Below are 57,671 nucleotides of genomic sequence, written 5' to 3'. Positions count from 1 at the left end.
TTTTTTTTACAGGAAATAAGAAGTATATATTCAATAGTAACAAACATAAGCATACCAGAAGAAATGATATCATAACTATCACCCAAGACCTTTCTACTATACAAAACAAATATCTATGACAGTACCATTCAACTGCTTTACTAAAATAACTTTTATTTATTACCGACTTAAGTAGTTTATCTTCCATAGAAAACCATATTTAATTACTCCAATAACATATTTCAAAGTCTAAAACTATATTAATTTTTTAAATTAATAATTATTTACCTTGTCTCAGTAATAAAGCAGAATTCATCGATTTTCCTTAATCTATATCTGCCTCTTAATACAAGGATACATAACTCACTTTAATCACAAACCAAATTTATCAGCAAAAATTATTGTTTGTCCAATAATTTTCTATCTTAAGATTAACTTAAATACATTAACTACATAACTTTATAACAAGTTTAATAGCATTACTGTAATAAAACTTAGCATATAATAAAAACATCTCCTAACTTAAGATTAATGAATTTTTATTTGCATTGCTAAAATCTATAAGTTTATTTTTATAAAAATATTAAAAATTATAATTACACCTTTAATATATTTATAAATCTATTATTTTTGCAACATAAAATATTGATAATAATCAACATTACTTAAAAAATCACTTCAGGAAATAAAAATTTTTCAGAGAAATTTTTACCTTTAACTAATAATTACACAACAAATCACTATTATAAATCTTAACAAAATAAGTTATACTAATTTTAGTAGTACTCAATAATAACCCAGAGAAATGTTATTAATTACTTCACTTTTAAAGTCACTCTTTAATGTTAAAAATGTTAAAATTATAGCCTATACTTCAAACTAGGCTAACTCTCATATCCCTAAGATACTTTTAAAAATTTATAAATTTCTATTATGATTAATTTATCTAAGCAAGTTATATAGTTACATTGAAACAAGCAAGATCAATAATGAATCATATAATCAGTACTACATTTTATAAATTGATGCTATAACATTAATTACATTAACCAAAACATGTTTTTTATCTAAGTGCAGTTGCTTAGCAGCAACAAAAAGTTTATCTATTTTCTTCCACTGAGCTAACAAAATTTCAACATCATTAACACTTTTTTTTATTCTTTCTAAAATAAAGGTTTGAATTATATACGACGCTAATTCCAACTCAATCTTACTATTAATCAATTCAATAATTCCTTCAGGAATACTTAAACTAGAAAGAAATTTATAAAAGCACCTACATACTTCATAAGTATCATTATTTATTAAATTTATTATTATTCCTGGTGTTCCAGGAAATAAAGTAATAATTTCATCAAACACTCGATCATCAAATTTACATTGAGATAAAACAATCCGCCTTGTTTCATCATAAGTCAATGGAAATAAATTTAGCTGAAAACACCTACACTTTATAGTAGTTTGTATATCATACGGCTTATGACTAATTACAAATATTTTAGAGTTTTTTGGTGGCTCTTCCAGTATTTTTAATATTGCATTTCTAGCATTACTTGTCATCGCTTCTAAACTATCTATTATAACAATTTTATACTCTGATTGAATAGAACTTAAGTGCAAAAAATCTTTCATTTTTCTTACCTTTTCTACTCCTATTGCATCACCATCAATAATAAGTAAATCCAATGCTACTCCATTATGATTTCCTATAAGGAACCAATTAGAAAAAGACTTTGCAAGTGTTGCCTTTCCTATACCTCTTTTACCACAAATTAGCCAAGAACGAACAGATAAGTTATTCATCAATTTTTTTTTAGCTTGATCATGACCTATTACATCTTTCATCTTTTCTATAATCTCTATTCAAAAGAATACTACTAACCATTTGAAGTGAAATTATACCCTCCCTTATAACCTTAATCTTATCTTGAGTTAAATCAATAATAGTAGATTCTACACCAGAAACTAATTCATCATTTTCAGCCACTGCTGATAAATGCCGCTTTATCAATTCAGGTATATCACTAGCTTTATACACACCTCGTTCTCCTGAAATATTCATACTAGTTGCAACTATTGGAGTTTTTAATCTATTTAATATTGAAATTGCAATAGGATGACTAGGAATCCTTACTCCTATACTATCTTTAAAGAATTCATTTGGTAATATGTTATTATTCTTAAGTGGTAAAATATAAGTAATCGGCCCAGGAGAAAAGTGACTTACCAAACTAATATATTTCTTATCTAGTTTTGCTACTTTTGTCAAGTTATAAATATCGTTAACAAATATAGATAATGGTTTACTCCGAGAACGCTTCTTTACTTGATATATTTTTTCTATAGCATTACTATTTAATGCATTACAAGCAAGGGCATAAATCGTTTCCGTTGGAAAACACACTAATAAATCATTATGTATAGCATTTACTATTTTATATATCATAGAACAATAAATAACTTTTATAACAAAAAATTACCCACAAAAGTAAGTATATTGTGAGAGTTTAGCTATACAAGCCAAGTTCAATTTCTCTACACACTAATGTACTATCTCTTAATTAAGAGAGTTCTCATTTCAAAAATATTTAAAGACAAACTCTAAAAAAACTTAGAGATAAATTTAAATAAAATATTATTACTTCCCAACTTCAACTTTTAATATTATAAATGACATCATGATTAAGGTTAACCAACAATATTATATAAATTTTCTATATTAAAATAAACATTAAAATTGATGAAACTACTGTATTAACACAAAGAACTTTTTATCAATGTAAAATGCCAAAATCAATAACTATAAGCAATCATATAATATACTTTTATATGAATACTTTTTTAAAGGATCATCAATAAAATTAAGCTTCACTTACTACTTTAGCATAAACAAAACAATAATATTACACTAATAGTATTCAAGAAAAAACAAATGAGAAAATAATATCCCTAGCAAAAATTTTATTCGAATAAAACTTGATATTTAAAGACTCATTACAAAACAAATATATTAAAGATTTTTTACTACATACCTAACGTAAAACCAACCATATAATCATAGTAAACACTACACTTTTATCAAAAAAACAACTCATAAAAATAATATTTTTATTTTGATAAATTTAAAACATAGACCATCATTAAAGATAAAAAACTTTTAAAAATTATTACAAAATCTTAAATAATAATGCAAGAGCAAAAAAAGTATATCGACCGTAGTTAAAATAAAACTACACACAAAATTTTTCATTTAAAACAAAAACACCCACTACATATTGAAATGTAAAAGTTAGTAAAAATCTCATGTGAGACTTCTTGGTATCAAACATTTAAAGTATTATCCTTACACGCCAAGTCAGAATAATTTATCTGAAAATTTAAGAGCTGCTACTTATTTAAGAACCACTACAAAAAAATTTTTAAAAAAAGAATTAAAAAAAAACTTTAATAAAAAAACGAAGCAAAATTTAATGTTATCTTTTTATCTTATGAACACACACTATTATTCAGTAGATTTTTTAAATTACTAATTTAAAAAATTAATGCCGTAATAATATATTTAAACCTACTTTATACTAGAGTAACTACATATAAAAAACAATACTTAAAATATAAGATCTTTAATATATTAAGATCTTTAATTAAGAAAATTTAAAAATTAGTAAAATAAATCCTTGTATTTAAAATAATAAAAATATCAAATACTATAAAACATTACTTAAGAAAAGCATCATGAATATATATCACATAAGTATACCATTTATAAAGACTATAAGCTAAATTTATACATAAATAAATATATCAATAATCAGTATTATCTGACAGAATAATTAACTATTACTATAGATGAAATAGTAGCATTACAAGTTTAAAATAGTAAAAATTTTAAACAGCAAAGATACTAAAATACCATCACAAAACCATAATATACACCATTTTATGGATCTGCATTTGATACATACTGAAAAACCTTCACATTAAAGAAAGGAACCCAAAAGCCAATTTTGAGAGCAAGATCAAGCAATAAAATGTCCAGATCTCACAATTATCTTAATGAGGTTATTTTTTTACTTAAATCATAGATAACTTCATGTTTAGAAGCTGAAAAAACACAATTTAAGCAAAAGTAAAAACTACTGAAAAAGGAATAAAATTTTATCTTAACAAATTAGTTACACCAAAAAATAATGAAAGCACACAATGATAAAAACACCTTAAAAAAATAAAAAATTATTTACTGAATAAAACTAAATCTTCAATTCACTAAAAAAAATAAGAATTGATATGAACAAAAAAATAAGTTTTTGTATAGTTTAAAACTCTTGTACTAAGTTTTACCTTTGCTATAATTTAAAGTTTAATCTAATTCAAGTTAGTGTTAACGAACAAAGTAAAAGAAATCTTAAGCTACTACGAAAGCGAAAACCCTGGAGTAAAAGCAAACCTAGTCCGTATTCTCATGCATGGAAGACTTGGTGGAACTGGTAAACTATTAATTCTCCCCGTAGATCAAGGATTTGAGCATGGACCAATAAAAAGCTTCGAAATTAACCCTGACGCTTATAACCCACATTATCATTTTCAACTTGCAGTCGATTCAGGAATAAGTGCATATGCTGCTCCACGTGGCATGATTGAAGCTGGAGTTTCAACTTACGCTGGGATGTTACCACTAATCTTAAAACTTAATAGTTCCAACTCTTTGCATTCTAAAAATCTAGCCTTTGATCAGGCAATCACCGCTTCTGTGAAAGATGCATTACACTTAGGCTGCACAGCTATTGGGTTTACCATATACCCTGGTTCTGCTAAATGCCTTGATATGATAGAAGAAGCCTGTGAAATCATAACCGAAGCTAAATCTTATGGACTTGCAGCAGTACTATGGTCTTATCCACGCGGTGAAGGAATTTCTAAAGAAGGTGAAACAGCAGTTGATATTATCTCTTATGCCGCACACATGGCAGCTTTACTTGGTGCCAATATAATAAAAGTAAAACTTCCAACTATTCACTTAGAAAAAGAAAAAATAAAAACCGAAAATATTAAGTCCTTATCTAAAAGAATTGAATACATTAAAAAATCTTGTTTTGCAGGAAGAAGAATAGTAATCTTTTCTGGAGGTGAATCAAAATCAGTAAATGATATACGCAACGAAGCAAAAGCAATTAAGCAAGGTGGCGGTGATGGCTCAATCATTGGGCGTAATGCTTTTCAAAGAAACAGAGAAGAAGCTTTATCTATGCTAAAAGAAATAATAGATATCTACAAATAAAAAAACAGGCTGGGTGGCAGAATGGCTTATGCGGAGGATTGCAAATCCTTTTATACCGGTTCAATTCCGGTCCCGGCCTCTCCCCTAGTTTTCTATACCCATGAGCTACTTATTCAATAATATAGAGTTTTTAGTGAATAAGGCATTTTGCAACCTAGAAGCACAAAAGCACTATGTTACTATGAGTTTCAATCTCAATAATTTTTTTTTGTAAATTAAACAACATCACCTAGTGTACTTAAAAAAATATCACCCCTTATTATACCCGTTATGAATTCACTATACATTAAGATAATATAATAATATAAATTTTTATCATATTAATTTTACTACTTTAGTAAAGTAGAAACTATTTACCCATAATTTCTGCTATAAATTTCATTATATGAATTTAGTACTTTAGTAAAATAGTAGTACTATTCTTAATACCATCAAAAAATTTTTAATATTATAGGACACTATTAAAAAAACAAACTATACATAAATCTATTTATTCATTACAAAAGATTAAAATCCTAATCTTTTGTATACTGCTTTATTTATAATAACTTTTATTAACAAATATTCACCCTGACAAGATGTAATTTTTTAAAATTGAGAAAAAACAAAAGAAACCTATTTCCAAAAGGGGATATCAAGGCATGTTGAGGTTTGAGAGCTTTTATCATCAAGTCCTTATAAAACATTAAAATTACACTTTTATATGTTTAACCTACTTTATTCTACAGTTTATTGATCTCTGTCTTCTTTTTTTATAATTCCTAACACAAAAATATATTCCTTTCAAGAAAATATGCCTTAGTATCAAAAAAAGCTGTGTAACACCTTTCCCAAGGTATAATATTAATATTCCTTCTTAACAAAACCATTAATCTCTTTTAAAAAATGACTACTAATAATATAGTTACAAACCTTCACAAAGATTAAAAATTATCTTCTAAAAAATTAAAGTTTATACTTACATAGCTTCACAAATTTCTTCCTCTACCATATACTATTCATTAATGAAAATTGTTTTTAGTTTCAAAACGAACAATATTTTTTATCCCCAATATAGCTAATAGTATAAGTTTAAGCTTACTATAATATTTTATACTTTCATCAAATTAAAATGCTGAAGAATTATATTCTTCATAAAAAAACAACTCATCATTAAAAATAATCTATAGCATGTAATAATCATCTTTACTATATTTCAATAAATATAACTCACAAATAACATTATTATTAATAATAATATTAATAGCCAAATGTATATATAAATACACATACTCAACTCAGTATTATCTACAATATAAGCATCTTGGTTACCAAATATATTTATCTCACTCAATTTTACCTAATACACTTTATTTGATCTTTGCTTTTTCAAAAAAGTAAATTGTTCTCTATTAGATCTATTACTTAATTTTTTTTTAAGTGTCTTAATCTCTTTACAAAATTTTAATATTACTTTCTTCAATACAAGCTGAACTTTTTTTTTCACAAGAAATATCTAAATACCTACTTTTTTTTTATTTCTTCAACACTTACTCTACATAAAAAGCTCTACTCTAATATTGCTTCTTCTATATTTTTAGACCTATTTCAAAAACACTAATTTTCTTTTGTGATTTATTAACAAAAATCATTACTATAAATAAAGATTTTTATTACACAAATTTATAAAAAGCACTATCAATTAAACTCTTCTTACCTTCTCACATCACTCACTCTATTTTTCAAAGATAAAAAGCTTTCTCTGATTATTTATTCTATACTGACATCTTATTTTTTTAATTTATTATCTTTAAATAATGTAAAACCTATACTAATGACTATTTAATAAAGTAAAAAAACTGAAAAGCTCAAGCTAGTAAATAAAATTTAAGAAAGCTTAAATTTATTTAAGAGAGAAAATTTAGTCAAAGCTAACAAAGGATAAAAAAATTTATTGACTCAATCATATTTGACTCTATAGACTAAAGCTTGTTTTTTATTAGTTCTTAACTAAGTATACATTATTACTATAAATCAAAGTTAAAAAAGCGTATTTAACGTAGTTAATTATTATTAAATAATCAATAAATGAATTGAAAAATTAATTTCAATATTATTTATCATTTATAATACAAGTAAAGCTAATGTCCTTTTTAATTGTAGCAAATTGGAAAATGAACGGAACTCGATCTTTTCTTATTGACTTTATAAATAAACTTAATAAAAAAAGTAATGAATTTAGTTCTAGAATCGTGATTTGTCCACCCTTTACATCATTACCAGATAATATAAAACTAAACAATAACATTAGTATAGGAGCACAAAATTGTCATTATAAAAAATATGGATCTTATACAGGCGAAGTTAGTGCAAAAATGCTAAAAGAATTAGGGTGCACTTACGTAATACTCGGACACTCTGAAAGAATCAACGAAACAGATAATGAAATAAAACTTAAATCAGAAGCAGCAATAAAATCTGGTCTACATCCAATTATTTGTATAGGTGAAAATGCAGAAGATTACAAAAGTGGAAAAACAAAAAAAATAATAGAACATCAATGCAAGAACCGCTTATTACCAATATATGGTGAATATACCGTAGCGTATGAACCTGTATGGGCAATAGGTACAGGATATTTACCAAGTAGTGATACACTTGTTGAAATAATAAAGATAATAAAATTATATATTGGTAAAAAACAAATTATATATGGTGGTTCAGTTAGTTCAAAAAATATAGAAAGTTTACGTGATACCTCAGATTTATCAGGATTTTTAATTGGTAGTGCAAGCCTAAATTTTAATCACTTTTATAAAATTGTAAAACAGGTTGAAGAAATCTATCAAACCTGAGCAGTCACTAAAATCTGTATGCATATTAATAAATTAAAAAGGTATAAAATAATAGCATTAATAGCTGCAGCAGGAATAGGCAGTAGGTGTAGTAGTATAATCTCTAAACAATATATAAAGCTGGCAGGTAAACCTGTTTTATTTCATACAGTGAGAAAGCTTTTAGCTAATCAATATATAGATTATGTAAGAGTAGTCATTAATAAAAGTCATGAAAATTTCTATAAAGAAGCTATATCATCAATTATAGATACTAAATTACTAAATCCAGTATACGGAGGAGAAATTAGGCAAAACTCAGTTAAATTAGGACTTGAAAGTTTGCAAGAAATAAATCCAGATTTTGTCATTATACATGATGCGTGTAGGCCCTTTGTATCAAATGCTTTAATAAATAATTTGACTCAGTTTATGATAAATGGCCAATACGCTGGAGTAGTACCAGCAACAAAAATTGAAAATACTATGTTGATAGTAAATAATGATTACATTGAATCTACAATTTCAAGAGAAAGGCTCAGAACTATACAGACTCCTCAAATCTTTAATTTTAAGGAATTATTATCGTGCCATCAGTCAAACAAAAAATTTTCAGATGATTCATCACTTATGCTAGAATACAAAAAATGTGTTGCCATTATTAATGGCGAAAAAAATAATTTCAAGTTAACTACAAAAGAAGATATTTATATGGCAAATTTTCTTCTTGAAGAACCAAAATATCGTATTGGAATAGGCTACGATATACATAAGTTTGTTAAAGCTCAAGATAATACTAAGAATTTTATTAGAATTTGTGGAGTAGAAATTGAGCATAACATGGCAATAGAAGCAAATTCCGATGGTGATGTGGCAACACACGCAATTGTTGATGCGATACTAGGAGCACTAGGATGTGATGATATAGGAAAATATTTTCCATCTAACTCTCCTGATTGGAAAGATTATAACTCATCTTATTTTCTAAGCTTTGCTGCTACAAAAGCTAAAAAAAAAGGATATCGTGTATCTAATTTAGATATCACTATAATTTGTGAAGAGCCTAAAATATCACCTTGCAAAACAAAAATGAAGCAGTTTATATCAAAAATGCTAGAAATTGATGATGAATTTGTAAATATTAAAGCAACCACTGCAGAAAAATTAGGTTCGATTGGAAGAAGAAAAGGAATAGCAGCACATGCTTCTGTATTATTATACAAGTTAACGTCTTGCACTAATTTTTCCTAATGCTGCTATAAGCATCTTTTTCAATAGAAGAAATATAATTAAGATAAGTAAATACTCACTCTAAAAACTCATTAAAAAATCTTATTTTTTCATCTTCAATAAAGCCCGTCATAAATATTTCTGCTATTTTTAGTATACAGCAAGGGCTTAGACCACAAAATTTTAAAGAATTATAAAAACATTGATTTTAATAATATTAACAATAATGTATATTTTTTAAAAAATTTCAACTTTACCATGTTTAATCTTAAAGCTCTAATATTTATTTAAAAAATAAACTTTTTTATGTAGGTGCAGATTATATTTAGTATATTTTATTTAACAAATTTATTATACAATTTATAAAATATAGACACTTTTAATATAATATCCATTCTATTACACTAAGTTACTTTAGCATATTCTTAACCAAATATCCCTCCCATTTTTCTTCTCATTAAAAAAAACTTAACCAACTTGTTCACTCTATTGCCATTAAGTTTTATGTATTTTATCTTCGACCAAAAAAAATTCCTGTGGCATACTATTCTCTAATAATCCTTCATATTTCTATACTATTAGAACTAAAATACAACCCATAGCAAAACATAGTAAAACATGTAATGTAACTCAATTTTATCTATTATACTGCACAAAAACTTTTAAATATTAATTAAGTTAACAAAATTAATATGACGTTATTACTAATCAGAGTTAATATAGATCGTCCCTAAATCACAATCTATTATCTCTATTTTATTAAAAATAAATCTATACTTTTCTCCATAAGAGATCTAAATATGAAAATTCTTAATTTTAAAATAAATTTGTAAATATGAACATCTATAATTTCCACATTTATCAACTACTAGTCGATTTTTTTAAATGAACATTTTCTCAAAATTTTACAAAAAGGGTGTATTTTATAAATTTTTCTCTTCAATATAGAAAATACTTTATATAGTATAAATATTTATTGAAATATCTTAAAATTAATTAAAATTAACTAAACTTCAAAAACTAACCCATAAAAATTAAGTTTACAAACATGATTTATCTCTCCCAAGTAAGTAAATTCAATTTTACTTTTCAACTACCTAAATTAGGCATCAATCATTCTAAACATTATCCATCCCATATCATTACATAAAAATAAACTCTCTTAGAATAATTCGCCTTTCTAATAATTAAATCTATAACTTTTTTTTTACTCTAATCCTAAATTTTATGAAGAGACACATTGATTTCAAACTACGACTAGTTTTCTTACTTAAAAGGTAACCAACTCATAAATATAATAGCAAAATATAATAGCAATATAATAGAATAAAAACTAGTAATAACTCTAGCACTCTTTCTTTAAAATTAAGAAGCATAAATTAAATATTTGTTTAATCTTATAAAAAAAACATAAAAAACACAAAAACTCATAATATAATCTCAAAAATCCTTTTTTGTCACATAATACTTGCTATCACTAATAAAAATAGTTTAGGTATTTATTTGTATAAACACCATAGAATAATATTCGATAACTATAGCTATTTTTTTAAATACTGAAACTTTACCCTACAATTAAAATGATTTTTTCCTTATGGAAAAAATAAATAGAATAAATAACGCTAATAAAGTTAATACTAACAAAATTGAACTAATATTTACTTACAAAAATTTATTTCTGCATTATGATTCATAAAATATATCAATTAGAATTTAGACTATACTTCAATATACTCATTTAACACTAATCCATTAGTAGAGCTGAAAAAAAGTTATTTTAATAGCGCTATTATATATATAGTTCCCGATTCAATAATATCTTAAAAGGTTAAAACCACTTTAGTTTTAAAAAAATAATTGCAACTTCTCAATGAACACAAGTAAACTCTACTAGTAATAGTATATAACAGAAGTTACTACATTTTTAAGAAAAAAATTACCTTTTTCTACTACGTTACAACACTATTTACAATAGTCTCTATTATTTAAAGTATGAACTTTAAAAAATATTAATAACTTACAATATCACCTAAATATTAATTTAATATCTTAATATTAAAAATAATATACTTAAACAGTATATAAAATGCATAACTACTTTATTACGGTACTCATTTATATTTGACTTAAATTATTAGTAAAATAAACTAACATATAGTTTATACTAATTATTAATTTTTAAAAAAAAGTTATTCTATATTAATCAATATAATCAAGAAAAATAACTATGCTTATACAAAATAATATTCTGCTTTGCAAACTATGGATATTTTTGGCAGTATGTGCTCTTGCTTGCTCTGGATTGCTATCAATAATTATTGTCTTTCTACGATTACCTCTTATTTCTTCTCTGATTTCCTCTGCACAATATATCTTTGATAATGCACTAGTGATACATGTAAACTTATCGATTTTAGTGTGGATGTGCTCTATAATATCTTTACTCTTTATTATAAATCTACAAAACATTAACAATTGGCTTAACTTTTTATGGGCTCTCTCAACCTTTTCTATGTTTTTGATATTTATATCCACATTTGTTCCAGACACTGAAGTTATTAAAAGTAACTATATTCCTGTATTACAGAACAAACTATTTTTATTTGGACTTAGTTCGTTTATTATTATCATATTGATAAATGCAACCTTCACTTGTCTGTTAAATAAACAGAACTCTTACCTTTTTATTGGACAAATTGGACTAATTATTATACTTGCATCATCATTTTTTTGCTTTGTCCTAGCTTATAAAAGAATACCTAAAATATTATACTATTCAGATAAAAATTTATTTTATGAACATATTTTTTGGGGAGGAGGACATTTACTGCAATTTGCTTTTGCTCAAGGGATGTTTTTAGTTTATCTAATCATGTTAAATTTCTCCAGTACAGGTCCGACTTTAAACAACAAAATTTCTACTTTACCATTATTTATAAACATGATTATGGCAGCATGTGCACCATTCATATACTTTATTTACTCAGTAGAGAGTACTGAGTTAATGTACTTTTTTACTTGGTATATGAGAACTGCTGGAGCAATTTTATCATGCTTTTTAATAAAATTAGTATATTACAATATAAAAAACTTACTCAGCAACAAAAACAATCATTACTTATTACATTCATTCATATTATTCACTTATGGAGGTATACTTGGATTCTTCACTATTAAAGAAAATGTTACCATTCCTGCTCATTACCATGGTTCTGTAATCGGTATCACTATAGCTTTTATGAATTTTATTTATTGGCTATTACCAAAACTAAACTGTAAAGGGATAAAAAGTTCCGTAACAAAATTACAGATTTATTCCTATAGTTTTGGACATTTCCTTCACATTACCGGCCTTGTTTGGCTTGGGGAATATAATACCTTAAGAAAAATTGCAAATTTACCAAGTGTATCATCAATACTAGCATGTGCATGCTTTATTATAGGTGGAGTTGTATCAGTTATTAGTGGAATATTATTTGTAACAGTTGTACTTCAGTCCCTGCTTAAAGGCAAAAATACTTAGATTTTTCTTTTAAAGAAAACTCATAAAACTTTCAGCACATTTCTTGCTGTTCATTATTATATAATGAAAATATTTAATTATATTTATCTATACAAATCAAAAAAAGTATTGTAATTAATATTATTCATTTTTTATAATGAATCTTATATTTTACTCATTTTAATTTTATATATACCAAAATAGACAATATTATTGTAAAACATTAAAGACAGTATCATAGAGTATCATTAAGACTAATGAATAACCACTACTTTAACATGAAGTTAGTTATTTACTTTTTATCACTTAAACACTTTAATTGCAATTATTGATCATTTAAGTATAATTTGTTTTAGACTTACATAATCATATATAAGATGAAAGAAAAAGAAGAACAGTTTAGTTTCACATTAAAAAATCTCAAAAAAGCAAAAAAACTTATAAAAATGTGTCCAAAAGGCAAAAAGAGAAGTGCTGTTATGCCTTTACTATATCTAGTTCAAGAACAATGCGGATGGATTTCTAAACCTGCCATGTGTTATATTGCCGATATGCTTTATATTCCACATATCCATGTATATGAGGTAGCAAATTTTTACACTATGTATAATTTAAAACCAGTAGGCAAATACCTAGTACAAATTTGCAGAACAACCCCCTGCTGGTTATGTAATAGCGAAGAAATTTTAAACACTTTTAAAAAAAAACTTAGAATAAGTATTGATGAAACTACTAAAGACAATCTATTCACCTTAAAAGAAGTTGAATGTCTTGGTGCATGTATTAGTGCTCCTGTTATAAAAATTAATAATGATTTTTATGAAAATCTTACTCCTCAAAAGGTAGAAAACATCATAACAAAACTTTCAAACAAATAGATGGAAAAGAAGTTTTCATTTAAAATAACCAAGCAGTCAGGCCATGCAAGAGTTGGAATTATTAAAACTCCAAGTGGAAATATAGAAACACCAGCATTTATATTTTGTGCAACAAAAGCCGCAATTAAAGTTGCAGATATTGGCAGAATCAGTGAAGCTGGTACTCAAGCAATACTGTCCAATACCTATCACTTAATGCTTCAACCTGGAGAAGATACTGTAGAAAAACTTGGGGGGTTACACAAAATGATAGGATGGAAAGGACCAATACTGACTGATTCTGGTGGATATCAGATATTTAGCTTGGGACATGGATCAGTTTCAGAAGAAATAAAAGGAATAAGAAAAAAACAAAAAACTTTAGTTAAAATTAACGAGGATGGAGCAATTTTTCGTTCTTACATCAATGGCAAAATTTACTGCCTTACTCCTGAAAAATCTATGCAAATTCAACAAAAACTAGGGGCAGATTTAATCTTAGTATTGGATGAATGTACACCATTTCATGTTAGCAAAGAATATACACAAAAATCAATGCTCATGAGTCATAAATGGGCTAAACGTTCTTTAAATGAGTTTGAAAAAAAGAACGATGATAAACAAGTATTATATGGAATTAGTCAAGGTGGAATATATCAAGACTTACGTAGAGAAAGTTGTGATTTTATTAATGATTTGCCATTTTTTGGTCAAGCAATAGGAGGATCTTTAGGTCAAAGTAAAGAGCAGATGTATGATACAATTTTTTCTACTATGAAACATCTAAAGAGAACTAGACCTACCCATTTGCTTGGTATTGGTGGAATCGTGGATATCTTTCGCACAGTAGAGTTTGGAATTGATACATTCGACTGTGTTTATCCTACTCGTTTAGCAAGGCATGGTGCCGCACTTGTTAAAGTTAAAAATAAAAACTCTATTGCTTCAAAACATAAAGAGCACATTAATTTACGAAATCGACAATTCGCATTAGATAACACCCCAATTGAAATTAACTGTTTATGTTTTACCTGTAAAAAACATTCAAAAGCTTATATACATCATTTATTAAAGGCTAAAGAATTATTAGCCTACACTCTTATCACCGTTCATAACGTCTTTTTTATGAATGAACTAATGAAATCTATAAGACAGGCAATATTAAATAATAAACTAAACAAAGAAAAAAGTAACTGGATTAGTGAGTAAAAAAAACTATATCATCATTACTGTATCTTATTTTTTACAAAGTATCTTTACTACTAACTTTTTTTCATTGTCTTTTAACTCGAATTTTAAAATATATGCAATAGTCCTAATTAACAGTATTAAGCTTTACCTTTTACTTAAAATTTAAGTTAAAAAAAATATTCTAGAAGAACGATGTTTTATCAATATTTAACATATACCCTCCTACAAATAGGAGAGTATTTATTTTACTATATTAAAGAAGAAAAAATTTTTGATGAAAAACTGATAACTTATATATAAAAAGATCTAAAAATTACAAGATAATACAAATCCCAAGATAAAGAAGAACTAAAATCCTTGTCTATCCCACGTTTCAACAAACCTAATCAGGTTAATATTTCCTCATTTACAAACTAAATACCCAAAAGGGCTATGAAAAACAGCAAAAATTTATCTAGCTTTCTCTAAATAGAGAGTATAGTTAATTTTTACATTTAATAAGTCCTAAGAAATTAAAGTACTCATTGTTAATAAAGCCTATAACAAAGAACAGCAAAGTTAGATTAGAAAAGTTTATATATTAAATACTAAAATGATTATAAAAAAAACAAATATAGTTAATTACAAAATAATATTATTTAATGACATATAATAACCATAAAGGAAAACTGATAAGGTTGTCAAATCAAAAACAAAAAAGAAATGCTAAAAAAAATAGAGTTGAGTCTCTAAAAAAATAATAATTTAGATGCACAGACATCTATCAAACAAAATGAAAAGTAATAAAATGATATTTTCTAGAAAAAAAAAAGTATTAGAACTTATTAGTGCAGTTTTAGAGTTTTAAGAGATTTATGATTTTTACATTATAAAAAAAAAAGAAAATCAAGTAATATTATGACTCTTCATGGTAAAATAAAGAAACATTTTTTTTAAATATATCACAATTTAAAACATAAATAAAACTATAAACACCATGCATAGTATTTCACTATCAATACAATAAATATCCCTAAAATTATCACTAATCAAAAAAAATATATATCTTAAATACTCATCCCTATAATATAGATCGATAACTAAAGTTTTTTTTAGAATTATATACTCAAAGAGTAATAAATATTATTTACCATTAATTAAAATTAATATCATCAAATGAAAGATTAAAGCACTAATATTGAGTCAAAAAAAGATTAAGATCTTAAAATAATTAAGAAAAAAATAGCTAAACAAAAGAACATAAATTTAAACATAATATTATACATAGTACTATTCGTTTCTTTAAATCAGATAAGAAATGAAAATAAAAGTAAAATTATACAATAATACTGCTGCTCAGAATAACTATTCGCTTACTTACATCCAATGTTAAAATATATGTATAAAAGGACTAAAAAAACTTGTCTAGGTCTAGTTACTAAAAATATAGAGATACAAAAAAACATTTTCTATATTTATGTATTAAATTACTAATTTACAAAAAAAAAGTGGGTACCTTCTCTGTAATTTGAGTATAATTTTGACTTTACTTAAGCAGAAAATGAACCATTTAATAGAATATATTTTAATATTTCTTTCTTTACCATTTTTTATTACTGAAAACTATCTGTTAATTACTGTACTAATTCCTTTACTTGGTGGAGTAATCATATTTTTTACCGATAAATGGCCTAAAGTAGGCAGTAGCATTACTATTCTCTCTTCCGTGCTTCTATTTATATATACATGTCTATGCACTTTATATTGGATATGTAGCGATCATCCTCAGTTTATCCTTATTGATTTTGGCAAAAATTTACACATTAGCTTAAAATTAGAGTCTACAGGAATAATATTTAGTCTATTAATATCATTTTTGTGGATATTAACCAGTATATACACAATATATTACATGAAAAATAGCTATCCTGGTAATAATCACTCAAATTTCTTATGCTTTCTTTCAGTATCAATCAGCTGTACAATGTTTATTGCCTTTTCTGGCGATTTATTTACTACATTTATTTTCTATGAACTCTTAACTATCAGTACTTACCCTCTTATTACATACGATGCAACAAATGAATCAATAGTAGCGGGACGCTATTATTTAGGTACGCTGTTTTTTTCCTCCTTAATACTATTTTTCCCAGTTCTAGGTTTATTATACAGCAAATTTCATACTTTAGACTTTACAAACAATGGAATATTTAAATTTGACACTTCACTTATAACTTTCACTGCAATATGTTTTGCCTTGCTGATTTATGGAATAGGTAAAGCTACATTAATGCCAATGCATTTTTGGTTACCCAAAGCAATGGTTGCACCGACTCCTGTAAGTGCACTATTACATTCTGTTGCTGTTGTGAAATCTGGAGTTTTTATTATTATAAAAGTTATATCATACATTTTTGGTATCAGTAATCTGCAACGTTTTGCACAACAAAACTGGTTTGCTGGAGGATGGTTACCTTATGTTGCTGGATTTACAATTATTACTGCTTCAGTAATTGCACTTAAGCAAAAAGAATTAAAAAAATTGCTTGCTTATTCTACCATTTCTCAGTCATCATATATTATATTATCCACTTCAATTCTTAGCGACTTCAGCATAAAAATTGCAATTTTTCAATTAGTTTCTCATGCATTTGCAAAAATTACTTTATTTTTTGTTGCAGGTAACATAATAATGGGAACAGGCGAAAAATATGTAAATAGAATTAATGGTATAGGACGAAGCATGCCAATTACTATGATAGCATTTACCATAGGAGCATTATCTATGATAGGAATACCCCCTACTCCAACTTTCTGGAGTAAATTTTTTATCTTTCAAACTGTTTTCAACTCTGGAAATATATTACTTACCATATTTATTACTTTTTTATTAATTATAAGCACCATACTTAATGCCATGTATTTTTTACCAATAATTTACAATGTTTTTTTCTCAAAACCTTCCTCCAAAAATTTTTTCATTAAAAAGATACCTATTTTTCTAGTTTTACCACCAATTATTACTGCTATATGTACTTTTATTATTTTTTTCAGTTATCAAATAATATTTTAAAGCATTTATTCTCCACTTTTAAAACTTTAACTTATTAAAAATCACCCATCTACTAGATTTAAATCAATTATAGAAACATGTTCTTTGTTAAAGATAAAGTTCATGTCCTTAACTAGCATACCATCAGTAATATTCAAAAGTTCCGGTGGAGAAATAATGGTTCTTTTATTGTTAACTCTCATTCCCACAACTCCAAGCTCTATAGCGAGTGGCACCTTTTTATCACCAACCTTAAACTGTACTGTTTGATTTTTAATTATATACTTACCATCATATTCCATCACATCATATTTAATTGAAATTTCGTCACCACACTTTACTTGTTTTCCAGTTTTATTAATAAAATTATCAAAAACCATGATATTATTCACTGAATCAGGATATCTATCTTTTACTTCAAGTAGCTTAACATAATAAGAACTCAAACTCATCTTGTCGTCACTAGCAATATTATTTATAGTCACTACACGTTCCCCTCCTTCTTTCATACCTATTGTTCCTAAACCTAATTCTTTCCAGTTGTTTTGACCTATTTTCAAAGTGACATTAGAAACTTGATTTAAAAGTAGCGATAAATTATTAGGCACTTTATATACCTGTAACAAAACTTCCTGACCACATAAAACTTTGCTACCATCACCTTCTATAATTTCATAAAAGCTTATCATATTTTCCTCTCTTTTTTGCTGTATTATCTCCTCTAAATACTCTGCCAGTCCACATTTTTTAATATAATGATCGAGTGCTAATTCAAATATTGGCTTTACTAAATAATATGCTATAGTCCGTATTAAACCATCATGTATAGCAGCATTTACTTCATAAAAAATTTTTTTCTCCTTCTGCTCTAGTCTTTCTTTATTTATAGAAACTACAACAAACACAAAAGACAACGTTAAAGTAAAAATTATTACTATAGAAATAAGCAACTGTAATACAATTTTACTAACCATCCTTTTTAATTTGATTTAATAAGTTATACAAATAATGAGTATTTCCTGGAAGTTTACTGATACTATTTAAAGCTTGTTTACAAAGTTTATCTATATAATCTTTCACATCACTTTCATCAAATACAAATATTAAATTATTTACTTTATCTTGTTTATAGTCCTTAATATCATCCCCAGCCTGAAAAATGAGTCCTAGATTTATCCCGTAATTATATAACGCTTTACGTTCTTTATTTGTTGCATCTCCTATTATAGCACCTATTTCACATGAAGCTGCAAGTAATTTTGCAGTTTTCATCAAATGAATTTCTTTTATTTTACTAAAGTCTTTACTAATATCTAAAACTTGTCCTCCTACCATCCCTTTACTACCTATTGCTTGAGAGAGCACTTTTATAATTTCACAACGCTTATGACTGTTCTCATTTAGTGAAGATAATATTTCAAAAGCAAGAGTAAGAAGTGCATCTCCAGCTAGTACTGCTGTCGCCTCATCAAATTTCTTATGGCAGCTTAACTGATTTCTACGAATATCACTATTATCCATACATGGCAAATCATCATGAATTAAAGAGTAGGTATGAATACATTCAACTGCTACAGCAACTAGTATGACTTTCTCAGCTCTTACATCAAATACCTGTGACGAAGCCATAATTAAAAACGAACGCATATATTTTGTAGGAGCAAAAAGCATATAACGCATTGCCGATACAAGCCTATTTTGACTATTTTCAGGTAAAATTTTATCTATTTCTGCAATAAGCAAATTTTTCATTGATTTATCTAACATTTTTAAATTTTATTAATTCTGGAAAGTATATTAAAGTATACTTTAGGCTTAGAAAACTTTATTATGCAGTTTATCAATTACAAAAGGTGTTGCAAACATAAAGATTTTTTATAACATCTAAAGAATAGATTATTTTTGGTAAAATAAATAATGAATAGTAAACTGGTAAAAAGTACTAGAGAAGTCATAGAGGAAAAAGTAAAAAATATTGTACTAGAACATATTAGTAAAGATGTGGAAAAGTTTAATAGCTTTTCAAAACTTTCAGAGCATGGCGCAGATAGTTTAGATGCAGTTGAAATAATTATGGCAGCAGAAGAAGAATTTGAAATAGAAATTCCAGATGAAGATGCACAAAAAATGGAAACTATGGAACAAATAGTTGAGTATGTAGTAAAAAAAAAACAAAAAGTTAGTGATCAATGAACAGAAGAGTAATAGTTACTGGTATTGGTCTAATTACTCCATTGGCAATAGATGTCAGAAATACTTGGCTCAAGTTAATAGATAGTAAGTCTGGCGTAAAGGAAATCAGTAGGTTTGATGTTTCTGATCTTGATTGTAAAGTCGCAGGGCAAGTTCCTTTACAATACAATAACATTGAACACTGTTTTAATTCACTAAATTATGTTTCTAAAAAAGATCTAAGAAGGACAGATCGCTTTATTCACTATGGTATTGCTGCTGCTATTCAAGCGGTAGACGATTCACTAATTCTAAAAAGTCAAAATATTAATCGAGAACGTATTGGGGTTACTGTTGGTTCTGGTATAGGCGGGCTTTCATCAATTCAAGAAAATGTAATTACTATGCAGGAAAAAGGACCAAAACGTGTCAGTCCATTTTTTGTTCCTGCAAGTTTAATAAACTTAATATCTGGCCATATCTCCATTAAATATGAATTTACGGGACCAAATGATTCAACGGTAACTGCATGTGCAACAGGTGCACATGCAATAATAAACTCAGCAAGAATCATAAAACTTGGTGAAGCAGATGTAATGATTGCAGGTGGGTCAGAAAGTGCACTTTGTAGAGTTGGAATTGCTGGTTTTACATCTATGAAAGCATTATCAACCAAGTTTAATGATAAACCTGAAGAAGCTTCAAGACCATGGGATGAAGAACGTGATGGATTTGTTATGGGTGAAGGAGCAGGTATACTAGTTTTAGAAGAATACGAACATGCAAAAAAAAGAGAAGCAAAAGCATATGCTGAATTAGTTGGATATGGATTAACAGGAGATGCACACCATATCACAGCACCACATTCAGAAGGAAGAGGTGCATTTAAAGCAATGCAAATTGCTTTAAAAAATGCACGAATTAACCCAAATCAAATTGGATACATTAATGCACACGGTACTTCAACACCACTCGGAGATAAAATTGAAGTAATAGCAATAAAACAGTTATTTGGTGAACATGCTTATAAAGTACCAATTTCTTCCACTAAGTCTTCTATAGGACATTTACTTGGTGCTGCAGGAAGTGTTGAAGCAATATTCAGCATCCTTGTATTAAACAATGGAATTACTCCACCAACTTTAAATTTACATAAGCCTTCAAAAGGATGTGATTTAAACTTTGTACCATTTAAAGCTCAAGAACACAAGGTTCAATACGTGCTCTCTAATTCATTTGGTTTTGGTGGTACTAATGCGTCACTTATCTTTGGACAAGTATAACAATTTTTACTAAAACTATTACAGCTAAAATATATAAACATAAAGTTCTATTTTTATGAAAATAATTACTTTTTTATAAATTTTCTTTTTACATCATCTTAAAGAAGATAGCAAAAAAGTTTAGATAGAATAAAATTTGCTTTTTAACAAGCATATTATTAAAAAATATGCAAGAAGCTTTTTTATTAACTCTATAAACTAGTAAACCAGAGAATAAATTCTATTTACTTTTACAATATCTTAAGATCTAATGTCACTTTATCAGTCAAAATATCAAGAAGAATTATTGTAATTTAGGCCAATATGTTTTTTACTCTTTTTCTCAAAATATTGCCTATTTACATTACAATACTTATCGGTTGCTTAGCAGGAAAATACCTTAAGATTGATAAAAACACTATATCTCAAATACTTTTTTATATAGCTAATCCAATAGTAATTTTATATGGAGTATCTCATACAGAGGTCAATTTAAAAATAATTTCTTTGCCAATCTTGATATGGTTTATAGGTAGTACTATGTCCTTATCAGTTTATTATCTTTCTTCCTTTCTATTTAAAGATAACACAAAAAACATATTAGCATTTAGTTCAGGCAGTACAAGCATGGGTTATTTTGGATTACCGATTGCTATGAGTCTATTTGATGAAGATTCAGTATCTGTATATGTTGTCTGTTATATAGGAATGGCATTATTTGAAAACAGCTTAGGATTTTACATAGCTGCAAATGGCATATATACTGCAAAAGAATGCATGTTAAGATTATTCAGGCTTCCTTCGTCATATGCAATGGTTTTAGGCTTTCTTATAAGTATATACAATGTACAAATACCAATTTTTTTAACAGATGTGATGATGAACATTAGAAGTACATTCATTACATTAGGAATGGTGCTATTTGGAGTGAGTATCGTACAAATTACAAACTTTAAAATAGATTGGAAACTTGCTTTAACCACTATTACAGCAAAGTACGTGTTTTGGCCATTATTTGTTTTAGGAATTGTTTTGATAGATAAACATATTATAGGTATATATGATGAAAGTATATATAAAGCACTGATGTTGCTAGCTATTATTCCAGTTTCTGGATCTAGTGTAATACTTGCCAACATTTTAAATTACCAACCAGATAGAGCTACTTTATTACTTCTCATAAGTACTACAGTAGGACTATTTTATGTTCCATTAATAATATCATTGTTCTTTGTTAAACTTGTTTCTTTTTAAGAGAAATAAGCTTATAACATATTTATCTGTTTAGCTCAATAAGCCTATACTAAACTATATAACTCAATTATTCTACCACAATTTTGCTCAATTACATTTGCTACATTTAATATTCCAGCTTCATCATAATAATTTCCAATTACTTGTAAAGCAAGTGGTAATCCTTCATTAGAAAGTCCAACAGGAATAGAAATAGCCGGTAAACCGGCTAGACTTGCCGGTACAGTAAAAACGTCATTAATGCACATAATTAGTGGATCTGGTTTTTCGTTTAAACCAAAAGCTTCTGTCGGAGTCGATGGAACAAGTATATAATCTACTTTTTCAAATGCTTCTATAAAATCGTTCCTGATTAATGCTCTAATACGTTGTGCTTTATCATAATATTCATTATAATGACCTGAAGAAAGTGCATAAGCCCCCATTAAAATTCTTCTTTTTACTTCTTTTCCAAAACCTTCTGCTCTCGTTAGTGAATACATTTCCTCAAGAGAGTCAGCACTAGCTCTAAAGCCATAACGCACACCATCATAACGAGCAAGATTAGATGAAGCTTCAGCAAAGCAAATTAAATAGTAGACTGGTATTGCATATTTAGTATATGGCAATGCAATATCAATAACTTCAGCACCATTTTCTTTTAAATCAGAAGAAACTTTTTCCCAATAATGAACAATTTCTTCTGAAATTCCACTCATTCTATACTCTTTTGGTATACCAATACGCTTGCCCTTGATATCACCATCTATAAGAGTAGAAAACTTAGGTACTAACCTTTCACTTGATGTTGAATCTTTATTATCATACCCACAAATTGTTTCTAGCATTAATGCTGAATCGGAAACAGAACGAGTAATCACCCCTGCTTGATCTAAAGAACTTGCAAACGCAATCATACCAAAACGTGAACACCTCCCATAAGTTGGCTTTATCCCAACTACACCACAATAAGCTGCCGGTTGACGTACAGATCCCCCAGTATCACTACCAAGTGCTCCAGCACATAAAAATCCAGCAACTGCTGATGCAGGTCCACCAGATGATCCACCAGGCACAACTTTTTCCCCATCACTTTTTCTAGTCCAAACATTTTCAACAGGACCAAACCAACTATTTGTATTCGCAGAACCCATAGCAAACTCATCCATGTTAAGCTTACCAAGCATAGCTGCTCCGCTCTTTAAAAGTAATTCAGATACTGTAGATTCGTAAGTAGGAATAAAATTCTCTAGCATTTTTGAACATGCCGTCGTTTTTATTCCTTTAGTGCAGAACAAGTCTTTTACACCAATTGGTATACCCATAAGTGGAGGAGTTACATCATTTTTCTGTTTTGAAAAATATTCATCTGCTGCTTTAGCAGCTCTTATTGCTACTTCTGGAGTTTTTGTTACAAATGCATTTAACTTCTCACCTTCAACTGCATTAATATGTACCTCAGCAAGTTCAATAGCAGAAAAATCTTTACGGTTAAGGCCCTCACGCATTTCTGTAATGCTTAGTCTTCTTAATTCATTCATTAAAATTTAATTTTAAGCAAAACATTAATTATAACAACAATAAAGCAAATGGTCTATATATTTCTAACTATAATAGAAATATGACCAAGACATTTAAATAATCAAAACAAATTCGAATTAAATTAAAATCATGCTTAAATCATTATCCTAATATATCATAGCATAAATTATAGTTTAATATTTAATACTATAATACTAATATTAGCTTAAATGATAAATATTATATACTATCCACTAAAATTTTAGATAGTTACTAGTATTTTATTTTTATAAAATGAACTACTACCTATTCCACTATTCTTAAATCTAATTAGTTAATTCCAAATAAAAAAACAAAATCATAAATAAGTTACATGACTTGTATAGTAATTTTTCTTTGCAGATGTAAAGTAAGTTTAACTTACTCAGTATTTATTTTATATAAAATAATTGAATTGACTTTACATAAGTACTATTATAACCTAATCAGGTTTACTGACTCTTTCGTCTAGTGGTTAGGACATCACCCTTTCACGGTGATAACACGGGTTCAAGTCCCGTAAGAGTCATATCAGCCATCTGATATACTATCCAAAAGCTAAAAAAAGAACCTTTAATTTCAATAAAAATTCTTATTTGACTCCTTATAAATTAAATTTTTGCTAGCTTAAACTAGTCTTCTTACTATTATTAATCTTTTCAAGCATCAACTTAGCAGCTTTTTGTTCAGCAGCCTTTTTACTAGAAGCATATGCAAAAGCTTTACCATAATTTCCTACACAAACTGACATAATAAATTCAGGACTATGTGCTGGTCCATTTTGTTCCACAAGTTCATACTTTGGTAAGGATAGCTTGTTCTTTTGCGCCCACTCCTGTAGCGAGGTTTTAGAGTCCTGAGGAGGATTAAGCATATATTCAGCTAGCTTTTTCCAGTACTGAATAACAAATCTTTCGACGTTACTAAATCCGCCGTCAATATAAATTGCACCTATCAATGCTTCAAATGCGTTTTCTAAATTTTTTAGGCTACACTTTCTACTATTACGGTGTTCACAACGACTATCCATAATAATAAAATTATCCAATTTTATCATTCTAGCAACATTAGCAATAGTACTACCACAAACTAAATCCATTTTTCTTTTAGCTAATCCTCCTTCTTTTTCTTCAGGAAAAAGTTTAAAAAGCATAATAGACACAACCATATTTAAAATACTATCACCTAAAAACTCTAGTCTCTCATAACTATCAACATTATTTTTTTTATTTTTCTTATTTAAACTCGGATGAGTCAATGCTTCCTTTAATATAGTATCATTTTTAAATCTATAGTTAATAATTTTGGATATAGCGTCATTTAAGTCTTGCATATTTATACCTTAAAAATAAAAGAAACATCACTTACTACATCTTCATATTAAAAAATAAATAATCTTATTTTATTAAAATTAATAGCAACTTTACTAAGATTAACAATCACAACCTATTGCCTCGCTAACATCCTTCAACCCATCCCTTCTTACTAATTCTGCAAGCTCCAAATTAATTCTATTCACAATTTTAGGCCCATGATATATTAGAGCAGTATATAATTGTATTAAAGATGCTCCTGCCTTTATTTTTTCATATGCATCAATACCACTTGATATTCCTCCACACCCTATCAATAACACTTTACCCTTAGTAAGCTTATACATATCACTCAACAACTTTGTTGAAATCCCGAACAGTGGTCTACCGCTTAATCCACCACTTTCATTACAACAAGAACATAAATTATTTCTACTGACTGTAGTATTACTTACTACTAAACCGTCAATTTTATATTCTAATACAAGTTCAGCAATATTTTCTTTCGTTTCTTGACATATATCTGGTGAAATTTTTAGCATTATAGGAGTAGATTTAGAACTGTTAATTGACTTCTTAGTTAAAATTATAGATTTCAGCAATCTTAATAATTCTTGTTTATTATGCAAATTACGTAAATTACGTGTATTTGGAGATGAAATATTTAACACTATATAGTTACTTTTTCCATATACCATCTTTAGTAAATCAACATAATCGCTAATTTGATTCTGAGATATACTATTTTTTCCTATATTAATACCAAAAACATAATCATCAAGCTTAACTTTATTTACCTGCTCAAGAAAATAATCTATTCCTTTATTATTAAAACCCAATCTGTTAATTATCCCTTCATCTTGGATTAACCTAAAAACTCTAGGTTTTCTATTTCCATATTGAGGATATTTAGTTACAGTACCAGCTTCAATAAATCCAAAACCAAATGAAAACATAGATTTTATAACTTCCGCATTTTTATCAAAACCTGCAGCAAGTCCAACTGGACTTCTAATTTTATTACCAAAAAAATTTACACTTAAGGACTTAGGTAGTTCTTTTATAAGTTTTTTACAAGACATCTTTTTTAAAATCATGAGTGCCAAAGAGTGAGAAATTTCAGGGGGTAGTAAAAACAATAAATTATGTACTATCATAATTCGATATATTCTCTATTATATTTTCTACTAGAATATATATTACAACTATAACTTTTTAAAAAAATTGTTACGATTTTGCCAATAAATACACGATAAAAGCTTTTTCATCTAATTATATCGTACTTATTCTGATTTATAATTTATCACTAACAAGCAGATCATAGTTGAATATTTTAAAGATACAATAAGAAAATAAGTATGTTTCGCTTATCAGTCAAAAAAATCTTTACCAAACATATCAATAAAAAAAATTATCAAATAAAAATTATTTTGAGTAAAAAGCAAAAAAATTTGTAATTAACTCTATCTGTGAAAAGAAGATAATTTTTTATTAAAAATAAAATAGCAAGAATAAACAAAAATTTTAAAGAGTATCAATCTAATTAAAAACTTTACTAGTATTTTATAACTGAAATATTCTTTGAACTAAATTTATAGTCATTATTTCATTATACATGATTGAAACCATTTTATATTAGCCTACACTTAATTTTTACACCTTTTCTATTTTAAAACACTATTAACTTTCTTTTTGCTTCTATGTATTTTACTAACTTTCTGATAAGAAACCACTTTTTCTCTTATCTTAAATTTATTTGTCATGATATTTATAAAACATTTGTTATCTATACCTTAAATTCACTCTCCTTCGTTTAAGTCTATTCCTTAACTAAAAATTATTAATTTCTACACTGATCAAAAAGTTTTTATAAAATGCCAAAAAAAACTTTTCATTAAAAAAAATAAGTGATAAGTTATCAACAACAAATTATTGTCAATAGTTATGCATTTTGGGTTACCTAATATAAATAGAGAAGGCTACTTATTTATAATATTTTTTTTTATAATGACATGTATAGCGTTTTCTATATCCTGGGGATTAGGTATCACATGCTTATTCCCAACATTATTATGCTCTTATTTCTTTCGTGACCCCACAAGAGTCGTACCAAGCAATAAAAATCTTATAGTAAGTCCAGCAGATGGCATAATTTCAAAAATTAAAGAAGTTAACTCCCCTTTATCGGGAGAAAATGAAAAGGAAAAAAAATTCATACTTATTAGTATATTCTTAAGTATTTTAGACGTACATGTAAATCGCATTCCAATATCTGGAACAGTAAAAGAAATACACTACAAAAAAGGTAGATTTATATCTGCAATGAATAATAGATCTAGCAACGAAAATGAAAAGCAAGTTATTGTAATTGAGCACGAAAAAGAAAAAAGAATTATTATAGAACAAATAGCTGGACTAATTGCACGTCGTATTATCTGTAACCTAAAAGTTTTTCAAGATGTAAAAGCAGGTGAAAGGTTTGGAATTATAAAGTTTGGTAGTAGAGTAAATATTTACGTTCCCTCTGACATAGAAATAAAAGTCTCAAAAGGACAAACTGTCATTGGCGGTGAAACAATTATAGCAAATTTAAATAAAGAAAATGTTCAAGAAAAACTTACTTTTGACAGTATATGAACAACAATAGTAATAATAATAGATTCCTTCCCGTTGCTAAATTATTTCCAAACTTTATAACTTTATTGGGTCTATGCTCCGGTCTTACTTCACTTAAATTCACATTTAATGAACAGTGGGAATTTGCAGTCATTTTTATTATTATTGCAGCCATCATAGATGGGATGGATGGTAAAATAGCAAGAATATTAAAATCAACTAGCAATTTTGGGGCACAACTTGATTCTTTTGCAGATTTTCTAAACTTTGGTACAGCACCTGCATTTCTTCTATACTTCTGGAAATTAAAAGAAATAAAAGTTATAGGATGGATATTGGTAATGATATATGTAATCTGCATCTCAATAAGACTTGCAAAATTTAATGTATTATTAAATGTAGAACAATTTGATTGGGAAAAATTTTTCTTTTCTGGAGTACCAGCACCAATATGTGCTTTACTTTCTCTACTACCAATAATTGTTACTTTTCATTCTCAGGAAAGTAAGCATTTACTTCTTATGGAAAAATTTTTTAATATAAAAAACATAGCCTGTTACTTTTTATCCATTTCATTCCTTTCAGTCAGTCATATCCCAACTTTTTCTGCAAAATACATCTATATTCCCAGAAATTTATCTTATATATTTGTATCACTTTTTGGAGTATTTATTGTATTTTTTGTCAGTAAACCTTGGATTACTCTACCAATTTTAAGTATAGTATACACACTTACTATTCCAATAAGTGTTGGGTTTTATATATATTATATGTATAAAGCTCGCTAGCTATAAATTCCAATAAAATAATAATAGCATAACTAAAAATGGTTATATTACAAACCAACTTTTATGTATTTAAAGACACTTAATATTCCATAAAACCATAGATACCGACAAAAGTAAAAATTTTTACTACTTAATTTTATTCATTCATTTCAGCTAGCAAAAATAAAATATAAATAGAGCAATATTGAACCTAAAATATAATCATAATTAACGACAACTACTATTATAATATTTACAACACTAATCTAAAATAATTAATCTTAAAATAATTACAGGATAGGATATAAATAGTTAAAAATAATAAAAAATATAATAGCTAACAATCCAACCTTTGATAAATATAAAATACTTACAACATATATATGAAGTTTATTGAAGTAATACTTAATATTTACTCATTATTCTAAAAATTTCACTGGTAACAAAAATCTTTTTTATTAGACTAAAACACAAATTTTAAAAAACAATCTACAAAACTAGCAAATAACTTACATTTACCTACGTAAATATGCCATTTATACAAAAAATTCATAGGTACACTATTAAAATAAACTAAATTATAGTATTACATTGCCATACATTTTTTTTATAATGCAAAATAAACTTCTAAATTATACTAACTTATCATTTATAATTCTAAAAATTAGAATCAAATTACTTTTATTTAACAAACTTTAGTGCAACCATAATAATGTACGAATATAAAAACATAATGTACTCAACTTAATATAACAAAAATAAATTGAATAGTTCTTAATCTAAGAATATCAAAATATCTTAATTAAAGAGACTATAAAAATAAAGTATTAAGTAAATTAATAGTAAACACGAAAGAACATATATACTAACAAAGTAAACATTAAAACAGTAGGAGTTATAACACATCAAGCTGTAAAATAAAGAGATAAATAAAGTTGATATTTATAGCAATAAAACATCTTCATAAATAACAATACTAGTTTTATCCCTGATAATTATTCATCAATATATTAATGACATTAATACAAAAATTAATACCATACTGTTTTTTTAACTCATAGTCTTTAAAAATTTTATCTTAATTAACAAGCTAGCTTTCCAATAATGTTTTTCTTTGCATCCCCTACAATAATAGCTTATTATTAGTGAAGTTACACTTGTTTGGTAATAAAAAGTATCAGTGTATCTTAAACTTTTACACTGATTTTAATATATACCAGAAATAAAATTTATTATATCTATCTAAGCAATAATTCGTTTGTATTTTATGTTTCCAAACGCTATTACAACATATCTGCTTACTAAGAAAAAAAATCCTAAACACAATATTTATTATAATTTTAAGAGGTATTAATATGATTTGTAGATCATTGTATGTAGTATTATTTTGTCTATTATTTAATGATTCATATGCTACTTCAAGCTTTTATGAAAGTTATGATGCTGTACTAAATAAAATAAATAACTTTATGGATGAAGTATTATTCTTTAAAATTTTCCATATACCATTCATAATCCTTTTAGTAGCATTTGGTTATGTATTTTTAACACTGCGTTTTAAATTTCTCAACATAAAAATGTTTAAGCATGCTTTTACTATTTTATGTGGAAAATATTATACAGATCACCACGATGGTCATATCACACATTTTCAAGCATTTATAACAGCACTTTCAAGCACGGTAGGTCTTGGAACTGTTGCCGGTGTTGCAATTGCAATTTCAACAGGAGGACCAGGAGCAGTACCATGGATGATGATTACAGGCCTTTTTGGTATGTCAGCAAAATTTGCTGAAGTAACTTTAGCATTCAGACATAGAACAGAAGGGCAAAAACAACTATTTAGTGGCCCATTTCAATACATTAGAAATGGTCTTGAAGAATTTGGGTTTAAAAAACTTGGCATTATCTTAGCTGCAACATACGCGATATTTTTTATATTATCTGGTCTTGGTGGAAGCGTAGCATTTCAAACCAACCAAATGGTCTCAATACTATCTAGCTATTCAAATTGGGCAAATAGTCATCCTTGGTTACTCTCTTCCATAATCTCTATACTACTTGCTCTAGTGATTATTGGTGGAATCAAAAGAATAGTCATAGTATCCTCTGCACTAGTGCCAGTTATGTCAATAATATACATTTTTGGTTGTATCACAATCATTATATTTAATATAAATAATTTTAATAATGCATTTAAAATATTATTTTCTAATATGATAGATTTCAATGCTGCTGGCGGGGGAATAATAGGAGCATTTGTTGCTGGAATTCAAAGAGCAATCTTCGCTAGTGAAGCAGGTGTAGGCTCTGCATCAATTACACATGCGGTAGCTAAAGATGAAGAACCAGTTAGGACTGGATTAGTTGCAATGCTAGAACCATGCTTTGATACAATGTTAATTTGTTGTTTAACAGGAATAACAATAGTGATAACAGGTGCATACCAAACCAATGTAGGTGAAGGAATACTCATCACCCAAAAAGCATTCGAAACAGTTTCTTCTTGGTTTCCTATACTTTTAACTATAGCTGCCCCCTTATTTGCATTTTCTTCAGTAATTTCATTTGTATACTGTTGTGAAATGGGATGGCTATATCTATTTGGTATAAAGAATATAATAATATACCGCATAGCGGTAATCATTGTAGCATTTTTTTCTGGCCTTTCTAAAAATATAATGACCATCGCAAACATTGGTGGAACTTTATTCTCTTGCTTAGCTCTTATCAATATGACAGCGCTTATATTGTTTAGCAATCAAATCAATAATGAAGTTCAATATTACCTAAAAAAATTAAGGGATAATAAAATTAATTAATTTTTTAGTAATTCTAATAAATAAACATAAACTACTATCAATTGAGTATTTATTATTAAATAATAGCTACTTTTTTCTCTGAGTTTAATATTCTATGTTAGAATAGTAGTAAAATATAAATAGTAATGGAAAAATATATAGTTCTTACATTATCATACATATTGGGATCAATACCATTTAGTTTAATTATCACAAGAGTAAAAGGAATAAATTTAAGAAAAATAGGTTCTGGAAACATTGGTGCTACAAACGTGGCAAGAACAGGAAATAAAAAACTTGCCGCTCTGATATTATTTCTAGACTCCTTAAAAGGATTTATCGCAGTCTATATAACACAACTATTTTTTAAAAACTGCATATATACATCTGCAATTTTAGCAGTTCTAGGACATATATTTCCTATTTGGCTAAAATTTCATGGAGGCAAGGGAGTTGCAACAACTTTAGGAATTTTGATAGCACTTAATATCACATTAGCATTAATATTTATACTGACCTGGCTAGTAGTATTTTCTAGCTTTAAGTATTCTTCTCTTGCTTCTTTAAGCTCTACTACAATAACAGTCATAGCATCCCCATTCTTTCAAAAAAAGTTATTTTTTATTCTTTTAATTATAGCAACATTAATTTTCTCTAAGCACTATAAAAATATCATAAATCTTCTTCAAAAAAAAGAATATAAATTTTATAAAGAATAATATCTATATTCTATAGCTTAACCTAAAAGGTAGTACGTAGATAAATTCAAATAAGCAATAAATATTAGAGATCAATCTCTATTCCATAAACTGAAAAAAATAGAAAAAATAAAAAATATAGTAAACCATTTCATTATTTAAATAGTTTATCTATAAAACAAGATCATTAACACTAAATTAGATATTTTACCCCATATACCTCTATATGATATTTATAACCAGTAATTCTCATAAATAATTAGTAACAGAATAACATTGTTCAATAAATATTTTAATAAAAATCTTATTTATAGTTTAAATATTATCAAACCTTAAAATTTAAATTCTCTTAAATTAAAAGACTATAAATTAAACAATTAAATATAAAATTATTCTAAGATTTTTATTAAAGTCGACATATAATCATTATTCTACTGAAAACAACGATAATACAAAAAACAATCTTATTTCAAAGTAAATTTTATAAGCACTTTTCTTTCAAGAAGAAAAAGATTCCACACACAATTAAACAAAAAATATTACACTTTCACATTAGAAGCTTTAGTATTCTAATATATAAAATATTTTGCTATATATAATGTAGATATACAAAAACATTCTATATTAAAAAATCATAAACTATACAAACTATTCACTAATATCATAATCAATAATAAGAGTGAAAGTTTTTATATACTTATAAGATTTTTTAATAAGACAGCTTTTAAAAAACAATAAAAATAAAAAGTACCCTCCTTCTTAAAGGATAGAGTAATAATTAAGAATAATTCTAATTAACGCATCAAATTTCCTAGCAATTTTATTTTAAGTCTTTCAAAAATAAATAATAACAAAAACATTACGTAAAATAGCTAAATAAATTAAAAGGAAAAACAATGTTATCACCCTTCTCTATTAAGGAAAATATTCAATGATAATAAAAAAAGCAGAATAGACAAAAATAGAGAAAATAATATCAAGCATTACAACCATTATAACTTAATAAAAACAGCAAACTAGCCAAAATCCTTTGTATTTTTGAAAAAATTGAAAAACGCAGTCACCCATTTATAAAAAACATTAAGCTTCCGTTTCTAGATTATGAATATCTTTAATAAAATTGATCAAGAAATAATGTAAAATATCTACAAATAAGTTATACTTATTTATAATGAATAATATAATACTACCAAGAAGCTTCTATGAACAACCTACTTTAACTGTAGCAGGGGAGTTACTAGGAAAAATATTAAAATTTTCTAGCTTTAGTGGAATAATAACTGAAGTTGAAGCCTACATAGGAACAAATGACCCAGCTTGTCATGCAGCACTAGGTTATACTAACCGAACCTCAGTAATGTTTGGTACACCTGGGTTTTCGTATGTATATATCATATATGGAATATATTACTGTTTTAATATTGTAACAGAAATAAAAGGATTTCCAGCTGCAGTATTAATACGAGGAATAAAACTCATTAAACCTATTGAGAAAAAGCTAGATGGACCAGGAACAATATGCAAAAAATTAAATATTACCAAAAAACATAATAAACAAGACCTCACTATAAGTCATGAGTTTTGTGTCTATGAATCTTATATAAAACCAGATTACATCTGTACCCCAAGAATTGGAATTAACAAAGGCAAAGAAAAATTTTGGCGATTTAAAAGCTTTTAACCTTAGTATTATTATAAATATTATATATTATAATATAAACATATATCTTAGTAAAACTTGACAAACTCATCTATAGTTTTAGTAATACTTCTTGAGTATCAGGAGGAAATCTCTAAACTCAATTTATTTAATTGCCCTACAGAAAATTCGCTGGTTTCATTTACTACAAAATTACACAAAATATTTTCTATGCATTTAATGATATTCTCATATCTTTTTAAAAAATGAGCATGTGGACATCTATTTATATTCTTAATGCTGAAGTACTCAATAAGAGCTCTATTCTTAAAAGCAAGTTATTCTAAATCTTTGGTTTTACTTCTTTCTCTTGTGCTAAAAAGCAAGATTTTATCAACAACCTTATAATTGAATCATGGTTCAACGTATTCCTAAACAAGCTACTACACTAAATATTATTTTTTTATACATAATCATATATTCCTTCTTACTTTCTAATAACTTTATAAATATCTTGCTATTTCACAAATTTAACTCCAATTTTTCCATCCATAAAAGTTATTGTAAACACTCTTAATTAATTCCATACTAAATTGTGTTAAAATAACAAGCAAAAGTAAAATTTCTACCCTACCTCCCTCTCCTAGCTTCAAGCTTTCTATTATATACAGAAAAAAAGTGTGATAACTTTTGCCTTGCACTTCTATCCCATACTTACTTAAGTGATGTAATATATTTTCAACATTATGATATATAAAACCAAGATTTTTTAATAAATAAATAATTTTTATGTTATACATCTTTTATACGATATTTCACTTCTTCTGTAAAAAAAAAAGCTTTTGCCACTAATGTTTTCAAGCATTATAAAAATTTTTATAAAATTTTCTAAATCTTATTTACTAACTAGTGCAATAGCAATTAAACTTTGTTAAGAATTGAAATATTTTTTGTTATTTTATCTACTAAAAAAAACTTACTAGACAAAATTTTATTTCTGGTCCATTAAAATAACTTAAGTGAGCACATCACTTTCTTTAAACGAAAGTATATTATGACAACTTAAAACAAAACATAAAGATTATATAAAACCATCATCTGATACAATATATTCTTCATATTCATAACTATTGCTTGTATAAGTTGTAGTATCAATATAATCTTCATTATTGCTTAATATGTTGTCTAACTTTCCTTCTTTTTCAAGATCTATCAATTTATCATACCCAGCAATATGATACATACAACTACCATTTTCATCATTAACAAAAATTTGCGGAACTGTTACAACATTATACTTTAATTTTATATCATCAAATAAATCTGAATTTTTGAGTACATCAATCTCTTTATACTCCACCCCCTTTTTGTCTAGTAACTCTTTTGCTTTTTTACAAAATGGACAATATTGTTTCACATATATTACAACCTTTCCTTTATGATTTTTCATGATTTATCCTGTAGTTTATAAAATATATTATTATATATAAAAAATATTTATTAAATTCAAGCTATATGAAAGTTATTTACGACTATAAGCAAGAAGTAAAAAGTAATGTAGCACTGACTTTCGGAAATTTTGACGGAGTGCACTTAGGACATGAATTTGCAATTTCTTCTTTAAAAAAAGCAGCTCAGAAAAAAAAATTATCCTCTGCAATTTTAACCTTTGAACCTCATCCATCAATTGTTTTATCTAACAAAAATAATTTTAGACTTATAAATCAAGAATACAAAAAAGAACTAATCAGTAACTACGATATAGATTACTTATATGTTATCAATTTCAATAAAAGCTTTGCTCAAATAAGCTTCGATGATTTTATTAGCAAGGTTTTAATAGCTAAATATAGTGTAAAACACATAGTTGTTGGAGAAAACTGCACTTTTGGCTACAACCAATTAGGTAATACATTAATTTTAAAAAAATGCTTTGAAATATACGGATATTCCTTAGATAAACTAAAACCATTGATGATTGATGGAAAAATATGCTCCTCTTCTTTAATCAGAAAATACATACAAAAAGGAGAAATAGAAACTGCTAATAAGATGCTCGGTAGGCCTTATCAAGTTTCTGGTATTGTAACAAAAGGTGCATATAGAGGTAGAAAAATAGGATTTCCAACTATAAATATTACAATAGAAGATTGTATGATAAAACCCAAGTTTGGTACGTACTATGCTAAAGCAACATTCTCTAATACCAACTCAAATTGGTTATATGGAGTAGTTAATATTGGGATGAGACCAACATTTAAAGATTTAAAAAAGCCTATAGTAGAAATGCACATATTTGACTTCAATGAAAATGCATATGAACGTAAGGTTAATATACAACTTTTAAAATTTATCAGACCAGAAAAAAAATTCCATAGTATTAATGAGCTAACAAAACAAATAAATCGTGATATACTTAAAACTTACCAGTTAAAAGTAAATTTATGAAAAAACTATGCTTAATTATTATACCAATTATTATATTGGCTGATCAAATAAGTAAATTTTATATAAACTCATTGATTAATGAAAGAGAATCAATCGAAATTGTGAGCTTTATAAAATTAGTTGAAGTATGGAATACTGGAATTAGTTTTGGAATGTTTAGAACTTTACCTTATGGTGACCTTTTTTTTTCAACACTTTCAATACTAATAATTAGTATACTTATATATTTAATATACAAATCTAATGACAAATTAACTTATTTCAGTCTCTCTTTAATGGTTGGAGGAGCAATTGGAAATGTAGCTGATAGAATTCATTGGGGTGCTGTATATGATTTTATATATCTTCATATTAATAATTGGTATTGGCCAGCTTTTAACTTGGCAGATATATATATAATTTGTGGAATGTGTACATTATTATATAAATGGTACTTACATGATAAGCTTACTACCTTAAACAAAATTAGAGATTAAAGTTATAGCTTTAAATATGACTTAATTAAATTAAAGAAATGCTTTACAAATTTTTTATTTTTCTACTATTTATATTTTTCTTCACCTATTCAAGTACTTTAAAAGCCACAAGTGAAAAATATAACATAAAACATACTAAACTTAGTAATGGACTAGATATCTATGTCATACCTAATCACCGAATTCCAGCTGTTTTACATACAATAATATATAAAGTTGGTGGAATGGATGATCCAATCGGCAAAGCAGGATTAGCTCACTACTTTGAACATCTAATGTTTGAAACTACAGGAAAATTTAAAGATATAAAATCAACCATGAGCAGTATTGGAGCAGAATTCAATGCATTTACTACTAGAGAATACACATGTTACTACGAACTAGTTCTCAAAAAAGACTTACCATTAATAATGGAAATTGAAGCAGACAGAATGGATAACTTTAATGTCACTCAAGATAAAATAGACAAAGAAAAAAAAATTGTATTAGAAGAAAGAAAAATGAGATTTGATAATAATCCTATTAATCTATTATGGGAAGAAATGAACAATGCATTTTATCGTAATGGTTATGGAAGATCCGTTATTGGATGGGAAAATGATATCAAAACTTACAATCAAGATGATATAACAAGATTTCATAACAATTATTATCATCCAAACAATGCAATACTAATAATAGTTGGTGACATTAAATTTGATGAAGTAAAAAAATTAGCAAAAGAAAAATATGGTAAAATAAAAGCTAAACCTATAATGAGACACTATCCAAATCAAGATCCAATACATCATGCAGATTTGTCAGTAACATTAAAAAGCACTGAAGTAAAAGAACCTATTTTATATTTTCGCTACTGTGTTCCTTTATTAAAACATATAGATCAAATCTTCGCTGTCAACTTAGCAGTTGACATTTTAGGGAATGGTAAGTCTAGTAAGCTATACGAGGATCTAGTTTTAAATAAAAATATCGCAGTTTCAGTAAATACATATTATAATAGTTTAGTTTTTAGTAATGGTTACATTGATATTGAAATAATTCCAAAAAGCGGAGTAAAGTTAGATACTATTGAAAAAAAGCTAAATATTGCTATTAATAACTTTACCTCTAAAGGAATAACACAAGAAGAGTTGCAAAATGCAAAGTTAAAATACAAAGCAGCACAATTTGATAAATTATCTGACTTAACTAATATAGCAGTATTTTATATATCACATCTCGCACTTGGTATTCCGCTTGATGAAATAGATATCTCATACAGTAAAATTAACGATATTGATTTGGATACTATAAATAGTACAATCCGTACCATTTTTTATACCAATAAATTAATTGGTCGTTTACTACCAAAAGAGGATTATAATGAAAACAAGTAAATTCATACTTCTACTTTTTTTTTACTTAGGATTTTACTCACAAGCAAGTGGATATCTAAATATAGAAGAAATCAGTACTAATAAAAGATTTAAGTTTTTATTTGTTAAAAATTGTGATTTACCAAAGGTTTCAATAAATATCTCATTTAGAGACTCAGGCTATGCGTATGAGAATACAGAAAAACAAGGAATCACTTGGTTTACCTCTCTTGTAATTCAAGAAGGAGCAGGAAAAAATGATTCTAAAATTTTTGCAAAAAAACTTAAAGATAAAGGGATAAATTTAAGCTTCAGCACTAATTTAGAAACATTTCAAGTCTCATTAAACACTTTATCTGAAAACTTAGAAGATGCAATCTCACTACTAAGCGAGGCTATAACATGTCCTAAAGTTGATCCTGAAGGGCTAAATAGAATTTTTGAAAAAGCTAAAATCAACTTTAATAACCTCGAAAAAAAACCTCACTTCATTGCTACTAAGCAGCTTAATAAACTTTTGTTTAAAAACCATCCCTACTCAAGAAGTAAATATGGAACTTTTGATTCTATAATGAGAATAACCAGAAATGATGTTTTAACATATATAAAGCATAATTTTGCTAAAGATAACATAGTTATAAGTGTTGCTGGATGTACAACAAAAAAAGAAATTAGTGCATTACTAGATAAATATTTATCTAAGCTATCACCAAAAAGATCAAAAGTTAAAAAAATACCTGTAAAAAATGACTTCGGTCCCGCAAAAAATAAGAGCATCTTTATGAATATACCACAAAGTATAATACTTTTTGCTCAAAAAGGAATAGCTCGTGAAAATCCTAACTACTATAATGCCATCGTCTTAATTAACGCCCTTGGCGGTATGAAATTAAATTCAGTAATAATGAAAGAATTAAGGCAAAATTTAGGTATTACTTACAATGCTAATGTAAGTATTGTTTCCAATAAACATGGAAATATTATAACTGGATTTATAAGTACTGATAACTCTACTGTTAATAAAGCTATATCAGCAATTAAGAATACATTAAGTCTAATAAAAAAGAAAGGAATTGACAAACAATTGTTCAAAAATTCAAAAACTAGTTTAATAAATAATTTTATCTTTTTTCTATCCAATAACACAAATACAGTAGCAATGCTCGATAATATTCAAATAAATAATTATAATATTAATTATATAAATGATTATGAAAACATCATTAATAACGTAAAATTAGAAGAAGTAAAAAAATTAGCAAATTCTTTACTAGAACCCCAAAATTTATTTTTTGTTAAAGTTGGAAAAAGTACTTAATAATCAATATTTTTTGCTATTAACTTAACTGCTTCCACATAACACTTACGCTCTTCAATCAAAATTCGTTCTGAAAGGCTTTGAACATCATCATTTGGTAATACTGGCACAGCAGTTTGAGCAATAATAGCTCCAGCATCAACTTTAGAGGTAACATAATGTACTGTACAACCTGTAATTTTGACACCAGCCTTTAGAGCCCGCTCTTGAGCATTTAAGCCTCTAAAAGATGGAAGTAAAGAAGGATGAATATTGATAACTTTATTATACCATTTATTCAAAAAATCAATTTTTAAAATCCTCATAAAACCTGCAAGGCAAATCAAGTCAACTTTATATTGTACAAATATTTCATGAATTCTATTGGTATCAAGCGGTTCATCATCAACAACAAACGCTGAAATCCCTGCTACTTGCTTTGCTATTTTAAAACCACCGGCCTTACTATTATTTGCAATAACACATACAACTTTTGCAGGAAAATCATGATCTTCTTGACCTGCTTTTATTAATGCTTGCATATTTGCTCCCCTACCTGAAATCAGTACTCCGAGCCTTACCTTTTTCATTTTAATATAGCTAATTATTTATACCTATATAATAACACTCATTCTAATAAAACACATTATATTAATAAATACCCTTATATAATAAACTTATACATTTTATGTTTTTATATTCTCTGTTGAACAATATAAAACATCATATATTAATCATAAAAACAAGCTCTCAAATATAAAACTATTAACTATTTATTATATAAAATAGCAAGTGTTCTACCACAGCCATAATAAACTTTGAAACTTAAAATTTAAATGTATTTCAACAAAAAGCAAATACTATAAGCAAAAATTTACCTTAAATCAAACTACCACCACAAAAACATATAAAATAATTTTTAAATAAACTCAATAATAAAATAACAATCAAAACAGAAAATTTGTCAATAATCTCTATACTTGATTATTAAAGCAATATCTTTCTTTTCAAAGAAAATTTGAAAGCAGTGAGAAAAAAATACAATAAGAAATACTCTAACTATTTAAAGCAATCATCAGATTCATACAGTACCTTTAGAACTTTATTCTCTATCTTCAAAATGCTACTCCTAAGACTTTTATCTATCAAACACACAGTAAATAAATATGTTTGCCGTTTCTTCTTTACAACATCAATAACTAAAGTACCAGGAGTAATTGTAACTGAATTTGCAAACAATGTAATACTTTCATCAATGTGTTCCTTACATTCCTTTATAAAAATATCAACCGGCTCAAGCTTAAGTTTACTCTGTAAAACTTTTCTTGTCACATAAATGCTTGATAAAATAATTTGATATACTAACCAAGGTATATAATTTATTAGCAACCTATAAAATGATAACTTACTAGCATTATTCAAGATCTGAATAAAAGCACTTTCAGCATTTACTAATTGTTTAAACACAAATGACGTAAACATAGAAGAAAACACTCCACAAAAAATAAAAAACGGCTTAAGATAACCAGAAAATATAATCCACAAAAAAAATAAAATTAGAAATAATAGAAAAAAAAACTTAATTTCTTGCTTAAAATTCATGACTACAGTATAACCAATGACTTCTTAAGAGAAAATATAATAGAATTTTACAAATATATATATATCCTCAATAAATTAGTTTAGGCTATAGAAAACAAATCTATTTCTTAAATAAATTAATATTTATTAAATGCATAACAATTAATGCTACGTAGCATTAAGGAAACTTAATTTATATTAATCTTATCTCATCCAAGTAAAGTCACTTAATTTTTATATATTTAGTATAAAAAGTAGAATATCTGAATCTGAAATAAAAATGTTCACTGAAACTCAAACTTTACTAATACTTACATTATTTGAAATTATATTAAATCTAGATAATCTAATTTTTGTCTCTTTATTTCTAGACAAAACACCAAATGTACTAAAAGAAAAAATACGTCTTATTGGCTTGGACTAACATTATTAATGCGTTTTGTAACACTATCTTTTATATCAAACATATTATCAATACAAAAAACTATATTCCATATTTTATCACTAAACATTTCAGTAAAAGATTTACTTATGATAGCAGGAGGAATATTTCTTGTTATAAAAAGCGCTATAGAATTATGGAACAATATTTTTTTATCCAAACAATCTAAAAAAAAATAGATATCAAGACACAATCATTTTTAATCATGTTACAAATTACATTAATAGACTTAGTTTTTTCAGTTGATTCTTTATTGACTGCTATAGTATTAACTAATAACATGATCACTATTGCCATAGCATACATACTTTCCACACTAGTAATGATATCTTTATCAGACTATACTGCTCAGTTAATTAAATACAGCACAAATCTAAAAATAATTGCCATTTTATTTATTCTAATCGCTGGTATGTATCTAATCCTTGAAGGACTTCATATAAAATTACCCAAAGGATACTTGTATTTTTCATTAATATTTACATTCCTTATAGAAAATATAAACCACATAAAGAAAAAAATATGTTATACAAAAAAAAGAAAACAATTCTAAATTATTCCCACTCAATAGTTGCTGGCGGTTTAGAAGTTAAGTCATATACAACTCTATTAATTCCAGAAACTTTATTAACAATTATACTACTTACATCCTGCAAAAAGCTCCAAAACATTAATGAATATTGACTTTTATCCTCAAACGGAAATGCATCAGCTGTCATACTATCAGAAGATGTCACAGCTCTCAAAGCACAAACATATCCATATGTACGACTATCTCCTACAACACCTACAGTTCTTATTGGTAGTAATACAGCAAAAGCTTGCCATACTTGATCATATAAATTATGACTTCTCATCGTATTGATATATATTTCATCTACATCTTGTAATATTCGTACTTTTTCTTCATTAATTTCACCTATAATCCTTACCGCAAGTCCTGGTCCGGGAAATGGGTGTTGAAATATCATTTTATCTGATAGACCAATTTCTTTTCCAAGTATTCTAACTTCATCCTTAAATAAATAACGTAAAGGTTCAACTAACTTTAGATTCATTTTTTTTGGTAATCCACCAACATTATGATGAGATTTAATTAAACTAGCATGCCTTGAAGCATATCCAGACTCAACTATATCAGAATAAATAGTACCTTGCATTAAAAAATCTACATCACCAATTTTTTTTGCTTCTTCTTCAAATACCTCAATAAAAGTACTACCAATAACTTTCCGTTTTTCCTCTGGATCAATTATGCCTTTTAACTTACTTAAAAATAAGCTTGATCTATTAACATAATTCACTGGAATTTCTTTTAATATAGTGATGATATGACTCTTACGTAACAACCCAGTATCAATAAAAATACAATTCAATTGCTTTCCTATAGCTTTATACATGAGCGTTGCTGCAACACTTGAATCAACTCCACCACTTACTGCAGCAATTACTTTTTTCTCCTTTACCAAATCCTTTATTTTACTCTTCTGTTTTTCAATAAATGATTTTACCGTCCAGTTTCTTTTACAATTTGCAATATCTAAAAAATTAGAAAGCAACTTATTACCATTTGCCGTAAGCTTAACCTCAGGATGAAACTGAGTACAATATATCTTACGTTGTTCATTAACAATTATTGCAACTGTTTGGTTCACCACACCTAACGCAATAACAGTAAATTCTTGAGGTATACTTTCAACACTATCTACATGATTCATCAAGACATCTACCTCAGAATTAATATCCCATGTATCTTTTATTATGGGAGATTTCTTTAATATCTTAATCTTAACCTTACCAAACTCTTGCTTAAAATTTCTTTTTATCTTTCCTCCAAAATAATGACAAACAAGCTGTTGTCCATAACATATCCCAAGTATAGGGACATTTGTTACCTCATTAAATTTTATAATCTCATGCACTATTCTACTTACATCAGAATCATTTACAGATTGCGGTCCTCCAGAAAAAATAAATCCATTATATTTTTTTAAAACTACTTTAAAATCAATGGTACTTGAAAATATCTCACAATAAACACCCATTTTTCTAACTTGTTTTGCAATAAGCTGTGTAAATTGTGAACCAAAATCAATAATAGCAATTACTGACAAATATATTCCTCCATATTATTCAAAATAATATTTAATAATAAAAACAATGAAATAAGTATAAACCAAGCTTCCTCAAAAGTTCTAATATATAATCAAATTAGTTTAATTAGTTTCAAGCAGAATTCATAAAATCAGTTTAACTATATTAACCCTTCAGTTTATCTACTATCCTCCAAAATCACTAGCATTCTATAATCTCACCAAAACTAAACTTAAACTACCATAAACTTAACATCAATTATTTTCTATCTTCCTTTTTTGCTTATGCTTTCTTTTCCTTCTAATTTGAATTTTAGATTCCTTGCTCTGCACTTTTTGATAATAACTTCAATAGTATTATTCCCTTAATAAAACACTAATAACTATTTATTTTATATTTCAATATACTCATATAACTATTCCAGCAGAATTATTTACAATATTCACTATTCCTGATAATATTAAAGATTCATTAATTCAGCATATGACTTACATATACACCATATACTTTACACTCCATCTTTAATTTATTCACATTTCTCTCACTCATATCCATACACTTTTTTTTTTACTAAAAAAAACATCACTTAAACATTAAAAAAACTTATTAACCTTAAATAAAACTAATTAAATTTTCATAAACCCATATTTTCTTAATTACTTCATAAGCAATATAACCAGTATAACAAGCATACTTATAATAAAAAGTACTGAAAATTTTAAACTTTATATACAATCATACTAATTACCAATATCATACCTAAAAAATCCCCCTGGCCATCTAAGAAAATTTAACGCTGAATACACTTTTCCTTTAGCTTCTTCCAAAGAATCTCCTTCTCCTACTATATTTAATACTCTCCCACCATCAGAAATCCAATTACCACTTTTATCCAATTTAGTACCAGCATGAAACACTAATATACCAGGAATACTCTCAATTTTATCTAATCCTTTAATAATTTCTCCAGTCTTATAATTATCTGGATAACCTTTACTTGCAACGACCACACAAACTGTGGATTTACTAGTTAGTTTAACTGCTTTAACATTTAATTTTCCCTCTGCAACTGATAACATCAATTTTAATAAATCACAGTTTTTATCAAACCTAGGTAAAATAGATTGTACTTCTGGATCACCAAACCTAACATTATATTCAAGAAGTTTTGGATCATCTTTACAAATCATTAAACCAGCAAAAAGAACTCCTCGATAAGGGGTACCCATATTAGTAAGTGCTTGAATTGTTGGATATATTATTTTTTGAATAATTTTCTCTTCCATACCTTTACTTACAATTGAAGGCGATGAGTATGATCCCATACCCCCAGTATTCTTACTATCATTATTCGCATCAACCCTTTTATAATCCTTCGCACATCCAAAAGTTACTACTTTCAATCCATCAACAAGAACAAAAAAACTTACTTCTTCTCCAACTAAAAATTCCTCTATAATTATCTCCTCACCTGATTCACCAAATTTTTTTTTCACTAACATTAAATCTATCGCTGCAAAAGCTTCATTTTCTGTATTACAGATTATTACACCTTTCCCTGCTGCAATTCCATTTGCTTTTATCACAAGTGGAAATTTTATTTTATTACTAAGTATAAAATTTTTAGCTAAACCTTCATCAACAAAACACTCATATCTAGGAGATGGTACACTATATTGTCTACACAATCCTTTGGTAAAAGATTTTGACGCTTCAAGTTTTGCAGCACCTTGACTCGGGGCAAAAACATTTATTCCTTCTGCAATTAAATTACTAGCAAGCCCATCAATTATTGGTTGTTCTGGGCCAATGACAACTAACTTTATATTTTCTCTTTTACAAAATCGTGTAACATCAATTAAATTTTTAATATTTATATTTGCAATAATTCCAAAATCCTTCATAGCTTGACGTCCAGGGGTAACATATAACTCAGTTAAAAGAGGAGATTTTTTAAGAGCCCAAAGCAAAGCATGCTCACGCCCACCAGAACCAATAACCAGAACCTTCATTCTTTAAAATTTCTCGTTTTTATATATTCAGAATCATTACTTACCTATAACAGTATCATCACTCATATATTTTTGCAACACATTTGGTATTGCAATTGACCCATTAGAATTCTGATAATTTTCCATTATAGCAATAATCGTTCTACCTATAGCTAAAGCTGAACCATTTAAAGTATGAACGTACTTTTTTATCTTTTTATTAGTTTCTAAAAAATACTTAGTATTCATTCTTCTCGCCTGAAATGCACCACAACTTGAACAACTAGATATTTCTCTGTATTTATTCTGCCCAGGTAACCATATCTCTATATCATAAGTTTTTTGTACAGCAAACCCTATATCACCACTGCACAGTAATACCACTCTATATGGTAATTCTAATCTTCTCAGTATCTCTTCAGCAATATTTATTATACGCTCAAGTTCATCATTAGATTGGTCTTCAGCTGTAATACTCACTAACTCTACTTTACCAAATTGATGTTGTCTTATCATACCTCTAGTTTCCCAACCTGCATTGCCAGCTTCTTTACGAAAGCACTCTGAATATGCAACAAAACGAATTGGTAGTTCCTTTTCTTTTAAAATTTTACCAGCAACTAAATTTGTCAAAACAACTTCACCTGTAGGAATCAACCTTAATTCATCAGTAGTTAAATATGAATCATCAGAAAACTTTGGCAACTGACCAACATTATACATCGCCTCATTTTTTACCAAAATCGGATGATACACTTCAGTATAACCAAATTCACTAACATGCATCTCAAGCATAAAGTTTACTAATGCTCGTGCAAGCCCTGCCAACTGCCCTTTCAACACTGTAAATCTTGATCTAGAAATTCTCGTTGCCTGCTCAAAATCCATTAAATTTAATTCTTCCCCAAGTTCATAATGAGACTTTACTGTAAAATTAAATTTCCTTTTCTCTCCATATTTTCTTATCTCCAAGTTAGAACCTTCATCTTCACCCACTGGTATATCTTGTGCAGGAATATTAGGTAAATTAGACAAAATATTCATTAACTTATCTTTTTCTATTTGCTCCATCAAGCTAATTTCTTCTATCTCACTCGCAATACTTTTCGATAACTTTATCTGCTCTCCATAAGGAATATTACCTACTCTTAGCTTTCTTATTTCATCTGTAACTTGATTAAGCTGCCTATTCAAATCTTGTAACTTAGTAGTTAATAACCTTTTCTTATAATCAATCTCTAATATCCCTCTTATAGAAAACTCCTTAACTCCTCTCATCTTCATTGCTTTCTCAAATTCCCAAGGTTTTTTTCGAATATATCTTATATCATGCATATTTACATTACACTATTACTAATAACGCTCACTAATATACTCCAAATACCTTTAATATTCAATATATTGCTCATATTACTAATAGATTACCCAAGATAATAGAAATTTGACTTTACTTTGAAAACTTATTTAAATTTAGTTAATTAATGTCATAAAACTAAATGTCAGACATTACAAAAAAATACAATAAATTTAAAGAAAACTGTTATTTTAATAAGCTCAAAGCTAATAAAAAACTTATTATTTATGCTTTTAATACATATATAATAATTACAATCTCTATTGGTTATTTAAAACTAATAACAAAATCTTCTCCCCTAATTTCACCACTTACTATATTAATCTTTCGTCCCATAATCTGGATTATACTAGGATTAGTTTTTACACTAATATATAAAGTAGCTGTAAAAATTTTATACACTTTAACTAAAGACTTCCTTAATAAAAAAGAAACAAATCAAAACTTAAAACAAACTCCAAATGACAATAATAATATTGTACTAGATAGTAAACCCAACCACCAAAATAGCAGTAGCATAAGTATTACTACTTCAAAAGACAATAATTCAAATACTAAAGAATTTTATGAAAATTTACCAACACTTACACATCAAACAAATAGAAAAAATTACTCCTACTGGCTACAACAACATGATATTGCTCATATTGCAAGAGCCGTATATAACTATACAGAAAGTTCAGATAACTATATATCTTTTTGTATTCCTGGCAATCTCGAGACTCTAAACGAAAGATTAATAGAATATAAAAATAAAGTAGAACAAAAAAAACAAAACACAATATTCACTTCAATAATGAATTTAGGAAACTATCACTGGACTACGTTAGTCGTTACATATGATTTAGTTAACAAACAATTTAAAGCCTATTACTGCGATTCTTCTAAAGGTAAATTAAAATACTTTGGTAACCAACATAATAATATAAAAAATGCAAACAAAATCAAAAATGAGTTAATCATCCCACTTAATAAGCAAATTAGTGAGCTAAATGCTGCACTAGGAAAGAAAGAAATATGCAAAGATATCCAAAAAACAGCTCAAATATGCCGAAATAAAAAGGATGAATTAGTTAACATTCCAATAAACACTGACAATATAGTAAGTGCACTAGAAGTAGCTTTAAAAATAGAAAGCAATAATATAAAAAATTTCTTGATTCAACAGCAAAACGATGACTGTAACTGTGGAATATTTGCGTTAGAAAATGCTCATAAAATTACACAAAAGCTCAGCGAAGGCAAATCATTTAATGAAATTGACAAAGAATTATCAAAATATAAAATAAATTTAAACAAAAAAAGAAGAGAGTTTACAAAAGTACTTATGAAAGATGAACAATGGAAAAAAGATTTTAAAAATGGACTATTATGTGAACTTTTACCAGAAAGACAAATACTGTCCTCCTCTCCCTCAAAAAAGGAAAGAATACATTGGTGTAGCATTATGTAACTATAAAAAAAAAATCTTATGTCCCTTCAAATAGGAAATTTAACAATTACTTCTCCAGTTATTTTAGCACCAATGTCTGGAGTAACTGATTATCCATTTAGAAGTATTGTAAAAAAACTTGGTGCAAGTTTACTCGTTTCAGAAATGATTGCAAGCAAAGCTATGATCATGAAAACTCGTCAGAGCATGAAAAAAGCAAAAGTTGATGAATTGACCGCCGTGCAACTTGCTGGGTGTGAACCAGATATAATTGCAGAAGCTGCAAAATTAAATAGAGATATGGGCGTGAAAATCATAGATATAAATTTTGGCTGCCCAGTTAAAAAAGTTGTAAACTCCTATGCAGGATCGGCACTAATGCGCAATGAAAAAAAAGCTGCTGAAATAATTGAAGCCGTAGTTAAAGCAGTTAATGTGCCAGTTACACTAAAAATGCGTACTGGATGGAATAATGAAAACCGTAATGCTCCACGTTTAGCAAAAATTGCAGAAGATTTAGGTATAAAAATGATAACTATTCATGGAAGAACAAGAACACAACTTTATAATGGCCAAGCAGATTGGAAATTTGTCAAAAATGTTAAAGAGCAAGTAAAAATTCCAGTCATAGTAAATGGTGATATTACAAATTTAAGTGACATTCATAAAGCTCTTAAAGAATCAAAAGCAGATGGAATAATGATAGGTCGTGGTGCTTATGGTAAACCTTGGTTAATTAATCAAGCAATAAATTTTATGAATGGAAGAAAAGTTTCTGAGCCAACATCTTTAGAAAAACTAAGTATCATACTTGAACACTATAATAGTATTCTTGAATATTATGGAAAAGAGATAGGGATAAAAATAGCCAAAAAACACATATGCTGGTACAGTAATAGATTAAAAAACTCAGCCGAATTTCGCATGAAAATAAATAATATGGTAGATAGTATAGAAATAAAAGAAAATATAATAAATTTTTTTAGTTAAAAATTTATTAAACTACATAAATAGAAGAATAAAACTCTACATCTATCGTAACTTTAATGCTTTTATACAATATTACATATTTTTAATCATCTTGACATTTAAAAACTCACTAAGTAGTAAAAATTATGACAAACAGTTATTTTATTATAAATTAGCATTATATCATGCTTTTAAATTCATCACTTTACAAAACTTTAAAAGTAGAAAATATAAAATAAAACTAACAAAACACAAAATACTCATTGTAAATAGTTGCATACTAAAAGTAGATAAATAAACAAATAAATATTTTTACTAAATTCTATAACCAATGTACAATAAATTAAGTATAATATGCTCCCTTACAAATCTACTTTTGAATAAGCTATTCTTAAACCTTACCTTTAATATATATTTAACAATTTTATCTTGAGTACAAACTCTTATTGCTTAAAACTAAAACTAGAAAATAAATTTATTATACAAAATTTTACTAAAAAAACTAGCCATACTAGTAGCCAATTAATTACTGATGCCACCACAAGATAGATATCCTTACTCTCTTTAATTTAGTAAATTAGTCTAAGTACATAACCAATTTCATCTTAATTTACTTTACTTTTTTTAAAAATAGAATTATTATAAAAACATAATTAAAATTACTACATTAATTATTTTCAATAATACTACTAATAACACATCCTCCCTACATTATACCGTTAATTATATCTATATTAACCTATCAATGCAAGTTGAATAATAATTTCTTAAGGTTTAAATAATCTTCTAGTTGACTGTTAATTACTATACATAAAAAGCTACTTTAGCCTATATTTCCCACTTTTTCACTAAGCTTAACAGAAAAATCACATTTAACTTTTCATATTTTTTTCTAAATAACCTAGCTTTTAAAAATTCACCTAATTTAATTCAAGTTTTCTATCATCAACTATATTGTCTTTATCATATTATCAAATAAATAGTAAAGACTCTCATCACTATAAAGCAACAGCCTTATGTAGAAAAAGATTTGTTATACATAAAATTTAAATCATAATATAATTACAGGTTATATCCTTGAACTATTTATCTTTAAAACTGCTAACTTTAGCATCATAATAACTTAATTTTCTTCCAAAAACACACTGTAAAAAAAATAGATAAACAAGAACTAACTTGAAATTAGAATAACTTTCCTTTCTAAATTTTAAAGTGATCAATCCACAATTAACTAGTTAAATAACTTATAAATCAAAGTTAAAACTAGAAACAATAAATATAACATTAAATACGCATTACTTTATAAATAAAAAGTAAATATCACAGCTTTTCGCATTTTCTAACTTAGAAAAGTTATCTTAATTTAAAATTAAAGCAGTTTATAACACTATCTCTCCATCTTAAATACAGAGAGAAACTCTAAAATAAGAAGCTCCATAAAATTTATATAAAACATAACTTATAAAATTAAACTTTTTTTTTATATTTTTGCTTTTATATTAAGAGAGTATTATAGTAGTATTCACTTCAAAATATAAAAAAATAATTAATACAACAAATTCAAATAAGACTAAAATTATATTCCTAAAAACAGTACAAGTAACAAACAATATCTAACATAAAAACAAAAAAAACAATAAAATTCATAAGTTACATCACAAAAAAAAAAGTAGTAAAAAGCCTTTATGAAGTACAGATATAAATACCTAACTATTAATAGTATAAGTAGACAATTTTCTTTAAAAATTTAGATATAAAAAAACATCAATAATACTATAAGCCGCCACTAAAAAAAATCTTATAAGCACTTAGTAAAACAGCTATAGTAAAAAACACCTAACAAATAACATTTTAAAATTAAGTTAAAATTAAAGTTAATATTTCAATAATCAAAATTATGTTCTATATAAAGAAACAATGTTGTAATCATGCTTAAAGTTTTAATTAATAATAATCTACTTCTTTCTATAATAAAGAACATAATTTTTAAAATTTAATTTACAACTAAATCAGAATAAGTAACCCTCATTAGTAAACTCACAGCATTATATACTGGATATGATATTATTTATATTGATTTAAATCACCTATAAGTATAATACACTATAGTTACCTTAACATTAAACAATACAACCATACACTATCATAATTAATAAATAGTAAAATTATTACAAATTTTTCCAACTTTATTTTTCACTGCTTTTTCAATATTCGAGCTATCCCCATTGATTAACCCATGGATTATTTTACTTATTAAGTTAGCTATTTCTTCAAAATTCTTTGCCTTAAGACCACGTGTTGTCTCAGCGGCAGTACCAAAACGTAGCCCTGAAGTAACAGTCGGTTTTTCTCTATCAAATGGTATAGAATTCTTATTGCAGATAATATTAGCCCTCTCAAGACTATCTACGACACCTTGTCCAGTTAATTTTTGAGGTCTTAAATCAACCAACACTATATGAGAATCGGTATCACCAGTTACAATATTTAGCCCATATGCTTGCAAAGTTTGAGCCAGAACTTTAGCATTCTTAACAACCTCCTTACTATAAGTTTTAAACTCTGGTGCTAATGCTTCTTTAAATGCAACTGCCTTCGCAGCTATCACATGCATAAGTGGTCCACCTTGCAATCCTGGAAAAACTGAAGACTGAATTTTTTTATGTAGTACTTCATCATTTGTCATTATGACCCCGCCACGAGGACCACGTAAAGTTTTATGAGTTGTAGAAGTTACAACATGTGCATACTTAACAGGAGATGGATACTCACCAGCTGCTATAAGTCCAGCATAGTGAGCAATATCTGCAAGCAAATACGCACCAATTTTATCTGCAATTTCACGAAAACGCTTAAAATCTATTTTTCTTGGATAAGCAGAAGCACCAGCTATGATCAATTTTGGCCTATAATATAATGCCAGCTTTTCCACTTCATCCATGTCTAACAAATAAGTACTTTGATTAACCGTATATTGAATTGATTTAAACCATTTACCAGAAAAATTAGGTGTTGCACCATGTGTCAAATGTCCACCACAACTCAATGATAAACCAAGTATTACATCACCTGGAACAAGTAATGAAGCAAATACTGCTTGATTTGCTTGAGAACCAGAATGAGGCTGAACATTCGCAAATCTAACATTAAATAGCTTACAAAGTCTTTTTATAGCAAGATTTTCAACTTCATCCACATATTTACAACCACAGTAATATCGCTTTCCTGGATAACCTTCTGCATATTTATTAGTTAGAAAAGAACCTTGTGCTTCCATTACTGCTTTACTTACAAAATTTTCCGATGCAATTAGTTGTAGCTGTGATCTTTGACGCAGCAATTCCCTCTCTATAGATTGATAAACTTTATTGTCAAAAAATTTTAAATCACTCTTAAAGCTACAAACTCTCCCTGAAATATTAGTCATATTTTAAAACTTTATTCAATTTAATAAAACTAAATACACTCAGATTACAAATAAAACCTTAGGATCTTTTCCTTAACCAAATAAACCCAAAAACAGCAAAAAGTAAACATACAGGAATAATTGACATGGCCTTTATCAAAAGCCCAGAACCATAAATAGGATTACCTTCTATTGTTGTTCCAGTCCAATAAAAACTGACTATTTTCGCAATTAAAACATGAAAAAAGTAACCAAAAACCATAATTATCATATTTGAAAAAGCCGTAGCTAATCCCACTAAGTCAGTGGTTACATAGCTTATAGCTTTGTAAATAGTAATTACCTGATACCCAGATGCAAAGCCAATAACAAAGAGTGCAGGAAGCACAACATATAAACTACTAGCCTGTGTAAAAAGCAAAAGGAAACTAACAATCATTGCAAGAGAACATGTAATAACTATTTCATAATGTTTATCAGGATATTTTTCCAACAAAAAAGCTAAAAAAAGTGTTCCAATTCCAAAACCTACAAACACAAAAGAAGAAAGAGAAGATGCTAAATCTCCTTTCATCTCATATACTTCGCATAAAAATGCTTTTGCCCAACCATCAGCAAAACCTTCTAATGGACCAATCATTAAGCCACCAAAAAAGCTAATCAAAATAATATACTTATTACAAATTACAGCTTTTAGATCTTGCAATATATTATTACTATTTGCATCTTTCAATGCACCATTACTCGGTATTGTAACAAATAACAAAAAGGCAAGTAAACAACCAAATGCTGAAAAAAAATATATAACATAGTTCCAACCAAACTTATTAAGTAAGAAATCTAAAGGCAATCCCCCATAAACAGCTCCCAGTAACCCTATTACTATAGATAAACTAGCCATTTTCGCTGATTTTTCTCGAGAAAAATACATGCTTGCAACTTTAAAGATCCCAATTGCTGAAGCAGATGATCCAACTCCAACAATTATTCTACCAAGTATTGAAAAATACCACTCATCAAAACATACAAGTGGTAATGTTCCTATAAATGTCAAAATAGTACATATAGGTAAAATAAGCTTTAATCCAGATCTGTCCAAAATAAGACCAACAGGTATATGAGCTAATGTATATCCTACATAATATAACCCGCTAAACTGACCAATATCTGTTATACTTATATTAAATCTTGATATCAATCCAGGTGCAATTATATTAGGAATTACGCGCAATATATATTGATATGCATAAAATAATGATACTAACACCCATACCAAAATTTCTTTTTGTAGCATAAAATTTACCTCAAATTCAAAATTTAAAGCATTTTAGCTATAAAAGTACTACTTTCATAATATTCTCTTTTCACTTCACTAAAAGTGAACAAAATAAAATTAACAACTACCATAATACTAATTATACTTAAAAATAACACAAGAAATATACCTTTAAAAACTTTGAGCTTTATTACTAATTATTATAGTATATTTAAAACTATTTTATAGATAAAGCATTATATTAAAATTACAGTAGGTAATACATACAATATTATATATTCATCTCAAATCTATTCTTACATTCTGAGGTTTTATTTTTTCATAAAACTCATTAATTATTTATGTGTTCATTCTATTAAAGAAAAATATTCTAAATAACACAACCCTCATCAATAGTTATCTTACAAACACTACAATCAATATAATTATTATTTTTTTCACAAAATATTTTATTAAAGCTAAAGATAATTAAACGTGACATCAATAAAAACACATCATAAAATTAAATAACAAAACATAATAAAGTAAATATTTATCATATAAATTAAGAATATAAATAAATATTTTATACCAATAATACAAATTAAAAGCTTTATAAGTATAAAAATATTAAATTAATTTAACATTTCACATGCTTTTGCAATACTATTGCACCCAATTTCTAGCTGCTCTTGAGAAATTGCATAAGAAACCCTAACAAAATTTTCAAGGCTAAATGCAATCCCTGGAATTACAGCAACTAAATAATCTTCTAACAAATACTCAGCAAAATCAAGATCATTATTTATTATCTTACCGCTTTTTGTACTTTTACTTAGCAAATTTTCACATGAGATAAATAAATAAAATGCACCTTGCGAAACATATACTGATAATCCTGGAATAGAACTTAACTTTCTAATTACAAAATCTCTACGACTCTTAAAAATTTTAACCCTCTCCTTCAAAAAACTATGATCACCATTCAATGCTTCAACTGCTGCTGCTTGTGCTATTGAATTTGGATTTGAAGTACTCTGAGACTGCAGTATAGAAATAGCTTTTATTATATCACTTCTTCCTGCAACATAACCTATTCTCCAACCTGTCATAGCATAAGCTTTTGACACCCCATTAACTACAAAAACCCTGTCATAGAGCTTTGGCTCAACTTGAGCAATAGTAAAAAACTTCTCATCATATATTATATGCTCATAAATATCATCAGTAATAACATTTACATGCGGGTATTTAAGCAATAACTGTGCTATTTCTTTCAGTTCATCATATGAATAAACAATTCCAGCTGGATTATTTGGTGAGTTAATGATCAACCACTTGGTCTTTTCAGTTATCTTGGTCATTAGCAATTTTGTCGTTAGCCTAAAATTTCTATTACACTTTATCACAACTGGCAAACCGCCAAAGAAACTTATCATATCAATATATGATACCCAACAAGGAGCTGGAATTATAGCTTCATCTCCAGGATTAATCGTTGCCATAAATAAGTTAAATAACACTTGCTTAGCACCGGCACCAACACAAATCTGATTAGGCATATATTCAAGATTATTATCTCTTTTTAATTTATTAATTATCGCTTCTTTAAGCTCATATGTTCCATCAACAGCAGTATACTTAGTTTTTCCATCATTTATCGCTTGAATAGCTACCCTTTTTATATGATCTGGGGTATCAAAATCTGGTTCTCCTACAGTTAAAGTACAAATTTTTTTTCCTCCACTTTTTAACCTATTTACTTTATCATTTATAGCAATCGTAGGTGATAATTTTATCAAAGACATTCTTTTTGCAAGTTTTAACATAATCTTATGAAATTAAATTTAGATAATAAATATTGTCTAGTAAAAAAGCTAGAAGTTTTATTATTATATCAATAATTTTTCACTAGATCTACTAACGCAGCAATATTTTCAATCGGAGTATTAGGAAGCACTCCATGTCCAAGATTAAATATAAAAGGTAAATCTTTAAAACAGTCCATTATACGTTTTGCTTCTTTAATTGCTTCTTCTTTATCATAAGCTAAGAGATTAGGATTAAGATTTCCTTGAAGAGGAATCCCTAAATTTACCTTTGCCCATTCGATTGAAATATCATAATCTATACTTATTGCAGATATATCCGTTTGTTCACAATAATCTTTATAAAATTTTCCTGCTGATTTTGGAAAACCTATTACTGGAAAACCAGGAAATTTATTATTTATTGCTAAAACAATTCTTTTTGTTGGCTCAACAACATATTTTTTAAACAATTCCCACGAAAGAATACCAGCATTACTATCAAACAGCTGAATAATATCTACTCCATATTCTATTTGCTTAATTAAATAAATAATCGTTGTTTCCGTTATTCTTTCAATTATTTTTTCCAATTTTAAAGGACAAAAGTCTAATATATTAGTAGAAAAAGCTTTGTTAACTTTGCCTTTTATGATATACGAAGCTACTGTCCATGGTCCACCAGCAAATCCTATAAGAGATTTTTTTTCTGATAATCTATTTCTTATTTTTCTTATAGCATTCAAAATTGGCAAGATCTTGATCTCGATTTTTTGTAAGCGATTTAATTCTTTAGACCTTTCCACTATAGGCCTTACTACTGGACCTCTTCCTCGTATGAAGTTCACATTATAACCTAAAATGTCAGCCATTATCAAAATGTCTGAAAAAATTATAGCTGCATCCATATCGAATCTTGCTATTGGCTGTAATGTTAATTCTACAATCAGATCTGTATTATAACATATTTCCATGAAATTACTTATGCCTTTTGTTGCTTCATAGTATTCAGGAAGTGATCTACCAGCTTGACGCATTAGCCAGATGGGTATCTTTTCTTTCCGTTTACCATCTCTAATAATTTTCGCTATTATTGCTTTATTATTTTCTGATATGGTAGAAGAGTTATTTATTTTTCTCATAATTTATTTTTCTTATATATATAATATATAATAATAAACTGCTTAATAAAATGTTATTAACTTAAAATTTAGTAAAGCTTTTTTTGTTTATTTAAAATTGATGGATAATTTTTTTGCTAACTTTAAAATATATTATAAAGCTTTTAGATAATGTAATTTATGTGTATCAAGTATAGTGTTCGAGTTGCTAATATTTTTTTTGAGAGACTTTATTTTTATCTGTTATATAATCGTGTATATGCTAGTGAAAAAGCTGTTAAAAAATTGTTAGTATCTTGATATTCACATATAATTCACAAGTTGATTTAATATTATTAACATACTTGTTAAGTAGTTAAAAAGTTTTTATTTCTATTAATTTTTCATTATTTAATAAAGTATTTTTTAAAGTAATAAGCTATTTTTAGCTTATTACTAAATCTATTTTTAGCAAATTGTTTTTATAAGAATATTTTATTTTGGTATTATAATGCTCTAATAGTAAAGAGGTCATATAAACATTAACATTTTTTATATTTAAATTAATATTATCTTTTTTTGTTAATTTATTTGCTAAAGATTTACTCATTAGCTTTTGCTTATTTAAAATTCTTATGGTTAATAATGTTTTATCTTCTATTTGGCTTAATAAAACAGAAACTAATTCAACCTCTGCTATTACATTTGTTATAGTCAGTGCCAT

General features: G+C 27.0%; 40 protein-coding genes, 2 tRNA genes and 2 pseudogenes (1 of these 44 running past the window's edge). 24 read left to right on the top strand and 20 right to left on the bottom strand.

Annotated elements, in window-relative coordinates; genetic code table 11:
- The 3 genes and pseudogenes from GOY14_RS00215 to GOY14_RS00205 all read right to left on the bottom strand — a co-directional run.
- A pseudogene (locus tag GOY14_RS00215) lies at positions 1-187 on the bottom strand (conjugal transfer protein TraJ) (it extends 481 nt beyond the left edge of the window).
- Between the two features lie 800 nt (positions 188-987).
- Positions 988-1,824 carry an AAA family ATPase gene (locus GOY14_RS00210; protein WP_175809194.1) on the bottom strand — a complete coding sequence of 279 codons (837 nt, stop codon included), beginning with the start codon at positions 1,822-1,824 and terminating at the stop codon, positions 988-990.
- A complete protein-coding gene (locus GOY14_RS00205; protein WP_175809192.1) occupies positions 1,802-2,425 on the bottom strand; it encodes an L-threonylcarbamoyladenylate synthase in 624 nt (207 codons plus the stop codon). The genes GOY14_RS00210 and GOY14_RS00205 overlap by 23 nt, the downstream gene beginning before the upstream one ends.
- Before the next feature lie 1,929 nt (positions 2,426-4,354).
- Here GOY14_RS00205 and GOY14_RS00200 point away from each other — a divergent pair.
- The 8 genes from GOY14_RS00200 to GOY14_RS00165 all read left to right on the top strand — a co-directional run bounded on the left by GOY14_RS00200 (position 4,355) and on the right by GOY14_RS00165 (position 17,899).
- Positions 4,355-5,254 (top strand): class I fructose-bisphosphate aldolase, encoded by a 900-nt coding sequence (locus GOY14_RS00200; RefSeq protein ID WP_175809190.1) that lies wholly within the window; start codon positions 4,355-4,357, stop codon positions 5,252-5,254.
- A 7-nt stretch (positions 5,255-5,261) separates the two neighbouring features.
- A tRNA-Cys gene (locus tag GOY14_RS00195) sits at positions 5,262-5,333 on the top strand.
- Positions 5,334-7,377: 2,044 nt separating this feature from the next.
- Entirely contained in the window at positions 7,378-8,088 is a 711-nt protein-coding gene (locus GOY14_RS00190; protein ID WP_175809188.1) for a triosephosphate isomerase, read from the top strand.
- 18 nt (positions 8,089-8,106) lie between these two features.
- Positions 8,107-9,318, top strand: a complete 1,212-nt coding sequence (gene ispD / locus GOY14_RS00185) for a 2-C-methyl-D-erythritol 4-phosphate cytidylyltransferase (protein WP_175809187.1) — start codon at positions 8,107-8,109, stop codon at positions 9,316-9,318.
- A 2,206-nt stretch (positions 9,319-11,524) separates the two neighbouring features.
- Positions 11,525-12,820 (top strand): cbb3-type cytochrome c oxidase subunit I, encoded by a 1,296-nt coding sequence (locus GOY14_RS00180; protein WP_175809185.1) that lies wholly within the window; start codon positions 11,525-11,527, stop codon positions 12,818-12,820.
- Positions 12,821-13,176: 356 nt separating this feature from the next.
- Positions 13,177-13,677, top strand: a complete 501-nt coding sequence (gene nuoE, locus GOY14_RS00175; RefSeq protein ID WP_175809183.1) for an NADH-quinone oxidoreductase subunit NuoE — start codon at positions 13,177-13,179, stop codon at positions 13,675-13,677.
- A complete protein-coding gene (tgt, locus tag GOY14_RS00170) occupies positions 13,678-14,865 on the top strand; it encodes a tRNA guanosine(34) transglycosylase Tgt (protein WP_175809181.1) in 1,188 nt (395 codons plus the stop codon). It abuts the gene before it with no gap.
- Positions 14,866-16,387: 1,522 nt separating this feature from the next.
- Complete coding sequence (locus GOY14_RS00165; protein WP_410543570.1) at positions 16,388-17,899, top strand: proton-conducting transporter transmembrane domain-containing protein; 1,512 nt, start codon at positions 16,388-16,390, stop codon at positions 17,897-17,899.
- A gap of 41 nt (positions 17,900-17,940) precedes the next feature.
- Here the strand turns inward: GOY14_RS00165 and GOY14_RS00160 are convergent, their stop codons facing one another.
- Positions 17,941-18,852: an FKBP-type peptidyl-prolyl cis-trans isomerase gene (locus GOY14_RS00160; protein ID WP_175809179.1), complete on the bottom strand. Its 912-nt coding sequence runs from the start codon at positions 18,850-18,852 to the stop codon at positions 17,941-17,943.
- Positions 18,845-19,645 carry a polyprenyl synthetase family protein gene (locus GOY14_RS00155; protein WP_175809178.1) on the bottom strand — a complete coding sequence of 267 codons (801 nt, stop codon included), beginning with the start codon at positions 19,643-19,645 and terminating at the stop codon, positions 18,845-18,847. The genes GOY14_RS00160 and GOY14_RS00155 overlap by 8 nt, the downstream gene beginning before the upstream one ends.
- A gap of 150 nt (positions 19,646-19,795) precedes the next feature.
- Between GOY14_RS00155 and GOY14_RS00150 the strand changes: the two genes are divergently transcribed.
- From GOY14_RS00150 to GOY14_RS00140, 3 genes are all read left to right on the top strand, one after another.
- Entirely contained in the window at positions 19,796-20,071 is a 276-nt protein-coding gene (locus GOY14_RS00150; protein WP_175809176.1) for an acyl carrier protein, read from the top strand.
- Positions 20,068-21,333: a beta-ketoacyl-ACP synthase II gene (gene fabF / locus GOY14_RS00145; protein ID WP_175809174.1), complete on the top strand. Its 1,266-nt coding sequence runs from the start codon at positions 20,068-20,070 to the stop codon at positions 21,331-21,333. Before GOY14_RS00150 ends, fabF begins: the two co-directional genes overlap by 4 nt.
- 303 nt (positions 21,334-21,636) lie before the next feature.
- Positions 21,637-22,566 (top strand): AEC family transporter, encoded by a 930-nt coding sequence (locus tag GOY14_RS00140; RefSeq protein WP_175809173.1) that lies wholly within the window; start codon positions 21,637-21,639, stop codon positions 22,564-22,566.
- 44 nt (positions 22,567-22,610) lie between these two features.
- Here GOY14_RS00140 and gatA read toward each other — a convergent pair whose 3' ends face one another.
- On the bottom strand, positions 22,611-24,086 hold the full coding sequence (gene gatA / locus GOY14_RS00135) for an Asp-tRNA(Asn)/Glu-tRNA(Gln) amidotransferase subunit GatA (protein WP_175809172.1): 1,476 nt from the start codon (positions 24,084-24,086) through the stop codon (positions 22,611-22,613).
- A 476-nt stretch (positions 24,087-24,562) separates the two neighbouring features.
- On the opposite strand from gatA, the gene GOY14_RS00130 reads away from it, so the two are divergent.
- A tRNA-Glu gene (locus tag GOY14_RS00130) sits at positions 24,563-24,634 on the top strand.
- A 93-nt stretch (positions 24,635-24,727) separates the two neighbouring features.
- Here the strand turns inward: GOY14_RS00130 and rnc are convergent.
- Positions 24,728-25,438 (bottom strand): ribonuclease III, encoded by a 711-nt coding sequence (gene rnc / locus GOY14_RS00125; protein ID WP_175809171.1) that lies wholly within the window; start codon positions 25,436-25,438, stop codon positions 24,728-24,730.
- Positions 25,439-25,537: 99 nt separating this feature from the next.
- Complete coding sequence (locus GOY14_RS00120; protein ID WP_175809170.1) at positions 25,538-26,575, bottom strand: quinone-dependent dihydroorotate dehydrogenase; 1,038 nt, start codon at positions 26,573-26,575, stop codon at positions 25,538-25,540.
- 787 nt (positions 26,576-27,362) lie between these two features.
- Here GOY14_RS00120 and GOY14_RS00115 point away from each other — a divergent pair.
- From GOY14_RS00115 to GOY14_RS00095, 5 genes are all read left to right on the top strand, one after another.
- Positions 27,363-28,055, top strand: a complete 693-nt coding sequence (locus GOY14_RS00115) for a phosphatidylserine decarboxylase (protein ID WP_175809169.1) — start codon at positions 27,363-27,365, stop codon at positions 28,053-28,055.
- Entirely contained in the window at positions 28,052-28,822 is a 771-nt protein-coding gene (locus GOY14_RS00110; protein ID WP_175809168.1) for a CDP-alcohol phosphatidyltransferase family protein, read from the top strand. The genes GOY14_RS00115 and GOY14_RS00110 overlap by 4 nt, the downstream gene beginning before the upstream one ends.
- A gap of 1,334 nt (positions 28,823-30,156) precedes the next feature.
- Positions 30,157-31,623, top strand: coding sequence for an alanine/glycine:cation symporter family protein (locus GOY14_RS00105; protein ID WP_175809167.1), 1,467 nt, complete (start codon positions 30,157-30,159; stop codon positions 31,621-31,623).
- Positions 31,624-31,748: 125 nt separating this feature from the next.
- Positions 31,749-32,321, top strand: coding sequence for a glycerol-3-phosphate 1-O-acyltransferase PlsY (gene plsY, locus GOY14_RS00100; protein ID WP_175809166.1), 573 nt, complete (start codon positions 31,749-31,751; stop codon positions 32,319-32,321).
- A gap of 1,150 nt (positions 32,322-33,471) precedes the next feature.
- Positions 33,472-33,981: a DNA-3-methyladenine glycosylase gene (locus GOY14_RS00095; RefSeq protein ID WP_175809165.1), complete on the top strand. Its 510-nt coding sequence runs from the start codon at positions 33,472-33,474 to the stop codon at positions 33,979-33,981.
- 488 nt (positions 33,982-34,469) lie between these two features.
- Here the strand turns inward: GOY14_RS00095 and GOY14_RS00090 are convergent, their stop codons facing one another.
- Both GOY14_RS00090 and GOY14_RS00085 read right to left on the bottom strand, forming a co-directional pair.
- Positions 34,470-34,739 (bottom strand): hypothetical protein, encoded by a 270-nt coding sequence (locus GOY14_RS00090; RefSeq protein WP_175809164.1) that lies wholly within the window; start codon positions 34,737-34,739, stop codon positions 34,470-34,472.
- Positions 34,740-35,020: 281 nt separating this feature from the next.
- On the bottom strand, positions 35,021-35,389 hold the full coding sequence (locus tag GOY14_RS00085; protein ID WP_175809162.1) for a glutaredoxin domain-containing protein: 369 nt from the start codon (positions 35,387-35,389) through the stop codon (positions 35,021-35,023).
- A gap of 65 nt (positions 35,390-35,454) precedes the next feature.
- Between GOY14_RS00085 and ribF the strand changes: the two genes are divergently transcribed.
- The 4 genes from ribF to GOY14_RS00065 are packed head-to-tail and all read left to right on the top strand — an operon-like array spanning position 35,455 to position 39,536.
- Positions 35,455-36,387, top strand: coding sequence for a riboflavin biosynthesis protein RibF (ribF, locus tag GOY14_RS00080; RefSeq protein ID WP_175809160.1), 933 nt, complete (start codon positions 35,455-35,457; stop codon positions 36,385-36,387).
- Positions 36,384-36,863: a signal peptidase II gene (gene lspA / locus GOY14_RS00075; protein WP_175809158.1), complete on the top strand. Its 480-nt coding sequence runs from the start codon at positions 36,384-36,386 to the stop codon at positions 36,861-36,863. Before ribF ends, lspA begins: the two co-directional genes overlap by 4 nt.
- Before the next feature lie 38 nt (positions 36,864-36,901).
- Complete coding sequence (locus GOY14_RS00070) at positions 36,902-38,239, top strand: M16 family metallopeptidase (RefSeq protein ID WP_175809156.1); 1,338 nt, start codon at positions 36,902-36,904, stop codon at positions 38,237-38,239.
- Positions 38,226-39,536 carry a M16 family metallopeptidase gene (locus GOY14_RS00065; RefSeq protein ID WP_175809155.1) on the top strand — a complete coding sequence of 437 codons (1,311 nt, stop codon included), beginning with the start codon at positions 38,226-38,228 and terminating at the stop codon, positions 39,534-39,536. The genes GOY14_RS00070 and GOY14_RS00065 overlap by 14 nt, the downstream gene beginning before the upstream one ends.
- Here GOY14_RS00065 and purN read toward each other — a convergent pair.
- Together purN and GOY14_RS00055 are read right to left on the bottom strand one after the other, a co-directional pair.
- Entirely contained in the window at positions 39,533-40,105 is a 573-nt protein-coding gene (purN, locus tag GOY14_RS00060) for a phosphoribosylglycinamide formyltransferase (RefSeq protein ID WP_175809153.1), read from the bottom strand. The genes GOY14_RS00065 and purN overlap by 4 nt on opposite strands.
- A gap of 469 nt (positions 40,106-40,574) precedes the next feature.
- Positions 40,575-41,117, bottom strand: a complete 543-nt coding sequence (locus GOY14_RS00055; RefSeq protein ID WP_175809151.1) for a Na+/H+ antiporter subunit E — start codon at positions 41,115-41,117, stop codon at positions 40,575-40,577.
- Positions 41,118-41,376: 259 nt separating this feature from the next.
- Here GOY14_RS00055 and GOY14_RS00050 point away from each other — a divergent pair.
- Positions 41,377-42,091 (top strand): annotated as a pseudogene (locus GOY14_RS00050) (TerC family protein).
- Between the two features lies 1 nt (position 42,092).
- Here GOY14_RS00050 and guaA read toward each other — a convergent pair.
- The 3 genes from guaA to serS form a co-directional block, all read right to left on the bottom strand.
- On the bottom strand, positions 42,093-43,652 hold the full coding sequence (guaA, locus tag GOY14_RS00045; protein ID WP_175809149.1) for a glutamine-hydrolyzing GMP synthase: 1,560 nt from the start codon (positions 43,650-43,652) through the stop codon (positions 42,093-42,095).
- A 720-nt stretch (positions 43,653-44,372) separates the two neighbouring features.
- A complete protein-coding gene (gene purD / locus GOY14_RS00040; protein ID WP_175809148.1) occupies positions 44,373-45,644 on the bottom strand; it encodes a phosphoribosylamine--glycine ligase in 1,272 nt (423 codons plus the stop codon).
- 36 nt (positions 45,645-45,680) lie between these two features.
- Complete coding sequence (gene serS / locus GOY14_RS00035) at positions 45,681-46,958, bottom strand: serine--tRNA ligase (RefSeq protein ID WP_175809146.1); 1,278 nt, start codon at positions 46,956-46,958, stop codon at positions 45,681-45,683.
- A gap of 161 nt (positions 46,959-47,119) precedes the next feature.
- Between serS and GOY14_RS00030 the strand changes: the two genes are divergently transcribed.
- Together GOY14_RS00030 and dusB are read left to right on the top strand one after the other, a co-directional pair.
- Positions 47,120-48,430, top strand: a complete 1,311-nt coding sequence (locus GOY14_RS00030; protein WP_175809144.1) for a hypothetical protein — start codon at positions 47,120-47,122, stop codon at positions 48,428-48,430.
- A gap of 18 nt (positions 48,431-48,448) precedes the next feature.
- On the top strand, positions 48,449-49,399 hold the full coding sequence (gene dusB, locus GOY14_RS00025) for a tRNA dihydrouridine synthase DusB (RefSeq protein WP_175809142.1): 951 nt from the start codon (positions 48,449-48,451) through the stop codon (positions 49,397-49,399).
- 2,128 nt (positions 49,400-51,527) lie between these two features.
- Here the strand turns inward: dusB and glyA are convergent.
- The 5 genes from glyA to GOY14_RS03300 all read right to left on the bottom strand — a co-directional run bounded on the left by glyA (position 51,528) and on the right by GOY14_RS03300 (position 57,671).
- Positions 51,528-52,805, bottom strand: coding sequence for a serine hydroxymethyltransferase (gene glyA, locus GOY14_RS00020; protein WP_175809140.1), 1,278 nt, complete (start codon positions 52,803-52,805; stop codon positions 51,528-51,530).
- A 58-nt stretch (positions 52,806-52,863) separates the two neighbouring features.
- Positions 52,864-54,078 (bottom strand): MFS transporter, encoded by a 1,215-nt coding sequence (locus GOY14_RS00015; protein ID WP_175809139.1) that lies wholly within the window; start codon positions 54,076-54,078, stop codon positions 52,864-52,866.
- A gap of 596 nt (positions 54,079-54,674) precedes the next feature.
- Positions 54,675-55,868: a pyridoxal phosphate-dependent aminotransferase gene (locus GOY14_RS00010; RefSeq protein WP_175809137.1), complete on the bottom strand. Its 1,194-nt coding sequence runs from the start codon at positions 55,866-55,868 to the stop codon at positions 54,675-54,677.
- A gap of 68 nt (positions 55,869-55,936) precedes the next feature.
- Positions 55,937-56,989: a uroporphyrinogen decarboxylase gene (hemE, locus tag GOY14_RS00005; protein WP_175809135.1), complete on the bottom strand. Its 1,053-nt coding sequence runs from the start codon at positions 56,987-56,989 to the stop codon at positions 55,937-55,939.
- A gap of 403 nt (positions 56,990-57,392) precedes the next feature.
- Positions 57,393-57,671: a hypothetical protein gene (locus GOY14_RS03300; protein ID WP_180213942.1), complete on the bottom strand. Its 279-nt coding sequence runs from the start codon at positions 57,669-57,671 to the stop codon at positions 57,393-57,395.

Source organism: Wolbachia endosymbiont of Dipetalonema caudispina (genome assembly GCF_013365495.1).
Classification (GTDB): domain Bacteria; phylum Pseudomonadota; class Alphaproteobacteria; order Rickettsiales; family Anaplasmataceae; genus Wolbachia.
This window is presented reverse-complemented; position numbering and strand designations above follow the sequence as displayed.

Excerpts from the sequence above, each read along its gene's own strand:
- GOY14_RS00210 (WP_175809194.1), bottom strand. The coding sequence starts at position 1,824 with ATGAAAGATGTAATAGGTCATGATCAAGCTAAAAAAAAATTGATGAAT.
- GOY14_RS00205 (WP_175809192.1), bottom strand. The coding sequence starts at position 2,425 with ATGATATATAAAATAGTAAATGCTATACATAATGATTTATTAGTGTGT.
- GOY14_RS00190 (WP_175809188.1), top strand. The coding sequence starts at position 7,378 with ATGTCCTTTTTAATTGTAGCAAATTGGAAAATGAACGGAACTCGATCT.
- ispD (WP_175809187.1), top strand. The coding sequence starts at position 8,107 with ATGCATATTAATAAATTAAAAAGGTATAAAATAATAGCATTAATAGCT.
- GOY14_RS00180 (WP_175809185.1), top strand. The coding sequence starts at position 11,525 with ATGCTTATACAAAATAATATTCTGCTTTGCAAACTATGGATATTTTTG.
- nuoE (WP_175809183.1), top strand. The coding sequence starts at position 13,177 with ATGAAAGAAAAAGAAGAACAGTTTAGTTTCACATTAAAAAATCTCAAA.
- tgt (WP_175809181.1), top strand. The coding sequence starts at position 13,678 with ATGGAAAAGAAGTTTTCATTTAAAATAACCAAGCAGTCAGGCCATGCA.
- GOY14_RS00165 (WP_410543570.1), top strand. The coding sequence starts at position 16,388 with ATGAACCATTTAATAGAATATATTTTAATATTTCTTTCTTTACCATTT.
- GOY14_RS00160 (WP_175809179.1), bottom strand. The coding sequence starts at position 18,852 with ATGGTTAGTAAAATTGTATTACAGTTGCTTATTTCTATAGTAATAATT.
- GOY14_RS00155 (WP_175809178.1), bottom strand. The coding sequence starts at position 19,645 with ATGTTAGATAAATCAATGAAAAATTTGCTTATTGCAGAAATAGATAAA.
- GOY14_RS00150 (WP_175809176.1), top strand. The coding sequence starts at position 19,796 with ATGAATAGTAAACTGGTAAAAAGTACTAGAGAAGTCATAGAGGAAAAA.
- fabF (WP_175809174.1), top strand. The coding sequence starts at position 20,068 with ATGAACAGAAGAGTAATAGTTACTGGTATTGGTCTAATTACTCCATTG.
- GOY14_RS00140 (WP_175809173.1), top strand. The coding sequence starts at position 21,637 with ATGTTTTTTACTCTTTTTCTCAAAATATTGCCTATTTACATTACAATA.
- gatA (WP_175809172.1), bottom strand. The coding sequence starts at position 24,086 with ATGAATGAATTAAGAAGACTAAGCATTACAGAAATGCGTGAGGGCCTT.
- rnc (WP_175809171.1), bottom strand. The coding sequence starts at position 25,438 with ATGCAAGACTTAAATGACGCTATATCCAAAATTATTAACTATAGATTT.
- GOY14_RS00120 (WP_175809170.1), bottom strand. The coding sequence starts at position 26,575 with ATGATAGTACATAATTTATTGTTTTTACTACCCCCTGAAATTTCTCAC.
- GOY14_RS00115 (WP_175809169.1), top strand. The coding sequence starts at position 27,363 with ATGCATTTTGGGTTACCTAATATAAATAGAGAAGGCTACTTATTTATA.
- GOY14_RS00110 (WP_175809168.1), top strand. The coding sequence starts at position 28,052 with ATGAACAACAATAGTAATAATAATAGATTCCTTCCCGTTGCTAAATTA.
- GOY14_RS00105 (WP_175809167.1), top strand. The coding sequence starts at position 30,157 with ATGATTTGTAGATCATTGTATGTAGTATTATTTTGTCTATTATTTAAT.
- plsY (WP_175809166.1), top strand. The coding sequence starts at position 31,749 with ATGGAAAAATATATAGTTCTTACATTATCATACATATTGGGATCAATA.
- GOY14_RS00095 (WP_175809165.1), top strand. The coding sequence starts at position 33,472 with ATGAATAATATAATACTACCAAGAAGCTTCTATGAACAACCTACTTTA.
- GOY14_RS00090 (WP_175809164.1), bottom strand. The coding sequence starts at position 34,739 with ATGTATAACATAAAAATTATTTATTTATTAAAAAATCTTGGTTTTATA.
- GOY14_RS00085 (WP_175809162.1), bottom strand. The coding sequence starts at position 35,389 with ATGAAAAATCATAAAGGAAAGGTTGTAATATATGTGAAACAATATTGT.
- ribF (WP_175809160.1), top strand. The coding sequence starts at position 35,455 with ATGAAAGTTATTTACGACTATAAGCAAGAAGTAAAAAGTAATGTAGCA.
- lspA (WP_175809158.1), top strand. The coding sequence starts at position 36,384 with ATGAAAAAACTATGCTTAATTATTATACCAATTATTATATTGGCTGAT.
- GOY14_RS00070 (WP_175809156.1), top strand. The coding sequence starts at position 36,902 with ATGCTTTACAAATTTTTTATTTTTCTACTATTTATATTTTTCTTCACC.
- GOY14_RS00065 (WP_175809155.1), top strand. The coding sequence starts at position 38,226 with ATGAAAACAAGTAAATTCATACTTCTACTTTTTTTTTACTTAGGATTT.
- purN (WP_175809153.1), bottom strand. The coding sequence starts at position 40,105 with ATGAAAAAGGTAAGGCTCGGAGTACTGATTTCAGGTAGGGGAGCAAAT.
- GOY14_RS00055 (WP_175809151.1), bottom strand. The coding sequence starts at position 41,117 with ATGAATTTTAAGCAAGAAATTAAGTTTTTTTTTCTATTATTTCTAATT.
- purD (WP_175809148.1), bottom strand. The coding sequence starts at position 45,644 with ATGAAGGTTCTGGTTATTGGTTCTGGTGGGCGTGAGCATGCTTTGCTT.
- serS (WP_175809146.1), bottom strand. The coding sequence starts at position 46,958 with ATGCATGATATAAGATATATTCGAAAAAAACCTTGGGAATTTGAGAAA.
- GOY14_RS00030 (WP_175809144.1), top strand. The coding sequence starts at position 47,120 with ATGTCAGACATTACAAAAAAATACAATAAATTTAAAGAAAACTGTTAT.
- dusB (WP_175809142.1), top strand. The coding sequence starts at position 48,449 with ATGTCCCTTCAAATAGGAAATTTAACAATTACTTCTCCAGTTATTTTA.
- glyA (WP_175809140.1), bottom strand. The coding sequence starts at position 52,805 with ATGACTAATATTTCAGGGAGAGTTTGTAGCTTTAAGAGTGATTTAAAA.
- GOY14_RS00015 (WP_175809139.1), bottom strand. The coding sequence starts at position 54,078 with ATGCTACAAAAAGAAATTTTGGTATGGGTGTTAGTATCATTATTTTAT.
- GOY14_RS00010 (WP_175809137.1), bottom strand. The coding sequence starts at position 55,868 with ATGTTAAAACTTGCAAAAAGAATGTCTTTGATAAAATTATCACCTACG.
- hemE (WP_175809135.1), bottom strand. The coding sequence starts at position 56,989 with ATGAGAAAAATAAATAACTCTTCTACCATATCAGAAAATAATAAAGCA.
- GOY14_RS03300 (WP_180213942.1), bottom strand. The coding sequence starts at position 57,671 with ATGGCACTGACTATAACAAATGTAATAGCAGAGGTTGAATTAGTTTCT.